Origin of the sequence: Mesorhizobium sp. 1M-11 (assembly GCF_001303895.1) — a bacterium.
Taxonomy (GTDB): domain Bacteria; phylum Pseudomonadota; class Alphaproteobacteria; order Rhizobiales; family Rhizobiaceae; genus Mesorhizobium.
In genome coordinates this window covers 1-56,566 of sequence record NZ_LJSD01000002.1, presented here as the reverse complement: position 1 = coordinate 56,566, position 56,566 = coordinate 1, and the positions used below count along the sequence as shown (strand labels likewise).

Genomic DNA, 56,566 nt, shown 5'->3' with positions numbered 1-56,566 from the left:
GACGCTGGCCGGCTGGGACCTGCTCGAACTTTTGATGACCGAGCAGGCCAAGGGTTATCCTGAGCATTTCACATTGACCCGCGACGGCGATCGCTGGCGCTGGATCAATCGGCCGCTGGGCATCGACGACACTTTCACCTTCGGCGACCTTTCCACCCTGCCCTATGGGCCGATGGAATACATCACGCGCCAGAGTCAGGGGGATTTCTGCATCCTCGACCAGCGCGACGGCAATCTGTGGATGGATGCCGGCATGGTCACCACCCAGGCCGACTGGTCGCTCGATTTCGACATCGGCATGAACTTCTTCGAGTGGCACGCGCCTGTGCCGCTGGCGCATGAAAAAGGCATTTTTACCCGGGCGCTGAAGTTCCTCACCAACATCCAGCAAGGCAAGCCCGCACGGCGGTTGAACTGGACAATGACCATCAACCCGCGCCTCGACACCAGCCCGGAAAACTATCACAAATGGGGACCGGACCGGACCACCGTCACGCCGGATAATGTCGGCGATAAAGTGCATCTGCGGGTCGAGTTGCAGAGCTTCTGGCGCTTGCCGCGCTCCAACGCGTTGGTCTTCCCGATCCGCTGCTATCTGATCAAGATGGAGGAACTGGTGACGGTGCCGAAATGGGCACGTCGCTTCCATCGCGTCCTGCGTGACCTGCCGAACGAACTGGTCGAATACAAGGGCCTCACCCGCTATCGGCCGGCCGTCATCGAATGGCTGTCGAAATATGACGACGGAGCCCCCACCTCGCCCGGTTTCACCCCGGATTAGATTCCGGCGATGTCCCTGCAATAGCGCGCCGAAAGGCGCGCTATTCGCTTCCCGATCCCTGCCTGTAGGAAATGATCGACAGATAACGGATCGGCAGTTTCGTCAATTCATCCGGTCCATGCGGGGCGTCCGCGTCGAAGAACAGGCTGTCGCCGGGCAGCATCCGGTAAAGATTGCTGCCGTGGCGATAAACCACCTCGCCCTCCAGCATGTAGAGAAATTCCATGCCGTCATGCTGGAAGGCTGGAAAGACATCCGAGTCTTCCGTCAGCGTGATGAGATAGGGCTCGACCGTCACACCCGCTGTATTCGAGCTGATATAACCAAGCAGATTGTACTGGTGGCCGGCGCGGGTACCGCGCCTTTCGACGTCGACACCTTCGCCAGCCTTTACAAAGACCGCATTGCGGTCTTCCTCGAAGCGCCGGAAGAAAGAACTGAGCGGCACGCCAAGTGCGCGCGACAATGCCTGCAAGGTTGTCAGCGAAGGTGATGTAATACCGTTCTCGATCTTCGACAGCATACCAAGTGAAATATTGGTCGTCGCGGCAAGGTCGGCGACGGTTATGCCGAGTTTCTTCCGGAATGCGCGCACTTCGTGGCCAATGGCGACTTCAAGAACCTTTTCCCGCGTATCACGGACTGCATGCGGATCCTGATGCAGCGGCGCTGCCTTGAGCTGTGTGGAAGCCGGGTCCTTCTTGGACGTTTTCGCCGCCTTGGTAGCGGCACTGGCGCCCTTACCCTCCTTGACAGACTTGTCCATTATATACCCCCGAAACTTCGCGTGTTCACCATAGGTAAACATATTCACCCTTTGGTTCAAGTCCAAAGGATGGATGTGGCGAAGTGTGCGGAGATCGGAGAAAACCAATCCGCTTAGGTCGGTGGATTAGACAAGAGCTTGCGCTCGCAACCTCTGTTGAATGGATCGCGATCAGACAACGCGATCAGGAATAGCCTCCCCTGCAAAGAAGGCGGTGATGTTGTCGACCACCTTCATGCCCATGGCGACACGGGTCTCTTCGGTGGCGCTGCCGAGATGCGGCAACAGCACGGTGTTCTCCAGCCTGGTCAATCGTTCCGGCACCTGCGGTTCCTGAGCGAAGACGTCGAGCCCCGCGCCTGCGATCACGCCGCTCTCCAGCGCATCGGCCAGCGCGGTCTCGTCGACCACATCGCCGCGCGCCGTGTTGATCAGGAAGGCGCTCTTCTTCATGTGTGCAAGCCGCTCGGCATTGATCAGGTTGCGGTTTTCGGCGCCGCCGGGGCAATGCAGAGAGACAAAATCGGCCTGTTCCAGGACCGCCTCGATCGAAGGCAGTTGCGTCGCGCCCATCGCACGCGTCTCCTCGTCGTCCACGCGGGATCGATTGAAGAAGATCACCTTCATGCCGAAGCCGAAATGCGCCCGACGAGCCATTGCCTTGCCGATGCGGCCCATGCCGATGATGCCGATCGTCTTGCCGGTCACCTTGGCGCCGATCATGTGGGTCGGGCACCAGCCTTGCCACTCGCCGGCGCGAAGCTGACGTTCGCCCTCGCCGGTGCGGCGGGCAACGGCAAGCAGCAGGCTCATCGCGATATCGGCGGTACAATCGGTGAGCACGCCCGGCGTATTGGTCACCACAATGCCACGTCGTTTCGCCGTCTCGACATCGATGTGGCTGAAGCCGACGCCGAAATTGCCGATGATCTTGGCTCGGGGCTGCTCCTCAGGGAAAACCTCGGCCGGCAGCTTGTCGCTGACGGTCGGCAGAACGGCATCGAAATTCAGCAGGGCTGCCTTGAGCTGCGTGGCCGTGAACGGAATGTCGCCCGCATTGAGGGTGGTATCGAAGCGCTCGGCCAGCACCTGTTCGACGGCGGCCGGCCACTTCCGGGTCACGATCACGCGTGGCTTCATTATTTGCTCCTGCTTGGCATGGCTGGGGCGGCACCGGGACCGGCACCGCCCCTCAAGACGATTGCGTCGACCTGTTTAGGCTGCTTTGCGCTGCTCATCCAGCACGCCGGCGACGGTTGGCCCGAAAGAGGCCGGCGTGGCTACGATAGTAACACCGGCATCACGCAGGATCTCGACCTTCTCCTGCGCGGATTCACCGAAGGCGGAGATGATGGCGCCCGCATGGCCCATGCGCTTGCCCTTCGGCGCCGACAGGCCGGCGATGTAGGCAATCAGCGGTTTCTTCATATTGGTCTTGGCCCATTCGGCAGCCTCCGCCTCCTGCGGCCCGCCGATCTCGCCAATCATCACCACTGCATCCGTCTCATCGTCATTCTCGAACAATTCGAGGATGTCCTTGAAAGATGAGCCGTTGATCGGATCGCCACCGATGCCCACGCTGGTCGACACCCCGATACCCAGCGCCTTCATCTGCGAAGCGGCTTCATAACCCAGCGTACCCGAGCGACCGACGATGCCGACGCGGCCAGGCAGATAGATCGAACCCGGCATGATCCCCATCAACGCCTGTCCCGGCGTGATGACGCCGGCGCAGTTCGGGCCAATCAGCGTCATGCGGTCCTCGCGGCGATAGCGCAGCATGTAGCGCTTCACCCGCATCATGTCCTGCGAAGGAATGCCGTCGGTGATGCAGACGCAGAGTTTGATGCCTGCATCCGCGGCCTCCATGATCGAGTCTGCCGCAAAGGGCGGCGGCACGAACACGATGCTGGCTTCCGCGCCGGTCTCGCGCACCGCGCCCTTGACCGTGTTGAACACCGGAATGCCCTGCTGAGACTGTCCGCCTTTTCCGGGCGTCACGCCGCCGACGACGTTGGTGCCATAGCGCTTCATGTCCTCGGCATGGAAGGAACCGATCTTGCCGGTGAGGCCCTGGACGATGACCTTCGTGTTGCGATTAAGCAGAACTGACATCTTGCCCTCCCTCAGCTGGCTTTCTTGAGTGTTGACTGGTGCATCGCCGCGACCGCCTTCTCGGCGGCTTCGGCAAGCGTGTCGGCGACGATGATCGATTGACCCGACGCACTCAGGATGCGGCGGCCTTCCTCGACATTGGTGCCTGCCAGCCGCACCACCAGGGGCACGTTGACGCCAACCTCGTGGATCGCCTTCAGAACGCCTTCAGCCACCCAGTCGCAGCGGTTGATGCCAGCGAAGATGTTGACCAGGATGGTCTCGACATTCTTGTCGGCCAGCACGGCACGGAATGCCTTGGCGACACGTTCCGGCGAAGCGCCGCCGCCAATGTCCAGGAAGTTGGCGGGCTCACCGCCGGCGATCTTGATCATGTCCATCGTCGCCATGGCGAGCCCTGCACCGTTGATGATGCAACCGATATTGCCTTCCAGCCCGACATAGGAGAGGCCGCGATCACTGGCGAAGGTCTCGCGCGGATCTTCCTGCGATTTGTCGCGCAATTCCGAAATCTCGGGCCGGCGGAACAGCGCGTTCTCGTCGAACGACATCTTGGCATCGAGTGCCATCAGACTGCCGTCGCGCGTCACCACCAGCGGATTGATCTCCAGCATCGAGGCGTCATAGTCGCGGAATACCTGGTAGCAACCCATGATGGTGTCGGTCGCCTTGCCGATCAGGCTGTTCTCCAGCCCGAGCCCAAACGCGATCTCGCGCGCCTGGAATTGCTGCATGCCGACGCCGGGGTCGACAATGGCGCGGATAATCGAATCCGGCTGGCGCTCGGCGATCTCCTCGATCTCCATGCCGCCCGAAGCAGAGGCCACGATCATCACGCGCTCGGCTTTGCGGTCGAGCACGAAGCCGAGATAGATCTCCTGGCGGATGTCGACGGTTTCCTCGATGTAGAGGCGCGAGACCAGCTTGCCGCGCGGCCCGGTCTGGTGCGTCACCAGCTTGCGCCCGAGCATCGCTTCCGCTGCGTCGGACACTTCCTTGTCGGATTTGCAGATACGGATGCCGCCGGCCTTGCCGCGCGCACCGGAATGGATCTGGGCTTTCACCACCCACTTGTCGCCACCGATCTCACGCGTGCGATAGGCCGCCTGTTCGGGGCTGTAGGCCAGCCCACCGCGCGGAATGTGCACCGAATGGCGCGAAAGCAGTTCCTTGGCCTGGTATTCATGAATATCCATGTCGAACTCCTCCTCAGTTCGGTAATGCCTGGCGCGAACGCGCCGACTGCTCGATTGCTTCGTGCGTCACCAGAACGTTGCGGGCCATGCGCTCGGAAGCGGCATCGATCATCTTGCCGTCCAGTGCGGCCGCGCCCTTGCCTTGCTCTTCCGCTTCCTTCAGCACCTCGATGATGCGCTTGGCGCGGGTGACTTCCTTCTCCGGCGGCGAGAACACGGCATTGGCGAGCTCGATCTGCGAGGGATGGATCGCCCACTTTCCTTCGATGCCGAGCGCTGCGGCGCGGCGAGCGGCAGCCATGTATCCATCCGGATCCGAGAAATCGCCGAACGGGCCGTCAATGGCGCGCAGACCGTAGGCACGGCAGGCAACCGTCATGCGCGACAGTGCAAAATGCCACTGATCGCCGGGATAGTCGGGATTGAGCCCGCCGATGTTGACGGTGCGCGCCTTGCAGCTTGCGGCATAGTCGGCGACGCCGAAATGCAGAGCTTCCAGCCGACCGCCGAAAGCGGCGATCGCCTCGACATTGGCCATGCCGAGCGCCGTCTCGATCAGTGCCTCCAGGCCGACACGGGTCTTGTAGCCCTTGGCCATTTCGATCTGGTTGACCATCGCTTCGACCATATAGAGGTCGGCCGGCACGCCGACCTTGGGAACCAGGATCGTATCCAGCCGATCGCCGGCCTGTTCCATGATGTCGACGACGTCGCGGTACATGTAGTGCGTGTCGAGACCGTTGATGCGCACCGACACGGTCTTGCCCTTCGCGCGCCAATCGATGTCGTTCAGCGCCTCGATGATATTCCGGCGCGCCCGCTCCTTGTCGGGTGGCGCGACCGCATCCTCGATATCGAGGAAGATGAAGTCGGCAGCGCTTGCCGCTGCCTTGGTGATCATCTCCGGATTGGAGCCCGGAACCGCAAGCTCTGAACGCTGCAGGCGCAGCTTGCGCAGGTGGTTGATCGTATGGCTCATCGCAGGTCTCCTCCCTGACCGGAGTTCAAGCGGCCTTGGCGACAGCAGCCGGCTCGGCCAGACGGAAGTGCTCGAGCGCCGCTCCGACACCTGAGCCCGGAGCCAGCTTCACGCCGCAGTCGCGCAACGCCATTTCAGCGGCCGACAGCGCACCGCACACCATCACCTCGTTCAGCCAGCCGAGATGGCCGATGCGGAACACCTTGCCGGCCACCTTGTTCAGGCCGACGCCGAGCGAGGTCTGGTATTTGTGATAGGCGCGCTTCACCACTTCCGCGCTGTCGATGCCTTCCGGCACATAGACGGCGCTCACCGTGTCGGAATGCCATTTGCGCTCCTTGGCGCAGAGCTTCAGGCCCCAGGCATCAACTGCCTTGCGCACGCCTTCGGCGAGATGATGGTGGCGGGCGAAGATCGCCTCCAGCCCTTCCGCCTCGATCAGGTCAAGCGAGACGCGCAGGCCGCGCAGCAGCTGGGTTGCCGGCGTGTAGGGGAAGTAGCCGGTGTCGTTGGCGCGGATCATGTCCTCGAAGGAGAAGTAACAACGCCGGCCCTTTGCCGTCTTGGCGGCAGTAAGCGCCTTCTGGCTGACCGACAGGAAGCCGAGACCAGCCGGCAGCATGAAGCCCTTCTGCGAGCCGCTGACGGCGCAGTCGACACCCCATTCTTCCTGGCGGAAATCGATCGAACCGATCGACGACACGCCGTCGACGAAGAGCAATGCCGGGTGGCCAGCGGCATCCAGCGCCTTGCGCACGCCGGCCACATCGCTGGTCACGCCCGTCGCCGTCTCATTGTGCGTGCAGAACACCGCCTTGATGCGATGTTCCTTGTCGGCCGCAAGCCGCTCGGCGTAGATCTCGACCGGTACGCCGGTACCCCATTCCACATCCACGACATCAACGTCGAGTTCCAGCCGTTCGGCCATGTCGACCCACAGATGCGAGAACTGTCCGAAGCGCGACATCAACACGCGGTCGCCGGGGTTCAGCGTGTTGGTGATACCTGATTCCCAGGCACCGGTTCCCGACGATGGGTAGATGAAGACGCGGCCGGTCTCGTTCTTGAACACCTGCTTCAGCCCCTCGAAAAGGCCGAGCGTCAGTTGCGGAAAAGTTGAGGCGCGCATGTCTTCCATCGCCAGGTTCATGGCCTGCCGGACGGCTTCCGGAACGTTGGTCGGCCCAGGGACGAAGAGATGCGTAAAACCAGCCATGATGATCCTCCCGATCTGTCTGCGCCGGCTTCAGAGGAGGCCGGCAGGCATTCGGCGGGTTCCGCCGTGAGAAGAATAATCTTTTCCTGGTCAATTCCTCACAACACCTGCCAAGGTGGAACCTTCCGCCATCAAGCGTCGGGCCAAACCTGCCTGCCGGGTAGGCAAAACCCCACCCCGGATAGGTCGGGCGCTACCCGGAACGCATCTCTGTCGAAGCACAAAGAAAAACGGCGGACCGAGGCCCGCCGTTCGTCAAAAGTCGGAATTGGGAAAGCGATCAATCGATGTCGAAGGACACGCCCTGCGCCAACGGCAGCGCCTTGGAGTAGTTCACGGTATTGGTGGCGCGGCGCATATAGGCCTTCCACGCATCCGAACCGCTCTCACGACCACCGCCGGTCTCCTTCTCGCCACCGAACGCACCGCCGATCTCGGCACCCGACGTGCCGATATTGACGTTGGCGATGCCGCAGTCCGAACCGTCGGCGCTGAGGAAACGTTCCGATTCCTGCAGGTCGCGCGTGAAGATCGACGACGACAGGCCGGCACCGACGGCGTTGTGCAGGTCGAGCACCGCATCGAAGTCGGAGTATTTCATCACGTAGAGGATGGGGGCGAAGGTCTCTTCCAGCACCGGGCCTGCCTGCTTCGGCATCTCCACCAGTGCCGGACGCACGTAATAGGCGTCCGCATGACCGTTCTCGACACGGGCGCCGCCAGTGACCTTGCCGCCATGCTCTCCGGCTTCCTTCAGCGCCTTCTGCATGCCGTCGAACGCCATCTTGTCGATCAGCGGACCGACCAGCGACGAGGTCTCGAGCGGGTTGCCGACCGAAACGCTCTCATAGGCCTTCTTCAGGCGCGGGACGATCTGATCGTAGACGCTCTCGTGCACGAACAGGCGGCGCAGCGTGGTGCAGCGCTGGCCGGCGGTGCCCATGGCGCCGAAGGCAATGGCGCGCAGCGCCATGTCGAGATCGGCCGTCGGGCAGACGATGCCGGCATTGTTGCCGCCGAGCTCCAGAACGGCGCGCGCGAAACGCTTGGCCAGCCGCGGACCGACCTCGCGGCCCATGCGGGTCGAGCCGGTCGCCGAAACCAGCGGCACCTTCGGATGATCGACCAGCACTTCGCCGATCTCGCGCTCACCGATAAGAACCTGGCTGAGCCCGGCCGGCGCATCGGCGCCGAAGCGCTTGACGGCGCGCGCGAAGATCGCCTCGCAGGCCAGTGCGGTGAGCGGGGTCTTCTCCGACGGCTTCCAAACCACGGCATCGCCACAGACCAGCGCAAGGGCCGCGTTCCACGACCACACCGCGACCGGGAAGTTGAAAGCCGAGATGACGCCGACGACACCGAGCGGATGCCAGGTTTCCATCATGCGATGGCCAGGACGTTCCGTGGCGATGGTCAGGCCGTACAATTGGCGCGAAAGGCCGACGGCGAAATCGCAGATGTCGATCATTTCCTGGACTTCGCCGAGGCCCTCGGACGGAATCTTGCCGACCTCGATCGAAACCAGCCGGCCAAGCTCGGCCTTGTGGGCACGCAGCTCTTCGCCCAGCAGGCGCACCAGTTCGCCACGCTTCGGACCCGGCACCAGACGCCAGGCCTTGAAAGCCTCATGCGCAGCGTCGATCGCCTTGTTCGCATCGGCCGCCGAGATTGTCTTCAACGCAGCAAGCTGCTCGCCGGTCACCGGGCTGCGCACCACAAGGCTCCCGCCTGAAAGCACGTCCTTGGCCACGCCGAGTTTCGCGAGCAGATCGGCGGTTTCCTTCGCAATCGTCATCGTCTTCCCTTTCGAATGTGTGCTGATATGGCGACAGCCAGGCCATCCGCCACCCCGCCGCTCCTCTGGCAGGCCTTTGGCGTGGCATTACCCGTTTCGCGCACAATCCGCCACCCCGGCATGGTCCAAGCCGGCAGCGCGGACCATTGATCCAGCGGAAAGGAAATCAAAATGAGCAGAAGGCGATCTAGCTCGCCTTTTCGGATTTGCCTTGCGTGGCTTCGGCCTTGAGCCGGTCAATATGCATGCGGATATGCGCGGCCTCGGCGGCCGTGTTGGCCAGCGCGATCGCTCTGTCGAAGGCGACGCGCGCCTCGTCGTGGCGGCCGAGTTTCATCAAAAGCCCACCCTTCAGGCCAAAGAAGTGGAAATAGCCGGAAAGCCGGTCCTCCAGTGGTTCGATCATGGCAAGCGCTTCCTCCGCTCCGCGGACCTTGGAAACTGCAACCGCGCGGTTCAACGTCACCACCGGCGAAGGCTGCATGCTCTCAAGCAGGCTGTAGAGCAGGTCGATTTCCTGCCAGTCGGTGTCCTCGGCCTTGGCCGCCCGGGCATGCAAGGCCGCGACCGCAGCCTGCACCTGGTAGGGTCCGGGCTTGCGGTGACGCAAAGCCTTGTCGACGAGAGCCAACCCCTCCTCGATCATCTTGCCGCTCCAGAGCTTCCGGTCCTGATCCTCCAGAAGCACGATCTCGCCATTGGCATCGAAGCGGGCCGGCGCACGGGCGTGCTGCAGCAGCGTCAGGGCCAGAAGACCCATGACTTCCGGTTCCGTCTGGAACAGTCTCAACAGCAGCCGGCCAAGCCGGATCGCCTCCTCGCAAAGAGGTTCGCGCGCCTGTGCCTCTCCGCTGTTGGTGGAATAGCCTTCGTTGAAGACGAGGTAGACCATCGCCATGACGGCAGCGAGGCGTTCCGACCGCTCGACCGCCCCTGGCGTCTCGAACGGCACGCCGGCGTCGGCAATGCGTGCCTTGGCACGCGTGATGCGCTGTTCCATGGCGCTTTCGCCAACCAGGAAGGCGCGGGCGATCTGCTTGACCGAAAGGCCGGAAACGATGCGCAGCGCCACGGCTATCTGCTGTGTGGGCGGCAGGTCCGGGTGGCAGCAGATGAACAGCAATCTCAAGATGTCGTCGCGATAATGTGCGCCATCCAGCCGCTCGGCGATGTCGGTCTCGGCATCTTCCAGGTCCGACACCTGGTCCTCATCCGGCATCGCCGTCTGCTTGCTTCTCTTGCGCACCGCGTCAATGCCGCTGTTGCGGCCGACAAAGATCAGCCAGGCGGCAGGATCACGCGGTGGCCCGTTCTGCGGCCAGTTCTTCAGGGCGCGCAGGCATGCGTCCTGGAATGCTTCTTCCGCCGTATCGAGATCGCGGAAATAGCGCAGCAACGCTCCCATGGCCTGCGGCCGCGCGGCGCTGATGACATTGCTGATCCAGGACAGGTCGCTCATGATTTTACCGTTGCAGGACTGAATATGGAAATGGGGCGGATCTCGTAGGAGCCGCCGCTGGGATTGACCTCGGAAAGCTCGCGCGCGAATTGCAAGGCTTCATCGAGGTTCTCGACATCGACCGTATAGAAGCCGAGGAACTGTTCTTTGGTCTCGGCAAAGGGTCCGTCGATGACGAGGGATTCGCCCTTTACCTTGCGCAGCGTCGTCGCGGCTGTCGTCGGCAACAGCCTGGCCACCGGGCCGAGCTTGTTGGCTTTCGCATATCTCTCCTGGACGTCGAGCAGCTTGACCATGACCGCGTCGTCCTGCTCCTTGGTCCAGGAGCCGACGACGTCTTCGGAAGCGTAGCAAAGAACTGCATAAAGCATGGTAGGCCCTTTCTGTCTCCGGAGCGTTTCCGTTTTTCACGGAAACGCGGTACGCAATACCGGACGGAAAGCCGCTGCGCATCTTTCCTGGAATTGCTTCAAGGACGAAAGAGTTAGGCGCTTCCCGACACCACGTCGATAAAAAATCCGTGATTTCTTTTCACGGCAACGATGCCGATTCAGGCCACCGGAACGACATCCACCGCCTGTGCGCCGGCCTGCCCGCCAGTGGTCTTGAGCACGCCGACGATCGGCGCAACATCGCCATAATCTCGACCAAAGCCGACCGTGATATGGTCATTGGAGGCGCGCATCCCGTTGGTCGGGTCAAACTCCAGCCAGCCGGCCTCGCGGCCGCACCAGACCCGCACCCAGGCATGCATGGCATCCGCGCCCTCCAGCCGCTCTTGGCCAGCGGGCGGGATGGTGCGCAGGAAGCCGCTGACATAGCCCGCCGGAATGCCTAGCCCACGCAGGCTGGAAATCATGACATGCGAAAAATCCTGACAGACGCCACGTTTCAGCGCGAAGGCATCGGAAGCGCGCGTCTGCACGTCGGTCGCAGTACCGTCATAGGCGAAGTCGCGCCGGATGCGATTGCACAGGTCCATCGCGATCGCCGCCACCGAGCCATCGCCACTCTCACGAGCATAGGCTGTGATGGCAGGATCAAGATCTGCAAAATCGGTGGCTGCAAGAAAATGATGGGGCGAATCGGAATCGAGCGAGCGTACCGCCGCAGTTTCGCGGGCAAGCGCATCGATGCGTGGCGAAACGTCAAGCCCGGCTTCCGGCCGCGTCACGGAAACACGCGCACTCATGCGCACATCCAGCGTCTGATGCGGCTCGCGGAAGGCGATCGCCGCCACGCTCGAACCGAAGAAATCGTTGAAATCCGAGCGTTCACCAGGGGTCGGTGAGAAAGACAATGAAGCAGCCACGACACGTTGGCGTTGGCCGAGATTTGACGGCAACACCCGCACCAGATGACGACCGCCGCCGACGGCTGTCTCGTAGTCGTAGTGCAGGTTGAGACGGATGTCGTAGAGCATCGAGCGCCTCAGCCGAAATAGGCTTTGGCGAGGCTGCCGTAGAGCCCACCGATTTCATCCGCCAGCATGTTGAGCGCTGCGGCTGTCATATCCGACGGTTCCTTGACCGCAAGCGCCGTGTTGAGCTTGAGGATATCCTTGGCCGCTGGCGACAGGTGCCCGCTGCCATTCCTGCCCGGCAGCAGTCCTATCTCCACCTTCAGCCGCTCGAGCTGGAAAAAGATCGAACGCGGGTTGAGTGGATCGAGCACCAGAAGATCGACAACGGTGCTGCGCCCCGCCTGGACCGGATATTGCCTACGATGGGTCATGACGCTGTCGCCGATCTCCAGCATCATGTCGAGCGCGCCTTCCGGCGCGTCCGGGTGGGTCAACCGTGCCAGCATCCGCGCCGTCTGGATGCCGCGTTCCAGCCGCCGCCCAATCTCCAGGAAACGCCAGCCGGTGAAGCGGTACATGTTTTCATGCAACAGACCGGAAAAGCCGGCCAGTTTGCGCAGGATCACCGTCATGGCGCGTGTGGCATCGTCGCCGCGCGAGACCGTCGTCTCGAACAGATGCAGCGTCTTCGACAGATCCTTGAGCGCCAGCCAACCATCCGGCGAGAACCGGTCGCGCACCTGACCGGCGCTATAAACGGCGCTGTCCATCATATCGAGCAGGCCGTGCGGTATCGGATCGGCGAGATCGATGCCAAGCGGATCGAGATACGCACGCAGTTCGCCGAGCAGCGGCATCGCCGCATCCGAGGTTTCGGCCAACCGAACGTGGTAGGCGCGCAGGATGCGGGCGGTGTCCTCGGCGCGCTCGATGTAACGGCCGAGCCACATCAGGTTTTCCGCGGCACGGCTCGGCAGGCTGCCGGGCATGGTGCGGTCGAAACCCTCGCTATCGCGCGGGAACAGCGTCTCGCGTTCCACCGGTTTGTCACTGACCACCCAGACGTCGGCCGCCTGGCCGCCTCGCTGCATGGCAATCGCCGTTGGATCGAGCGAGAAGCCGACGCGCGCGAAGCCGCCGGGCATCACGGTCCAGCCGTTTTGCGTCCGCGCCAGATAGACACGCAAGCTGGCCGGTCGCGGCTCGAGTCGCCCGTCGACGTAGACCGGCGTGGTCGAAAGCGTCACTGCTTCCTGCCCCACGAACGCGCTGCCATCGGTCTCGATGCGCGCGACCAGATCCGCCCGTGCCTCCGCGGACAGAGACGACCCAAGCACGCTGGCCCCATCATCCTCGAAGGCCAGACGCGTCGAGAGCGCCGGTCCGATCACCATTTGGTCGAGATTGGCCAGCACATGCTGGCGCTCGGCTTCCTGCCCACACCACCAGGTCGCGACGGCAGGAAGCAACAGATCTTCCTTGCCCAATTCCTGGCTGATGCGCGGCAGAAACGCGAGCAGCGCGCGCGTTTCGAGAAATCCCGAACCAAGACCGTTCACTGATGTGAGCGCACCTTGGCGCACCGCTTCCACCAGCCCCGGCGTGCCGATCTGTGAGTCGGTTCGCAATTCCAGCGGATCGGCGAAGGCCGCGTCGAGGCGCCGCCACAGCACCGAGATCGGTACCAGGCCGGCCACCGTGCGCACCATCAGCCGCCCCTTGGAGACGACGAGGTCCTCGCCTTCGAGAAGCATGATGCCGAGATAGCGGGCAATATAGGCGTGTTCGTAGTAGGTCTCGTTGAGTGGACCGGGCGTCAGGATGGCGACGCGACCTCGCGAGGCCGCTGCCGCGGAATTCAAGGCATCGCGGAAGCGGCGGAAAAATCCGGCAAGGCGATGCACATGCAGTTCGCCGTAAAGCTCCGAAAGGGCCCGCGTGGTGGCAACACGGTTTTCCAGCGCGAAGCCGGCACCCGACGGAGCCTGCATGCGGTCACCCAGCACCCACCAGCGCCCATCCGGCCCTCGGCCAAGTTCAAAGGCGCAGAAATGCAGGAAATGGCCGTCGGCAGGTATCGTTCCTGCCAATGGGCGCAGATATTCCGGGCTGCCCGCGACGAGGCCGGGCGGCAGCAAGCCGTTCGCGACCAGCCTGTTCGGTCCGTAAATGTCTGCCGCGATCTGCTCGAACAGGTCGGCGCGTTGGATCAGGCCGGCGCTGATTGTCGACCACTCCTTGTCGTCGATCAGCAGAGGCACATGCGCCAGCGGCCACGCGCGCTCATTGGCGCCTGCCTTGTCGTAGACCCTGTAATAGACGCCAGCATCGCGCAGGTATTGATCCGCTCTGGCAAAGCGCTGCGCCAGCTTTTCCGGACCGAGCGCCTGCAGCGCCGCGATAAAAGACTTCCAAAGCGGCCGCGGCTCGCCCGAGGCATCCACCATCTCATCGACGACACCATCGATCGGCTGATAATGTTCGAGCAGGCCGTGCGCCTGCCCGGCATGCTCCGATCGCTGCTGCTGATTCCCGCTCGCCATAAATGATCTAGAACGTTGCTTGCCGCCTGAGGTCAAGTGTTGTCCACGACAGGATCCATCATGCCTTTTCGCTCATCAAGCCTTGGCTGGCCTCAACGATGCGGCAACTGTCGCCTTTCATTTGCCCGTCGCCTTGTGTAAAGCGGTGCCAGCAAACTCCCAAGATGGGCAAAAGCCATGGACAAGTTCACCAAGCTCACCGGCGTCGCCGCTCCCCTGCCGATCGTCAATGTCGATACCGACATGATCATCCCCAAGGATTATCTCAAGACGATCAAGCGCACCGGACTTGGCAAAGGGCTCTTTGCCGAGATGCGCTTCAATGAGGATGGCTCCGAGAACCCGGATTTCGTTTTGAACAAGCCGGCTTATCGCAAGGCGCAGATCCTGGTCGCCGGCGACAATTTCGGCTGCGGCTCCAGCCGCGAGCACGCTCCCTGGGCACTGCTCGATTTCGGCATCCGTTGCGTGATCTCGACCTCTTTCGCCGATATTTTCTACAACAACTGCTTCAAGAACGGCATCCTGCCGATCACTGTCAGCCAGGAAGACCTCGACAAGCTGATGGACGACGCCGAGCGCGGTGCCAACGCCACCCTCTCGGTCGACCTTGAAGCCAAGGAAATCCGCGGCCCGGATGGCGGCGTCGTCACCTTCGACCTCGACGACTTCAAGCGCCACTGCCTGCTCAATGGCCTCGACGACATCGGCTTGACCATGGAAAAGTCTGGCGCCATCGCCAGCTTCGAAAAGCGCAACGCCGAGCAGCGCCCCTGGGCCTGAGGCCATAACCGGCGCTCCGGCGGACTTCGTCGGGGCCTTTAGCCTCGGCAGGACCACGGTTGACCAGCCCCAGGCAGCTACGGCAACGATGTTGCCGTGACAAAGGGAGAGCCGCAATGGGACCGTTTTCATGCCTTCTGACGGCAGGCATTCTTTCGGTCGGTTTGGCCGGAACTGCCCTTGCGCAGGAACAGGCTCCTGCCCCGCAGGATGCTCCTGCCGCAACATCTTCCGACAGCAGCGCGCCTGCAACCACCGATGGCGACGAGAAGCCGGCACCAGTCCCTTTCGCTGGCGGCACCTTCACCATCACCGAGCAACCAGAGATGGACAAGATCCTGGCTTATGATGGCAAGGAAATTGCCCGGGACTACTACGTTGGCCTCGACCAGATCGTGAAAGTGGCTGGCATAGGTGTCGCACTATTCAATGTCGGATCGGGCGGCAACCAGTGCGGCCCCGCGACTATAATCGCTTGGAAACCAGAAGGCAGCGCCACGCTCCAAAGCGTGCGGGTCGAACAGGACGAATGCGGCGCACCACCGACGGCTGTCGCCGAAAACGCCATCTATTTCGTGCCTTATCTCATGCCCGGTGACTCCAACGACGCTTTGCAGTGGTCACCGCAGGACGGCCTGCAGATCGCTGGCCGGCTGACCTACAAGCCCCAACCCAACACCGGCTGGACCGACATCGACCCGTCGAAATACCAGAACATCATCGACGCCTTCCACAATGAGGCCGTTTATGAGGCCGCCGAAAAGCTGCTCGGCGACCAGATGGGCAATGTCGCGACCAGCCTCCTGGTCGGAGGCGGTACGGAAAAGACACCCTCCGGCGCCTTCTACGCAACCGGCTGCGTGCCACATGCCTGCGGCGGCAGCAACGGCTTCATGGCGGTCGACGTCAAGAACAAGGCGCTCTACTTCGCCCAGCAGACCGACAAGCCTGAACCGAATGCCTGGCCGGCGCTGAAGGATTGGCCGGATGAGATCAAGGACGCCTTGAAGAAGGCACTCCAGCAACCGCAATAGCGCCCATCGGGAGGACTATCGATGCGCAGACTGATCTCGACGGGCTCGCCCTTCGAAAAGACGGCGGGCTATTCGCGCGCCGTCGTGCAAGGCGACTGGTGCTTCGTCGCCGGCACAACTGGCTACGACTATGCCACGATGACCATGCCGGACACCGTCGAAGCGCAGGCCCGCAACTGCATGGAGACCATTGCCAAGGCGCTGAAGGAAGGTGGCTTCGAACTGGCCGATGTCGTGCGCGCGCACTACTACCTCACCGACCAGAACGACGTGGACAAGGTCTTCCCTATCCTCGGCGAATATTTCGGCGATATCCGCCCGGCCGCAACCATGATCATCTGCCAACTCAACAAGCCGGAAATGAAGATCGAGATCGAGGTCACCGCACTGCGACGCGGAGCAACGGGCCTGTGACGGTCAAGCGCATCGTCGCCAATGTCGCCACGACCGATGTCTCGGCCGCCAGGCGTTTCTATGGCGACGTGCTCGGCCTCGACATCCTGATGGATCACGGCTGGATCGCCACCTACGGCAATCACGAGCGCATGGCGGTGCAGGTCTCCTTCGCCGAACAGGGCGGCGCCGATACGCCGGTGCCCGATCTTTCCATCGAGGTGGACGACGTCGACGCAGTGCTCGCTGCGATGAAGAAAGCCGGCTTCGCCATCGAATATGGCCCGGCCGACGAACCCTGGGGCGTGCGCCGTTTCTTCGTGCGCGATCCCTTCGGCAAATTGATCAACATCCTTCAGCACGACTAGAAGCGTCGCTGGCGCATCGCGCCGAACCGGCTCAGTCCGCCTTGGCGTGAAACGCTTCCACCGCACGCTGAACCCGGAGGCCCGCGGCGAAGTCGGCCAGGTTGGTTTGAGGCTCGCCGCGGATCGCCCGCGCAAATGCGGATAGCCGGGTATATTCCGACCCGCGTTCGCCCCTGAGAGGTACATCCTTCCAGGTCTTGCCGTCGGAAATCTGCAGGTCACCCCAGTTGCGCAAACGATAGGAATAGCGGCTGCCGGCTACGACCCATTCGTAACTCTCGGGCATGGCAAGGCCGGCTTGGCCGGATACAAGCACCGGCACGCCACCTGCCCGAAACAGACCGAAGGCTGAGCTTTCACTCGCCTCTCCCCCTTGCGGGAGATCCAGGGACAAGAATACCGGCTCGAGTTCGCCGATGAGCCGGTCTGTCAGATAGGCAAAATGCGAAAAGACTTCGCGGACAAAACCACCTTCCGCCCTGCCGGACAGCCAGTTTGCATCAGCCTGAAATGCGCGCGGCCATTGCGGAAAGGTCAGCCTGATCTCGACACCACCCACATTGCCAAGCTCCCCTGCGCCGAGCGCTCGCTCGATCTCCAGCGTGGCATGCCGGTCAGCCAGCGCGAAGTTGACCGCCGTAACCACACCTGTGGTGCGTGCCAGGTCGGCCATCGCCTCTCCTTCGGCAAGGTCAACGGCAAGCGGTTTTTCGCAGAACACGGCCTTGCCGCCCCGCATCGCCTCCATCGCATAGGCCGCGTGATATCGCGGAGGCGTGGCGATATAGACGGCATCGAGATTTTCCGCAGCCACGACGGATCCCGGCTCGGTGGTAAAGTCGATATCGGGATATTTGCGGCTTTCGCGCGCAATCGCCGTCTCGTTGACATCGGCGCAAAGCACCACCTTGAAATCGCCATGGCTGGCGGCCGCTTCCAGGAGCTCGGTTCCCATGGCTCCGAGACCGATAATACCCAGATTTATGCGCTTGCTCATGTCGGACGGCTCCAAGCCCGTTTCATGGATTTATCACTACATCGCACGGCACCGTCCGGCTTCCATCCAGCGACTCGCTTTGTCCGGGCCAAGAAGGACTTCGCAGTGCCAACGGGCTTGCACCACAACGGCCTTGCCGTTAGCAAGGCTGCAATTCTCCGAACCCGTGGAAGGTCCTTCAGATGGCAACGAAAAAACTTCTCCTGCTCGCCGGCGACGGCATCGGCCCAGAGGCCATGGCCGAGGTCAAGAAACTGATCGCGGCGATGAACGAGAAGGGAGCAGGCTTTGCGATCGACGAGGGCCTTGTGGGCGGTTGCGCCTACGATGCGCACGGCCAGGCGATCTCGGAAGAGGACATGGGCAAGGCACTTGCCGCGGACGCGGTGCTGTTCGGCGCCGTCGGCGGCCCGAAGTGGGATAACGTGCCTTACGAGGTGCGCCCGGAAGCCGGTTTGCTGCGCTTGCGCAAGGACATGGAGCTGTTCGCCAATCTGCGCCCGGCGATCTGCTATCCGGCGCTCGCCGCCTCTTCCTCGCTCAAGCAGGAAGTCGTCGAGGGTCTCGACATCCTGATCGTCCGCGAACTGACCGGCGGCGTCTATTTCGGCGAGCCCAAGCAGATCATCGACCTCGGCAACGGCCAGAAGCGCGGCATCGACACGCAGGTCTACGATACCTTCGAAATCGAACGCATCTCCGGCGTCGCCTTCGAGCTCGCCCGCACCCGCAAGAACCACGTGACGTCGATGGAAAAGCGCAACGTCATGAAATCAGGCGTTCTGTGGAACGAGGTCGTCAGCGCGACCCATAAGGCGAAATATGCCGACGTCAAGCTCGACCACATGCTGGCGGATGCCGGCGGCATGCAGTTGGTGCGCTGGCCCAAGCAGTTCGACGTCATCGTCACCGACAACCTGTTCGGCGACATGCTGTCGGATGTCGCTGCCATGCTGACCGGGTCGCTCGGCATGCTCCCGTCGGCCTCGCTCGGTGCGCCGGATGCCAAGACCGGCAAACGCAAGGCGCTCTACGAGCCGGTGCACGGCTCCGCGCCTGATATTGCGGGCAAGGGTATCGCCAACCCCATCGCCATGATCGCTTCTTTCGCGATGTGCCTGCGCTATTCCTTCAACATGGTGGCGGAGGCCGATCGCCTCGAGGCGGCGATCGCCGCGGTGCTGGACGATGGCCTGCGCACGAAGGACGTCATGTCCGAGGGCAAGACTGAAGTCGGCACAACCGCCATGGGCGATGCCATCATCGCCAAATTCCTCGCCTGACCGGCGTTCGGCCGGCCCGACAGGGCCGGCCATTCTCCTGCACGATTGTCTCTTGCGGTCCCCGTCGCTCATGCTGTAATTGAACCGATCCAATCGATTTGATCGTGGGAGATGGGCATGCCAATCAGAGCACTGGTGTGGGGCGAGAATGTGCATGAGCAGGAGAGCGCCGTCGTTGCGGACATCTATCCGCTCGGCATGCACGGCACCATTGCGGCCGCCCTCAACCTGGACAGGGACATCGCGGCCGAAACCGTCGTCCTCCAGGATCCCGAACACGGGCTGACCGAGGAGCGCCTGGCAAAGACCGACGTGCTTGTCTGGTGGGGCCATGCCGCACACGGCAAGGTCGAGGACGCCATCGTCGAACGCGTCCAGAAACGCGTCTGGGAAGGCATGGGGCTGATCGTCCTGCATTCCGGCCATTTCTCGAAGATCTTCAAGCGGCTCATGGGCACGCCCTGCTCCTTGAAATGGCGCGAGGCCGGCGAACGCGAGCGCATCTGGGTGGTCAACCGCAACCATCCCATCGCCAAGGGGCTGGGCGAATGCATCGAGCTGCCGAACGAGGAAATGTACGGCGAGCCCTTCACCGTGCCGGAACCGATGGAGACGGTGTTCGTCTCCTGGTTCGAGGGTGGCGAGGTGTTCCGTTCGGGCCTCACCTACCAGCGTGGCGCTGGCCGTATCTTCTATTTCCGCCCAGGCCACGAGACCTACCCGACCTACCACCATCCCGACGTGCACACCGTGCTGCGCAATGCCGTGCATTGGGCGCATAACCCGGCGCCGGCCTGGGCAACGATCACGGACGCGCCGAACGTGTCGGTATCGGCTGCCAAGGAGCCGCTGGTCGAGAAGGGACCCAAGCTGCACAAGGATGGCGACGAGGGCCTGCGTTGATGCGCCGGCTGCTGCTTCTCGGCACCGGCGGCATCGCCGGCCAGCATATGGAGGAATTCGGCAAAGTGCCCGAATGCCGCATCGTTGCCTGCGCCGATGCATTGCCGGGCCGGGCAGCGGCCTATGCGGAAAAGAACGGCATCGCCCACGCCTTCGACGGCCTGGAAGAGGCACTCGCCTGGGGCGAATTCGATGCGGCCATCAATGCCACGCCGGATGGCGTGCACCGGGAAACGACGCTCACGCTGCTTGCCGCCGGCAAGCACGTGTTCTGCGAAAAGCCGCTGGCGCCCAACCATGCCGATGCGCTGGAGATGACCGAGGCAGCGGAGCGCGCCGGCCTGATCAACATGGTCAACCTGACCTATCGCAATTCGCCAGCCCTGCAGCGTGCCCGGCAGATGGTGGAGGCGGGTGAACTCGGCGAACTGCGCCATGTCGAGGCAAGTTACCGTCAGAGCTGGCTGGTCGGCAAAGCCTGGGGCGACTGGCGCACGGCCGATCAGTGGCTCTGGCGGCTGTCGACCGAACACGGCTCGACCGGCGTGCTCGGCGATGTCGGCATCCACATTCTCGATTTCGCGACCTATGGCGCCGCCGACGACATCGCCAGCCTCAACGCCGAACTGGTCACCTTCCCCAAGGCTCCGGGCGACCAGATCGGCAAGTATCGACTGGATGCCAATGACAGCGTGGCGATGACCGCGCGCTTCCAGTCCGGTGCGCTGGCCACTATCGTCGCCACGCGTTATGCGACCGGCCACCTGAACGATCTCGAATTGAAGCTGCACGGCACGAAGGGCGCGCTCTGGGTAGAGACCAACGGCAGGACTTCGTCGCTGAAGGGTTGTTTCGGCGAGGATATCGACACCGTCGCCTGGCGCGATCTCGAGTTGCCTCAGATCAGGCGCAACGCACGCCGGTTCGTTGATGCCCTGCTGTCCGGCGTCAACGGCGACCCATCGTTTCGCCGTGCCACCGACATGCAGAAATTGATCGATGCTGCTTTTGTCAGCAGCAACGACAAACGGCCGGTCATGATCTAAGCCATGCTTGGGCGTCTTCTCCCCATCGGCGGGGAGAAGACAGAGACATCATCTCAGAAGAAGGCCTGCAGGCCGGTCTGAGCGCGGCCAAGAATGAGCGCGTGCACGTCGTGCGCGCCCTCATAGGTGTTGACCGTCTCGAGGTTCTGCGCGTGGCGCATGACATGGTAGCCGATCTGGATGCCGTTGCCGCCGTGCATGTCCCGCGCCATGCGGGCGATGTCGAGTGCCTTGCCGCAATTGTTGCGCTTGACGATGGAGATCATCTCCGGCGCCATCTTGCCCTCGTCCATCAGCCGGCCGACGCGCAGCGAGCCCTGTAGACCGAGCGCGATGTCGGTCTGCATGTCGGCGAGCTTCTTCTGATAGAGCTGCATGCCGGCAAGCGGCTTGCCGAACTGCTTGCGGTCGAGACCATACTGGCGGGCACGATGCCAGCAGTCTTCCGCGGCACCCATGGCGCCCCAGGAAATGCCGTAACGGGCACGGTTCAAGCAGCCGAATGGACCCTTGAGACCGGAGACGTTGGGCAGCAGCGCATCTTCGCCGACCTCGACGCCTTCCATGACGATCTCGCCCGTGATCGAGGCGCGCAGCGAAAGCTTGCCGCCGATCTTCGGCGCCGACAGGCCCTTCATGCCCTTTTCCAGCACGAAACCACGGATCTGGTTGTCATGCGCGGCGGACTTAGCCCAGACCACGAACACGTCGGCGATCGGCGCGTTGGAAATCCACATCTTCGAACCGGAGATGCGATAGCCGTTTGCCGTCTTTTCGGCGCGGGTCTTCATGCCGCCCGGATCGGAACCGGCGTCCGGCTCGGTCAGACCGAAGCAGCCGATCCATTCGCCGGAAGCGAGCTTCGGCAGATACTTCTTGCGCTGCTCCTCCGAACCATAGGCGTGGATCGGATACATGACCAGCGACGACTGCACGCTCATCATCGAGCGGTAGCCGCTGTCGATGCGCTCCACCTCACGGGCGACGAGGCCGTAGGTCACGTAGTTGGCGCCGAGCCCGCCATATTCTTCCGGCACGGTGATGCCGAGCAGACCGGCTTCTCCCATTTCGCGGAAAATCGCCGGGTCGGTCTTTTCTTCCATGTAGGCGTCTTCGATGCGCGGCGCGAGCTTGTCGGCGGCGAACGCCGCCGCACCATCGCGGATCATGCGTTCGTCTTCCGAAAGCTGGTCCTCGATGAGGAACGGATCGTCCCAGACGAAGGCGTTCTTGTCGGCAGCCATGCGTATTTCTCCCAGAAGGTGCGGCCAGAATGCGCAGAATGCCGGGCTTATCGGCCCCTGTCCGAAAAAAAGCAAATGAAATTGCCTCAGAGATCAATGACGATTAGTAATGGATCATGAGCGTGCAACGCCGCCTTTTGCCGACCACCGGAGCGCTTGCCGCATTCGAGGCGGTGGCGCGGCTTGGCTCCTTCACGGCGGCAGCGCAGGAACTGGCGCTGACCCAGGGCGCCATCAGCAGGCAGATCAAGCTGTTGGAGGACCAGTTCGGCAAGCGGCTGATCGAGCGCGACAGCCGCAATGTCCAACTCTCGCCCGAAGGCGAGATCTATGCGGAAACGGTGCGTGCAGCACTCGGCCAGCTTCGCGAAGCGGCACTTGGATTGATGAGCAATCGGCATGGCGGCGTGTTGAACCTCGCCATTTTGCCAACCTTCGGCACGCGATGGCTGATGCCGCTGATCCCGGAATTCGTCGAACAGAACCCGGACATCACCATCAACTTCGCCACCCGCATCGGCCGTTTCGACTTTGCCCGCGAGCGGCTGGATGCCGCCATTCACGTCGGTCAGCCCGATTGGCCGGGCGCGACGTCGACCCTTCTGATGCGAGAGGAGGTGGCGCCGGTCGCAGCGCCCGAGTTCCTGAGGGCAAACGCGGTGACTGAACCGCGCGACCTTGGCCGGCTGCCGCTGCTGCATATGGCCTCACGCCCTGGCGGTTGGGCTGAGTGGTTCGAGCATGAGGGGCTCGCCGCGCCCACCGGGCCCGGCATGCAGTTCGAGCAGTTCTCGACGGCAGCCCAGGCCTGCATCGCCGGCCTCGGCATCGCGCTGCTGCCGCTGTTCCTGATCACCGGCGAGTTGCAGCGCGGCCAGCTGGTGCCGGCGCCCGGCCGCGCGATGCAGAGCCGCAGCGCCTATTATCTGGTAGTGCCCAACGAAAAGCGGCTCTACCCGCCGGTCGCCAGTTTCCGCAGTTGGCTGCTTGCCAAACTGCCGCAGACGGACAGCGGGGCAACCGAGCGATGACGGACGAGATCATCCTGAGCATGGACGATCTGCGCGAAGTCACGGCTTTTGCCGCCGAAAACGCCGCAGTTGTACTGAAAATATTCGAGACATCGCATCCTTTGGATGCCCGCCCGCATAAAGCCATCGACGCCGCCTGGGCATTTGCTCGGGGAGACAAACGCGGCAAAGCGCTGCGCGATGCGTCCTGGGCTGCCCTCAAGGCAGCACAGGAATGCGAAGACGCAGCCGCGAACCAGGCCGCACGGGCTGCCATGTGCGCCTCCTCGGCGCCTTACCTGCATCCGCTGGCCCGCTCCACTCAGGTCAGGCACATTCTTGGCGCGGCCGCGCATGGTGGCCACGCAGCCGAGCTTGCGGCGGGAGATGCAGCGGATGTTGCAATCTGCCATCTCGAACGCACCGCCAGGCATGCGAGCCCGGCAGTCATCGAGGTTCTGTGCCGCTATCCATCGCCACCAGCCGGTGGAGGACGCGTGGGAGAATTGCTCCGCATCCTCGACGGCATGCTTCGAGCCGAAAGATAGATCGCCTGGCAACCGACAGCTGAGAAGCTGCGTCACACCATCTTTGCGAGCGCCTCGAAGAAATCGACATTATCGTGGTCGAGCGGATCATCGACCGGCGTCGGCTGCGACGACATCTTGACGATGACCACCTCGCTTGCCGGATCGACGAACAGCCACTGGCCATGAATGCCGATGCCGCAATAGGAACCCTTGCCGCTCTGATACCATTTGTTACGGTAGCGCCCTTCTGCAAACAGATGCGCAAAGTCGCCTCGCTTCCAGGCCTCGAGACTACCTGCGGTCGTCGTATCGTGAACCCAGGCTTCCGGCACCACTTGCCGGCCATTGGCCACGCCACCCTGGCGCATCATCTCGCCGACGCGGGCAAGGTCACGCGGCGTCAGCGAGACCCCACCAGCGGCGCGCGCGGTGCCGGAACGGTCGACCGTGATGGCACCTTCGCCACAGGCACCGAGCGGCGCCCATAGTTTTTCGCTGAACAGCTCCGGCACACGCTTGCCGGACGCGCGCTCGACCAGAATGCCGAGCAGGTCGGAATTCGGCGAACGGTAGCGGAACACTTCGCCATGCGGCTCGGGCCTGCGCTTGAGCGACAGCAGGAACTCTTCCAGCCCTTCGTCGCCGCCGCCTGGATTCCACAGCGTCGCGCGGCGATAACGCGCAAACGCGCTCTCAGGATCGAGATAGGCTTCCTCGAAATCGAGGCTCACCGTCATATCGAGCACGTGGCGCACCGTCGCGTCGCCATAGGCCGAACCGGTTGCTTCCGGAACATAGGCCGTGATCGGCGCTTCCGGATCAAACCGTCCCTCGCCTTCCAGAATGCCGGCGAGGACCGCCGTCAATGACTTGCTGATTGAAAAGGCGATGTGACGGTTGCCGGACGGCATGTGCGGCGCGAACCAGTCGCCGACAAACCTGCCACCTTTCATGACGGTCAGTGCATCGGCGCTGGAGCGATCGAGAAATGCCGCAATCGTCTCGGTTCCGCTGGAAAGCGAAACCGTTTCGCCGAGCAGGCCGCTGAAATCGGCTGCGGTTGTTTCAGAAGCACCCGCCCAGGCACCGATGCGCGCGCTTGGCACCAGCTCCCCGACATTCTGGAACGACCAGCGATTGAACGGCGCCGTGCGCCAGTTCACCAATGTCACGTCACCGCGGCGGAAGCCGAATTTCTCCTCGAATTGGGTTGGGCTGATCACGTCTTGTCCTTCCTGGATAATGCGCAGCGCAGGAGGCTTGGTACCCCCACCAGCGTCCTGCATCGATTGATCTATTCGGCGACAGAGCCCAGCTCTGTCGCGATGGCCGCGATCGCCTTCAGCGTCGCCACCGCATAAGGCGTGTTCGAGAAATCCGGAAAGGACGACAGCTTCACCGTCACCATCCGGCTGTTCCAATCCACATGGATGAGCTGACCGAAGACACCCCGGCACATCAGTGCGCGCGAACGCGGATCCTGGATCCAGAACTGGTTTCGATAGCTGCCTTCCGGCAGGCTTTCCGAGAACTGCGAGCCATGCACACCGCCCCTGGTTGCCTCGATCCAATCGGCAGGCACGATGCCGGCACCATTGTCGATGATCATCTGGCCGAAACGTGCATAGTCGCGAAGCGTGGCGTTGAAACCGCCATCGGCCAGCGCGTAGCCGGCGCTGTCCACGGTGAAGCACGCGCTTTCCTCCGCACCCAGCTTCTGCCAGAGCTCTTGCGAAACAAGGTCAGCCAGCCTGTGTCCGGTCACGCGCTCCATGATGAAGGCCAGCACATCCGTCTCGATCGACCGATATTCGAAGGCAGCACCGTGCGGCCGCGTGGTGTCCTTCAGCCGCAGAATGAGTTCCCACACATGCGCCGGCCATCGGAAAGAAGGATCGCTGTCCGGCGGCACCGGTTTCCAGCCGGAAGCGACGTCAACCTGACCGATCTCGGAATAGCGGTCGGTATAGGCTTCCGAAAACGTCACGCCCGTCGTCATGTCGAGCACCTGCTGGACAGTAGCGCCCGCCCAACCGGTCTCGGCAAGTTCGGGAAGGTAGACAGTGACCAACTTTGCCGGATCGATCAGGCCTCGACCGACAAGGATGCCGCAGACGGCCGCCGTCACCGACTTGGCCATCGACTGCGACAGATGCAGCGAGCGCGGCGTCATGCCGTTGAAATAGCGCTCATAGGCTATTGCGCCGTCCTGCAGCACCAGGAAGCCGTCGGTATAAGTCTCGTCGAGCAGGCCGGCGAGCGTCGAAGGACGGCCCAGGCTGTCGCTCACCGACAGTGCGTCCAGATCAGTCTCGGCGCGCGGCAATTCGCTTATCGGGCCAGCGCCGCGCCAAACCTCCACCGTCGGCACGATCTGGCGCATGTTCTGGAAGGCCCAGCGGTTCCAGGGCGGCCTGTCCCAGTCGAGCCGAGGCGGCACCAGGGCCGGCGGCGAACCTTGCATGATCGGTGGACGCGGATCGCTGTTGCGGTAGGGCTGCATGAGAAGCGCCTCCTGCGACATTTTCTGAATTCTTGAGACGATGTCTGCGCGACCGACGACGGTTCGCCAGCATCGGGTAGGCCATCCGGCAGCCATTGCCGCCGGACGACAAGACAACTTGCTACTTGCGCAGTTCGGTCCAGATCTTCTTGTAGAGCGTATCGGCTTCTTCCGAACACATCAGCGCCATGGTGCCGTGCGGCTTGGCCTCGGCCGGAACGACGATCTCCGGCGCATCGCGCATCTCGGCCGGCATGAACTTTTCCGAGCCTGCAACGCCATTGGCGTAGCGATGGTAAGCGGAAAGCCCGGCAGCCACTTCGGGGTCCATGATGAAGTTCTGGAACAGCTTGGCGTTCTCGGCGTTCTTGGCGTCCTTCAGGACCACGACATTGTCGGACCAGTAGGTGAAGCCTTCCTTCGGATAGCCGTAGTGAACCTCGGGATGCGCCAGGCGGATGCGCAGGCCGGCGCCATTCCAGGTGGATGAGGCCTTGAAGTCGCCCGCACCCATCTTGTCGACGGCGCCATATTCCATGGCGATCCAGTTCGGCTTGGCAGCCGTCAGCAGGTCGCGCACCTTCTTCAGCACTTCCTTGTCGGCCGTGCACTGCTCGCCTCCGACATAGCGGATGGCGGCCGTCATCACGTCCTTCATCTCGGGAACGACGTTGACCTTGCCCTTCAGCTCGTCAGGCGTCTTGAAGACGATATCCCAGGTGTTGATGTCGCCCTTGTAGACATCGGTGTTGACGACGACGCCGACCGTGCCCCAGGCCCATGGCACCGAATATTTGCGGCCGGGGTCGAAGTCGGGATTGGCCCACTCGGGCGCGATGTTCTTGAAATTCTCCATGCCACCTGGATTGGTCTCGAGCAGCAGGCCTTCCTGGATCCAGATTGGCAGGTGCGTCTGTGACGGCACCACGATGTCAAAACCGGAGCCGCCCTGACGGACCTTGGCCAGAGCCGTGTCGTTGGAGTCGTAGTCCGTGATGGTGACCTTGACCTTGTACTTTTCCTCGAACTTCTTGATCACGTCCGGGTTGGTGTAGTTGCCCCAGTTGTAGATGTTGAGCGCGCCTTCCGCGCGGGCCAGGCCCGTCGCTGCAAGCAGCGCCAGCGCCGCCGTCGCGGCAAACAATCTCGAGTTCATGACAAGGGCTCCTTCTTCCAATCTGCGATGTTTCTGCCTTCTTCAGGCAAAAAGCTTGTGACGGCCGGGACCGATTTGTCGGTCCCGGCTTCGTGCTAGAGCGTTTCCTTTTTAACGGAAACGCTCTAACTCTTTGTTTTTACGCAACTCCGGGCGGAAAACCGCTACGCGCTTTTCCTGGAATTGCTCTGGCGGGGTTTGAAGCTGCTTACTTCTGCAGCTCGGTCCAGATCTTGCTGTAGATCTCCTGGATTTCCGGCGAGCACAGGCGCTGCAGCTCGCCGAGCGACTTCACGTCGGCAGGGATGTTCACCTCCGGCGCATCCTTCATGTCGGCGGGCATGAACTTCTCCGAACCGGCGATGCCGTTGGCATAGCGGTGGAAGGCCGAGTTCAGCGCGGCGTTTTCCGGGTCCATCATGAAGTTCTGGAACAGCTTGGCGTTCTCGACGTTCTTGGCTTCCTTGAGCACCACGACGTTATCGCTCCAGAGGCCATAACCCTCCTTCGGATAGTTGTAGTGGATGGCCGGATTGGCCAGCCGCTGGCGCAAAGCCGAACCGTTCCAGTCGCTGGTCGCCTTGAAGTCGCCGGCGCCCATCTTCTCGATGGTGTTATATTCCATCGCGATCCAGTTCGGCTTGGCTGCGACCAGCATGTCGCGCACCTTCTTCAGCACTGCCTTGTCCTCGGTGCACTGCTGGCCACCGGCATATTTGATCGCCGCGAAGATCACGTCGTTCATTTCAGGAACGACATTGACCTTGCCCTTGAGCTCGTCTGGCGTGTCGAAGATGATGCCCCAGCTGTTTGCCGGCCCCTTGTAGGCATCGGTGTTGACGACCACGCCGATCGTGCCCCAGGCCCATGGCACGGTGTATTTGCGGCCGGGGTCGAAATCGGGATTCGCCCATTCCGGCGCCACGTTCTTGAAGTTCTCCATCTTGCCGGGATCGGTCTCCTGGATGAGACCTTCCTTGATCCAGATCGGGATAAAGGTCTGTGACGGAATGGCGATGTCGAAGCCGGTGCCGCCCTGGCGCACCTTGGCGAGCGCGGTGTCGTTGGAATCGTAGTCGGTGACCGTGACCTTGACGTTGTACTGTTTCTCGAACTTCTTGATCATGTCGGGGCTGATGTAGTTGCCCCAGTTATAGATGTTGAGCGCGCCCTCGGCATGGGCAAGGCCCGACGAGGCGAGCAGCGCCAGCCCTACGGCTGTCGCGGTGGTCTTCCAGTTCATTCTGTTCTCCCATTATTGCTTTGTTATTGACCTCGGCTTTCGGCTTCAGTCGCGTTTCCTGCTGACGAAGAAAAACAACGTGACGATGACCACCGACAGCAGCAGGAAGGCCGTCGATATCGCGTTGATCTCGGGCGTGATGCCGCGGCGGATCTGGCCAAGCATGTAGGTCGGCAACGTGTCCTGGCCGCCCGATTTGACGAATTCGGTGATGACGACGTCGTCGAGCGAGATCACGAACGCCAGCATCAGTCCGGCCAGGATGCCCGGCCACAGCAGCGGCAGCGTCACCCGCCGAAACGCCTGCCAGGGCGTCGCGTAGAGATCCGCAGCCGCGCGCTCCAGCGACAGGTCCATGTTTTCCAGCCGCGCGCGGATCGGCAGATAGGCGAAGGGAATGCAGAAGGCCGTATGCGCGGCGATCAGATAACCCAGGCCCGAATAGCCGGTGAAGATCTTGATGCGTGAGAAGAAGATCAGGAGCGCCACGCCGGTGACGATTTCCGGCACCATCAGCGGCTGGTTGATCATCGCATATTTGAAGGTCAGTCCTGGATAGGGCGGCGTGCGGGTGGTCGCCAGCGCCGCCATCGTGGCGGCGATCGTGGCAAGCGTCGCGGCGATCGCCGCGATCTGGAACGACCGCAGCGTGGCGTCGATGACCTGCGCATTCTGCGATGCGGACTGGAACCATTTCAGCGAGAAGCCTCCCCATTCCGACGTCGAAGGCGCCTCGTTGAAGGCATAGACGACCAGTACAATGATCGGCATGTAGAGCGCGACGAAGCACACGGCGGCGATCGTCGTGAAGCCCGGCTGGTGGCGGATCGAGAAGCTCTTAGCCATGCCGCACCTCCTGCGAGCCGGCGTTACGCACATAGACGAGCAGCGCAACCATGACGATAAGCATGACCGTGATCGACAGCGCCGAGCCCAGCGGCCAGTTGCGGCCCTGGCCGAACTGCAGTTCGATCAGGTTGGACAGCATCATGTTCTTGCCGCCGCCGAGCACGCTGGGCGTCACATAGGCGCCGATAGCGGGGATGAAGACCAGGATCGAACCGGCGATGACGCCCGGTTTGACCAATGGGAAGATGATGCGCCGCAGCACTTGCCAGCGCGAGGCGTAGAGATCGTAGCCGGCCTCGACCAGGCGGAAATCGAGCTTCTCCATCGAAGCATAGACCGGCAGCACCATCAGCGGCAGGTAGACATAGGCCATGCCGATCAGGATCGCGACGTCGGTATAGAGGATCTGGATCGGAGCCGAGACGATGCCGAGCTTCATCAGGACGGTGTTGACGATGCCTTCGTTGCGGATGATCTGCAGTACCGCGAAGGTGCGGATGAGCAGGTTCGTCCAGAACGGGATGGTGATCAGGAACAGCCACAGATCGCGCGTCTTTTCGCTGCGCGTCGCCATGAAGTACGCGGTCGGGAAGCCGAGCGCCAAGGTGATGAGCGTCGTGATGATCGCGAGCTTCACCGAGCGCCAGAAGATGCTGATATGGGCACCTGCCAGCGACAGCGTGTCGTCGAAGATGTCGCGCTCGAACAGCACCGAAACCCAGGCCTCGGGCGAGAATTGCCACTTCACGTCGCCATAGGAACCGGGCGTCAGGAAGGAATAGACGAGCACGATCGCCAGCGGTCCGACGGCGGCGAAGAAGATGGTGAGCAAGGCGGGCGCGGAAAGATACCAGCGGTTGCGGATGTCGCGCCGGTCGGCCGCCCTGGCGATTTCCTCGGCGGTGGCCATCAATCCCTCAACACTTGCGCTGCGTCGTCGCCGATGGCGATGCCGGCCTTGTCGCCTGCTTCGAAACCGCAGCCGGCGCTGCGTGCATTCTGCTGGCGCACGATGAAGAGGTCATTGCTGCCGTCGAGCCGCACATGGATGTGCGTGTCGGTGCCGAAATAAACGATGTTTTCAACCGTACCCGAAAGCTCCGCCTTGCCCTTGGTCAGCTTGGCATGTTCGGGTCGCACCACCACCGTGGCCTCCGCCTTCGGCTGAAAGCCGTCGGCGACGCTGGCCGTGATGGTGGCGCCCGATTTCAACGTGGCGCGCGCCTTGCCGTTTTCGACGCCGGCGATCGAGGCGGTCAGGAAATTGGTCTCGCCGATAAAGTCGGCAACGAAGCGGTCGGCCGGCTTGTCATAGATATCCCACGGCGAGCCTACCTGCAGGATCTTGCCCGACGACATCACCGCGATGCGGTCGGACATGGTCAATGCTTCCTCCTGGTCATGCGTGACGAAGATGAAGGTGATACCGGTCTGGTTCTGCAGCCGCTTCAATTCGATCTGCATCTCCTTGCGCAGCTTGTAGTCGAGCGCCGACAGCGGCTCGTCGAGCAGCAGCACTTTCGGCTGTGGCGCCAGCGCACGGGCCAACGCTACGCGTTGCTGCTGACCGCCGGAAATCTGGCTGGTACGCCGCGAAGCCAGATGCTCCATGCGCACGAGCTTCAGCATCTCGGCCACGCGGGCCTTGACCTCGGCCTTGGGCTTGCGCAGCATTTCGAGGCCGAAGCCGATGTTCTGCGCCACCGTCATGTGCGGGAACAGCGCATAGCTTTGGAAGACTGTGTTGACCGGACGCTTGAACGGCGGCAGCAGCGCGATGTCGTCGCCATAAAGCAGGATCTCGCCGGCGCTCGGATAGTCGAAGCCGGCGATCAGCCGAAGCAGCGTCGTCTTTCCGCAGCCCGAAGGCCCCAGCAGTGTGAAGAACTCGTTTTCCCGGATCGAAACCGAGACCGTGTCCAATGCGGCAACCGCCGCTTCCCCAGAACCGAAGACCTTCCGCACGCCGCGGACTTCGATCGCGTTCTTACCCGGTTGTTCCGGCACGCAAACCCCTCTTGTTTTTTTGGCCTGCCCCCGAAAGCAGGCCTTTTTCTGTTTCAGATTGTCACCACAAGCGGTCGTGCTTGGCAACAATTGGATCGAATATCGGTTCCAGAGACGAAACGAATGTTCACCCTCAGGCCTGATAGGTAATCTTGCCGCCGCAGATCGTGACAGCCGGCCGCACCTCGTGCAGCCGTTGTGCTTCCACCGCTTGGATGTCGCACGAAAGCACCACGAGGTCGGCCATGAAGCCTGGCTTCAACCTGCCTTTGCGATGCTCCATGAACTCCGCATAGGCACCTTCCACCGTGTAGGCGGCAAGCGACTCCATCAGCGAGAAACTCTGGTCCGGATCGCCTTCCGCCCACGGCTTGCGCAGCACTGCCGCCTGGACGCCAAGGATCGGGTCGATCGGCGAAACCGGCCAGTCGGAGGCGAAGACGACGTGGGCGCCCGCGTTCTTCAGCGTGCGCCAGGCATAACTCAATGGCCAGCGCGCCTTGCCGATACGCGATATGGTCGGCTCCAACGGAAAATCCATCGCACCTGGCGGATGCGGAGGCTGCATCGAGGCAATGACGCCAAGTTCGGCAAACCGCGGAATATCGGAAGGGGCAACCACCTCGATATGTTCGATGCGGTGACGGCTCTCGCGCTTGCCATTGGCTTTCGCCGCCGCTTCGTAGCCGTCGAGAACCGCCTGCACGGCCCCGTCGCCGATGGAATGCACTGCGATCTGCAAGCCGCGCGCGTCGATGGCGACGGCCAAAGCCTTGAACTCGTCGGGCGTGAACAGCGGCTCACCGACCCAATCGGGACGGTCGGCATAGGGCTCGATCATCACCGCCGTCCAGGAATCCAACACGCCGTCGTAGAAAACCTTGACGATACCGGACGACAGCCACTCGCTGTCGAAGCGCTCGGCCATCGCCGAGGCTTTCTCCAGAATGTCGAGTTTCATGAATTTCTTGAAGTGGAAAGGTATCTGCACGCGGCAGGAAAGCCCTTCCTCGGCCTCGATCTCAGCCAGCAATTCGAGCTGATAGAGATTGCCGTCCATATTCTGGATCGAGGTGATGCCGTGCTCGGCACACCAGGCCAGGCCGCGCCGCATGATGTCGCGATCGGCAGCACGCTGCTGAGGCGTTGGCGCGGGATCGGGCTCGCCGCCGGTCGACAGGCCGAGCCGCACACGCTCTTCGCCGGCCAAGGCCAGCACGGGCCCAAACGCCTCACCTTCCCGCAGTTCGCCCTCGGCCAGCCCGTCTTCGCCCATGACGATCTCATTGCCGGGGCCGAGCGTGCGGCCATGCAGCACGCCCGCGGCTTCGAGCGCCTTGGTGTTGGCCCACATCGTGTGGTGATCGGGCGCGGCCATGCAGAACGACCGGTCGGGCAGGATCGCATCGAGATGGTGCCGCGTCACCCGCTCCTCGCCGAGGATCGTGTAATCGGCGCTCTGCGCGACCAGCATCGGCGCATCAGGCCGGGAGGCTGCATAAGCGAGAACCGCATCCTTCAGCGCGTCGAACCCGTGCACGCCGGAAAGCTGCAGATGCGCCAATTCGGCAGCACCGGAAAACAGATGCATATGCGCTTCGATAAAGCCGGGAAGCACCGAACCGCCCTTGGCGTCGATGACTTTGGTTGCCGGTCCCTTCAGGGTCTCAATGGCAGCGAGGCCCCCGACTGCAAGGATGGATCCGTCCTTGATGGCAACGGCTTCGGCGACGGGACAGTCGTCATCCATGGTCAGCACACGGCCGTTGATCACGATCAGATCGGCATGTTGAACCGCACCAGTGACAGACATCGCGACTCCGCGCTTTTGACTGACCGAGACCGCCTCAATCTGCATCTCACACCTGATCGCCCCGCTGGAGCGGCCGGAGGGAACTGAATTGATGCCGGTTCGCTGCCTTTGGAATTCCCCTGAGTTTCCCTAAAGACAGCGTGTAGAAAAAATGCGACTATTTATTCGCGTTTGTCAATATGTGGAATCGACGATGCCTTGTGGACAGCACCCTGCGCGTATGCTGAGAGCTGAAGGGGAACGAAGGATCCAAGCAGTGAAGCGCGATCTCAAACGCAAGACCAAGATAGCGCTCGAACCACGCAAGCAACCGCGGCAGGAACGATCGAGCAAGGTAGTCGATCGAATTCTCGATGCCGCGTTGATTCTGACCAGAGAGCAGGGAACGAAGACACCGACAACGCTTGCCATTGCGCAGCGCGCCGGCTTGTCTGTCGGCTCGATCTATCAATACTATCCCAACAAGGAAGCCATTCTTCTCGACCTCGCCCGGCGTTGGCTTGGAGCATTTCCCGAAGTGATCGAGAAACGCACCAGAGTTCCGCGCCCGACGACCCGCGATGCGTTTCAGCGCGAAGTGCGCGAACTCTTCATCGACACATCCAGGCTCTATCTTGAAAATGCCAGTCTCATGCCGGTCATCGAGGCCATCACCGGCAATCCGGATCTGAGGCCTATCCAGAACGAGTACGATGACCAGATCATCGCCCTTTATGCAGCCTGGCTGCGGCACGTGAACCCCTCACTTGAAGGCGAAGTCGCGAGCCGGCTGGGTGTCGTGATGATGGAGGTCGGGCACGTCTGCCGCCTCGTCGGTCTCAAGAAGGACCGCAGGACCTTCGATCTCATCCAGGACGATGTCGAGATCATGTGGATCGCCCTGGTTACCCCCTATCTCGACCTCAACCAATAACCACTCCAGGGAAGGAACCTCATGAAGACTGTCTATTCGCCACTCCATGCCGGCCACGCCGGCACGATGGAGCTGATGTCGGGTGCGATCGTCCCCGGCTTCGAAAAACCGTCCCGCGCCGAGATCATCAAGGCACGCGTCGAGAGCGAAAAGCTGGGGCCGATCCTGGCGCCGGAGATCCATGACCTTGTCGCAGCCAAGCGCATTCACAACGCCGACTACATCGACTTCCTGCCAACCGTCTATCCTGAATGGGAAGCGCTTGGCCGTTCCGGCTCGGCTATCCCCTACGCCTGGCCGACGCGCGGCCTGCGGGGCGATGTCGTGCCCGGCACCATCGATGCCAAACTGGGCTACTATTCCTTCGACGCTGGCGCGCCTTTCGTCAAAGGCACATGGGAAGCGGTCAAGTCGTCCTATGATGTTGCTCTGACCGGGGCCAACCTGGTCAAGAATGGTGAGCCGGCTGCCTTCGCGCTGTGCCGCCCGCCCGGTCACCATGCCGGCGCCAGCTTCATGGGCGGCTATTGCTACATCAACAACGCCGCCGTCGCCGCGCAATGGTTCCTCGACCAAGGCGCAAAACGCGTCGCAATCCTCGACGTCGACTATCACCACGGCAACGGCACGCAGGAGATCTTCTATTCCCGGCCCGACGTGCAGGTGCTGAACCTGCATGGCGACCCTATGGTTGAATACCCCTACTTCCTCGGCCACGCCGATGAACGTGGCGAGGGTGCCGGAGAAGGCTTCAACGTCAACTACCCACTGCCCTTCGGCACGACCTGGGAAACCTGGAATGCCGCCCTGGAGGACGCCTGCGCGAAACTCAGGGCCTATGGCCCGGACATCGTCGTCGTTTCACTTGGCGTCGACACTTTCGAAAAGGATCCCATCAGCCAGTTCAAGCTCAAGAGCAGCGACTATCCCAAGATCGGCTCGCGCATCGCCAAGTTGAACCTGCCGACACTGTTCGTGATGGAAGGCGGCTATGCCGTCGACGAAATCGGCGTGAATGCGGTTGGCGTCCTGACCGGGTTCGAGGGGCGTTAGATCCCCGTCCGCCTTGCGGACGGCAGTCCGCGAGGCATTTTTTTCACGGCTCGAAATCCAGCAAATGCAAGGCCTGAGTCGGGCTTGTGAGTCCGCTGAATCACAATCTGTCAATTCCTGTTTGAAGTCAGATTCATCAACAGCTAAATTAAACCCGAATCAGCCGTTCCGCGGGGGCGCGGCGAACCTTCTAAAGTCCTGTTGTACCGGAATTTTCCGGCGCAAGACGCGATAGGTTTCGCGTTCCCTTCCGGATTCGGCCGACAGGCGCCGTTCTGCGCCAAGCGTGCGTTTTAGGTGAATGTGACGCGTACCGGCGTCCGGGGCTGCTGAACCAGCACCGGGCATAAGAATCGATTCTGGCCTGAAGACTATGACAGCCTTTGCAGCGCCTATAACGTCCGACACGATCGGAACACGTCTGGCCTCTCGCGCGGACCTGACCGGGTTTCTGACCCAGCTCTCCGACGAGATCGGTGCCGACAGCTACATGCTGGTGGCCATCATTCATGACGAGGAACGCAACGATGCCCGCATCGTCGCCTCGAACTGGCTGTACGATGCGATCGAATTGATCGGCAAACATCTGATCGCCGCTCTTGCCTACGGTCCCCTCACCTCTTCGCCGGGCAATCGCCCTCGCGCATTGGTAGCCTCCCACGCAGAAACGTCGGCGGGGCTGTTGAGTGGTGAGGAAGCCAGACTGCTCGACGTGCTGGGGCACGGAGAGCTTTATTCTCTGCGTCTCGATGTCGGCCGTCAGCGTCTTTTCGTGTTGTTCTCCGCGGCTGAGGCCGGCAGCATCCAACAGGCAGCCCTCAGCAGGGCCCAGTTGAAATGCTGCTATGCGCTCTCGCAGGTGCCGCAGCTTCTCGCCGCCGCCGCGCTCCAGGACCCGCTTTCCGACCGCGAGCGCGAATGCCTGTTCTGGGTCTCGGAAGGCAAGACCACCGAGGAGGTGGCCGTCATCCTTGGCGTCTCCGCCAACACCGTCAACAGCTACATCACACACGCCATCCAGAAATTCTCCGCTTCCAACCGGGCGATGGCAATTGCGACAGCGATCAGGAGCGGTATCATTTGACCCACGCTCGCGCACACGAGATTGCGGACGATCCGTTCTTTGCGCATCGCAATCCTTTCGGCGCCGCAACGGCGAACTCCGATCTCTATACAGTCACGATACCCGACGCGGTGCGCCGCTGCCGCTGGATCGCCATGGACATCAACGCCAGCGCATTCGGTCTCTATTTCATCACCCCGTCGGCCGACCGGCCACGGCTGATGCCGTGTTTCGATTCCGACTATCCGGGTGTGGCCGGAGCAAACCGCAATATTTCCGCTGCCGCCAGTGAGGAGATCATCCTGCATGCGCGCCGCTCCACCGGCCCGCGATGCTGGTCGGATGAAGCTGACCATAGCGCCGAGAACGGCAACGTCTTTCCCTGGATCGAGCGAACGACCGCCCTGGTTTCCAATACAACCGGCATCGCCTTCCCCGTTCATGCCGAGCGTAGCCAGAGTGGACTGGTTGTTTTCTTCGGCACGAACATCACACCGCTGCTCGGCGACGTCATCTACGACATCCACGCCCGCTGCTTCTCGCTGTTCGATGCCGTGTCGCGCATCCAGCCAAGTGATGCCGGTCGGGCGCGAACCATGTCGAAGCGCGAACTGGAGTGCCTGAAATTGACCGCCAATGGCTACACCAGCGAAGGGATCGCCCGGCTTCTGAAGCTGTCAGTTCACACCGCCAATCAATATCTCACTCAGTCGGCGCAAAAGCTCGATGCGGTAAACCGCGCGCAGGCGGTCGCCAAGGCGTTGCGCCTCGGCCTCATCGACTGAAGCTGCTTTATCCGATCGGTTCCGGACGCCGTATGCGGGAGCTCTCCAACATCGTCTCCAGCAACTCGGTGTTTCGCTCCGGATCTTCGTCCGGTTTCTCGAAAGAGATGTAGTTCAACACCACGGAGGCTTCGTTTTCGGTCAGCGTGAGCTGGAAATAGACCGTCACGCCGCGCGGCCTCAGCTCCAGGTCGAGCACGATGCGCGGCGAGCCGCTCCAGTCGACATGCGCCTCGCCGCCATTGCCGAGCCGCAGCGTGCCCGGAACGAAGAACAGCTCGGATGCTGAATCCACCAGATCCGACAGGCACGCGAAATGCTCGAGCCGGATGAAGGCGATGTAGTCGGCGACATCGATAAGCCTGAGTTCGGCCACCACCTGTTCGATGGCACGGGCTACGATGACTTCGCGTGAAAGTGTGTGTGGCTGTCGGTTCATGAGGTCCGTCGGCGCTCTGCCTTTTTCGAGTAGACGATGCGTACCAGCTCTGCCACTGCTTGGTAAAATTGTGATGGGATGACGCTATCAACCGAAACTTGCTTGTACATGGAGCGAGCAAGCGCAACGTCTTCGAAAATCGGGATATTGTGCTCGCGCGCGATTTCACGGATGCGCAGCGCCACCAGGTCCTGACCCTTGGCGAGCACCACCGGTGCCGCATCCTGATCGCGGACGTAGCGCAGCGCGATCGAGAAATGGGTCGGGTTGGCGATGACGAGTGTGGCATTGGGCACCGCCGTCATCATGCGCTGCCTTGCCCTGTCACGCGCCAGCGAGCGCAATCTCGACTTGACGATCGGGTCGCCTTCCGACTGTTTCAGCTCGTCCTTCACTTCCTGCTTGCTCATTCTCAAATCGCGTCGCCAATGAAAGCGTGACCAGACGAAGTCGGCGGCGGCGATGACCGTCATGACGAAGACGATCGCCACAAGGATCTGGATGGCGATCGAGCGGATGACCAGGCCGAATTCGACAGGACCGGTGATCATGCCGTTGAGCAGCCGGCGATGGTCCTGCGACAAGGTGAAGATCAGCACGGCGATGACGAAGCCGAGCTTGGCAAGTGACTTCAGGAACTCGACGAACCCCTGCAGGCCGAAGAGCCGCTTCCAGCCTTGGGCGAGCGAAATGCGCGACCATTGCGGTCTGATCCGCTCACCAATGAACTGCGGTACATTCTGGAACACCGAGGCGCCAACGCCCGCGATCACCAGAAGCACCAGCAGGGCGACCACAGCCCGACCGATTTCGGCCATGACCATCCCATAGAGATGAATGACATCCGTCTCGGTATCGATCGACCAGGATTCCGGCCGCTCTAGGAACGAAGCCAGGAAGACGCTGAGACTCACGGTCGCTTCGCGCGCATAGAAAATCGTGAAGACCAGGATGGCTACGAAGGAGGTAAGGAGCGCGGCCTCCTTGGAGTGGGGCAGCTTGCCCTTCTCCATCGTGTCGCGGATCTTCTTCTCGGTGGGTTCCTCTGTTTTGGAATCCTTGTCGTCGGCTTCCGCCATGCCGCGCCTGCCGTGCTATTTCGGATCAGGCCGCATCGGCGCTTTGCGCCGCTGGCAACTCGAACGCCCCTTCGCGCGCAAGGCGAACCGTCGCTGCTGCGACGGTTTTGCGCGCCGCCATGATGTCGGCCAGAGGAATGCCCTCCGAACCCTGGCTGAGTTCCGCCTCGATCATGCGACGGGAACGCTGGCCGATCGAGGACAGCACGGCTTCAGTCAGCGCCGGCGGCGCACCGCGCAGGGCGAGTGTCACCACCTCACTGGACAGGCCGTCGAATACGAGCACGCGCGCTTTTTGAACAAGCAGCGGCAGATCGTCGAAATTGAAGATGCGGGCGCGCACGCCGTCGAGATCGGGCGTGCCCACGGCCTCGAGGTCCAGCATCGTCTCGTCGAGCTGGGCCTTGTCCATTTCATTGAGCAGGCTGGCAACGCGGATCTGTCCTGCCGTCGTATCCTTCGATGCGGTTTCAGCCAACACGCGCGCACGAAGCTGGCTTTCGACGATCTTGGTCGCGGCCTCCGGAACCACGCTCATCGTCACCATGCGCCGCAGGATCTCGCTGCGCAGCGGCTTGTCCAGCGTGAGCAGCACGGCCGACGCCGGCTGCGGCGACAGCATGGAAAGGACTGCCGCTGAAGTCTGTGGGTGTTCCCCGGCCAGGAAGCTGCCCAATCGCTGTGGTTCCAGCTTCTCCAGTTGCGGCCATATCGACGGTGGGCCAGCCGGCTCCGGTTCCGCCTTCTTGCCGCTCATGATGGCGTCGACTTCCTCCGGCGACAAAGACTCGTTGAGGATGGTGTCCATCTTGTCGGCGGAATCGAGAAGGCCCGCTCCTTCCGTGAATTCCGCTTCGAATTCCGCGACGACGCGTTCCAGATCGGCCTGCGGAATGGTCCGCAGCAGGCGTGCCGCCTCGATCAGCGCCTTGAGTTCTTCCTGTTTGAAGAATTTCAGGAGCCGGCTGGCCGAAGGCTTGCCCATCGCAACCAGGATTGCGGCTGCCTTTTGCGCACGGGTCAGCGTCAGCGGCGTGCTCATCCCCTCGTCCTCGCTGCTTGCCTGGCGGGTCGCATGTCCGGTTAGCCGTTCTTCTTGGTGGTCACGATTTCGGTCAGCCGTATGCCGAAGCGCGACGGGTCGTTCTCAAGAACCGTGATCTCGCCGCGCGCGATGCGCCGGCCGTTGACGACGACATCGACGGGTTCACCGATGCGACGGTTGAGCGCCACGGTGGATCCCTTCTGCAAGGCCATCAGGTCCGATACCTGCATCTCGGCGCTGCCGAGCACGATCTGTACGTCGACCGGGATGTTGAGAATGACGCCGGGATTGGTCGCGGTCGCCTCACGCGCCGGAGCGTCGGCCCGCTGCTCCTCTTCCTGCAGGACACCGCGCAACTCTTCGATCGCGCGGTTGAGCTGATCGTCCGAGGCTTCGAGGTCGGCTTCCGGGTTGGTCTTGCTCATGCGTCGTCTCCAAATATTTCCCGGCGTCAGCCAGGCATCAACCCGTCGATGAAGTCCTGGCCTGCATCAAAGGGTTGCTTGATGCGGACCGTGTAATTCTGACCGAGCTTGCCGAACTCGCAGACAAACAGCGTCTTGTTGCGCGCCGAAAGTTGCGCCTGCGATTGCGCGTTTTCCTCGATATCGAGCACTTGCCCGACATGAAGCCGCGCGAGGTCGCCCAGCGTCATCCTTGCCAGCGGCATCGTCGCTTCGAGAGTGACGGCCGAGCGCATCACCTCTTCGGAGAAGCGTTCGTGCCAGTCGGTTTGCGAAGACGTCTCATCCTCGCCGACCGCCGCGCCGTTGCGCTGTACCAACAGCACACGCTGCGGGATCATCACGGTTATCGTGCCGCTTTCCGTCGGCGTCGACAGGCCGAAGATGAGGCGCACAGCCGCGCCATCGCGCAATACGCGCCGCCGGGCTTCCTGGCCGGACATGGCGCGGGGAACAGGAAAGCGCAGATCGAGCGAGCGCTTGCCCGATCCGTTCAGTGCCTGCGCGATTTCTTCGAAAACCAGTGTGGCGACATCGGCTTCCAGCGGTGACAGGTCGCGCTCGATAGGCGAGATCGCAGCTTCCGGATCTCCGCCGAAAAGGGCGCAGACCATGACCGCCACGGCCTGCGCATCCATCACCATCGTCAGAGCATCCGACGAAACCGTCGAAGGCACCACCGCCATGGCGAAATAGTCGCCCGCATGCGAACGCGCCTGGGTGGTACGGGATACCTCGACCGCGCGCAGGTCGATCGTAACCTGCGCACCGATCTCGCCGGAAAAGCGCTTCTGCAGCGGGGAAACGATGCGTTCGGCCATGGACCGGCCAGCGCCGATCACATGCGACGCTTCTCCGCTGTCGCCGACCAGGCGCTCGATCACCAGCGCGCGGCTGTCGTCCATGGTGGCAAGGCCGCTCATGACGCCATCACACAGTTGCCCTTGCACGCCATGCTCACGCCGCCTTCTTGTCCGCGGCACCTGTGCTCAGCGTGCTCTGCTCGACGGCGTCGATTGACGGACGATCATAAGACGAGATGGTCTTGCGACCAAACTCGATCGCGACCTGCGGCAGCGAACCGTTCATGTAGGCGAGCAGCGTCTGCTTCACGATGATGTAGAGCCGGTTCTTCTTCTCGCGCACCATCTTGATCTTGGTGGCAATGGGACCCACCACGGCATAGGAAAGGAAGATGCCAAGGAAGGTGCCGACAAGCGCGGCGCCGATGAGACCACCCAGGATCTCCGGCGACTGGTCGAGCGCACCCATCGCCTTCACCACGCCCAGCACTGCCGCCACGATGCCGAGCGCCGGCAGGCCGTCACCGACGGCAACCATGGCATGATAGGGCTTCAGCTTGTCGGATTTGATGGTCTGGATCTCTTCATCCATCAGCGCCTCGATCTCGAACGGACGGGCATTGCCGATGATGATGATGCGGCAGTAGTCGCAGATGAAATGGGTGAGGTCGTGGTTCTTGAGCACCGTCGGAAATGCCTGAAAGATCGGCGACTCCTCCGGATTGTCGATATGGGCTTCGACCTCGGAACGCGACTTGGAACGCAATTCGCGCATCAGCGAATGCAGGACACCCAGCGTTTCGAGATAATCCTGCTCCTTCGGCACCGACTGCTTGAAGGCTTCCATGATGCCCTTGCCGGTGTCCTTCACCGTCTTCATCGGGTTGGCGACGAGGAAGCAACCCAGCGCCGCGCCGCAGATGATCACGGCTTCCCATGGCTGTATCAGCACCTGGACGTGCCCGCCCATGGCCATGAAGCCGCCGAGGACGCAACCGAGCGTCACCACCAAGCCGATCAAAATGCCCACTGCCGGTCCTTCCGCAATTCCACTGCATCACGCAATAGACGCCGTGCCTTGTGTGAGGCTTGAATCGTGGAGCCGCACCAGCATCGCTTTTGACCGACACGATTCAGCCTCGCGCAAGGAAGTTGCCTTACTTTGGCGCGAACTGCTTCAGCGGGAGGCGTGCGTGAATACGTATCTGGACTACCAACTGATCACCAGGGATCTTGCCCGTTCGCTCGACCGGACCAGCAAGCAGGCCACAGTCTCACGCGATACGAAGTATTATCTCGACAACATCGGCAAGGTGAAGTCGATCGATGAATTCATGAAGAACGATCGCCTTTTCAAATACGCCATGAAGGCTTTCGGCCTCGAGGACATGGCCTATGCCAAGGCCTTCATGAAAAAGGCATTGACCGAAGGCGTCGACAAGCCTGACTCGTTCGCCAACAAGCTGACGGACAAGCGCTATGCCGAGTTCGTCAAGGCCTTCAACTTCGCGCGCTATGGCGAGTTGGCGACCACCTATAACGCGGCGCAGCACGACGTACCGACGAATTTCAACCTGCAGGTCGGCATCACCTACACGCAGCAGGGCTTGAGCTTCGTTCAAGACGAAGTCGGCTATTACATCGGCAACATCTCGAGCGTGAAATCGATCGACGACCTGATGGCCGATTCCCGACTGCTCTACGTTGCAATGGGTGCTTTCGGACTGGATGCCAAGAAAGAGACACCAGAGCGCATTCGCGAAATGCTGGAGGGCGGGGTCAGCGATCCAAACAGCCCGGCCAACAAGCTGAGCGATCTGGGAGACAAGCGCTATGCGAACTTCGTTGCCGCCTTCGATTTCGCCCAATATGGCGCCGACACCACATCGAAGGATGCAGTTCAAAGTATCGTACCCAAGCAGTTCATTACGGCCGTTGGGCTCACCACGATCATTCCGCGCGCGGAATACACCAAGGCTGAGAGCGAGTATTACAAAGCCAACATCGGCAAGGTGACGTCGAGCTACGATCTCGTCAACGACAAGCGCCTTCTCCGAGTCGCCATGGCTGCCTACGGGCTGGATATGGATGCCGAGGATCCAAAGACCATTCGCAAGATGTTGGACGGCGGCATCACGGATCCGAACAGCCCAGCCAACAAATCGGGCAACAAAGCCTATATCGCCTTCGTCACCGCCTTCGATTTCGCCCAATTTGGTTGGGACACAGCCACGCGCGACGCCGTGCAGAAGGACACGCTGAACCTCTACACCGCCAAGAGCCAGTTTGGCCTGATCAAGCCCGGTTCCGATTACGTCGCCGCCGAGACCGCCTACTACAACGCCAATGTCGTCAAGCTGGGCTCCATTGACGACCTGATGGCCGACAAGCGCCTGCTGAACTACGCACTGACGGCTTATGGTCTTGACCCCACCAGGGAAACGCCGGCGCGCATCCGGCAGCTGCTGGAAGGCGGTATCACCGATCCGAACAGTCTGGCCAACAAGTCGGGCAGCAAGAACTATGTAGCATTCGTCACTGCCTTCAACTTTGCGCAGTACGGCGAGAAGGCGATGACCCGTTCGCAGGCACAACAACCGGCGACCGACAAATATGTGCGCCAGACACTCGAACAGGACGCCGGCAAGACCAATGAGGGCGTTCGATTGGCTCTCTACTTCCAGCGCAAGGCGCCGACGCTCACCAATTGGTACGAGGTCCTGGCCGACAAGGCGCTTTCCCAGGTGGTACGCACGGCGCTTGGTCTGCCCGAGGCCTTCGCAAAGGCCGACATCGACAAGCAGGTGAAGCTGTTCGAAAGCAAATTCAACATCAAGGATTTCGCCGACCCAGTGAAGCTCGGCAAATTCATCACCCGCTACACCACCATGTACGAACTCAACAATCCGTCGTCGCCCCAGATGTCTGCGGCTACCATCCTGTTTGCCCAGCCGACCACCGTCGGCGTTTCCACCGATCTCCTCTTTGCCATGCAGCGGCTGAAGTTCTGACCACCATGCAAGACAGTCTCTACGTCGCCTTGTCCTCCCAGATCGCGCTTGAAAAGCGCCTCAACACAATTGCCGACAATGTCGCCAATGCCTCGACCATCGGCTTTCGGGCCACGGGAGTAAAATTCGAGGATATCGTCTCCGGCACCGGACAGCGGTCTGTCGCCTTTGCTTCCACTGGCGACACCTTTCTTTCCGGTGCCAATGGCGGCATGCAGGAAACCGGCAATCCGTTCGACTTCGCGGTCAAGGGCAATGCCTGGTTCGGCATCCAGACGCCGTCGGGCACCATCATGACGCGCGACGGCCGCTTCTCCATGAACGAGAACGGCGAATTGCTTTCGATCGAAGGCCATCCCGTGCTCGACGCCGGCGGTGCCCCGATCCAGCTCGATCCGCGTGGCGGACCGCCCAAGGTCGGTGCGGACGGTGCCTTGCATCAAGGTGACCGCCAGGTCGGCGCTATCGGCTTGTTCACCTTCGATCCGGGAGTCAACTTCACCCGCTACGGCAATTCCGGGATTGTGCCGCCGCGCGCGCCTGAACCGATCACGGATCGTACGGATGTCGGCGTGGCACAGGGCTTCCTGGAGGAGTCCAACGTCAATCCAGTCATGGAAATGATGCGGCTGATCCAAGTACAGCGTGCCTTCGAGAATGTCGCTGCGATGGTCCGGCAAGCCGGCAGTTCGACCGACGAGGCGATCAAGACGCTGGGTTCGAAGTAACACACGATGGCCGCCGACCGGTCCCTGATCCGCACCACTGAACGCGATGCCAGGCCTGAAAACCGGCTCGCTGTGCTGGAACATGTCTGGCGCCGCTTCGACGGTGACGAAGCGATGCTGAAGCGGGGTGGTCTCGTCGCGGAAGTGTCGGCCACCCATTACAAGGTGCGCGGTCTGTCGGATATCGCAAGGCTCGGCGACATCGTCGAACACCGCAGTCGCAGCGGCAATCGGCGTGGCGAAATCGTCCATATCGGCCGCGACGACATCGTTGTCGCTCCCTTCGAACGCAGCCCGGATGCGGGTATAGGCGATACTGTCTTCCGGCGCGGGCCGCTTGCAGTGACCCCACATGCGTCCTGGCGCGGCCGCACCATCGACGCGCTGGCGCGCGCCATCGATGGTGGAGCGCCTCTGCTGCGCAAGACCGGAAGCGAACTTCCGCATGACGCCACTCCCGGCGCCATGGCGCGGCAACGCGTCGGGACATCGTTCATGACGGGTGTGCGGGTCATCGACATCTTCACCCCGCTCTGCTTCGGCCAGCGCATGGGCGTCTTCGCTGGCTCAGGCGTCGGCAAGTCGACGTTGCTCGCCATGCTGGCCGGCGCGGATGCCTTCGACACGGTGGTCGTGGCACTGGTGGGCGAACGTGGCCGCGAGGTACGTGAGTTCCTCGAGGACACGATCGGTGCGACCGCGATGGCCAAGACCGTGGCTGTGGTCGCAACGAGCGACGAGAGCGCCATGATGCGGCGACGAGCGCCCGACACCGCCATGCGGGTCGCCGAATATTTCCGGGATCAAGGCGATCGCGTTCTGCTGGTTCTGGACTCGATCACGCGTTTTGCACATGCCTTGCGCGAGGTCGCGACGGGGACCGGTGAACCGCCGGTGGCGCGTGGCTATCCAGCCTCGGTCTTCACCGACCTGCCGAAACTGCTTGAACGCGCCGGCCCCGGCCTTGAAGGCACCGGTTCGATCACCGCCATCATCTCCGTGCTGGTCGATGGCGACGACCACAACGACCCCGTCGCCGATTCCGTGCGCGGCATTCTTGACGGTCACGTCGTGCTCGATCGCTCGATCGCCGAACAGGGTCGTTATCCGCCGGTCAATCCGCTTGCTTCGATTTCGCGTCTCGCCTCGAAAGCCTGGACGCCGGACCAGCAGACGTTGGTGACCAGGCTGAAGTCGATGATCTCCCGTTTCGAAGACACCCGCGACATCCGCCTGCTCGGCGCTTATCAAGGGGGCGCGGACCCCGAGCTCGACATGGCCGTGCGTCAGGTGCCGCTGATCTACGAAGCCCTGACGCAATCGCCGAAGGACGGCGCCTCGCCTGATCCCTTCTCGGATCTCGCCCATCATCTGAGAGGCAGGCACAATGCCGATCCGACAGACTGATTTGCAGCAGACCGAAGCGCTGCTGCATGAGATGCTGGCCGAAGCGACAGCTGCCGAACAGCGCGCGCGGCCAAAGAACCGGCTGCTGTCCAGGCTGTCGAACCCGCTTCGAAGGCTGGGACGCAAGCGGATATCAGCGGACAAATCAAACAAGGCAGACAGCGCTGAACAGGGAATCGGCAGCGTCGATGCGCTGGCCGAGCTGTTCGCGCCGCCGGATATCACGCCTGAACCCAAGGCCCATTTACCAAATCTAAGCCGGCGACCCGCTAGAACCGCCGGGACCGATTCTCTTGGCAATCGGCCCCTGCATGCAAGCGAGCCGTTCCAGAGGATGAAGAAGGATACCAGGCGCAGCGACTTCGTCATGGCGGCCTCGGGCGTCATGCTCGGCCTCGTTTGCGCACTCTTCCCCTGGTACATCTTTTTCAATCCGGAACAGTTCGGCGTGCAGGGCATCAAGTTCGGTGGCCGTGGCCAGAATGCCGGACGCCTGGTGGTGACGCCCGACGGCAGCGGGACCAACCCGATGGCGGGTCAGGCCGAGGCGCTGGAACCAAACCTCGACATGTCCTTCACCGCCACGCTGCAGAGCCGGCCCTTGGCGCCAGAGCAGGCGCCGGGCGTCGAAGAACAACCCTATCCCATCGAAGCCGTAGCCTTCCGTCTGGTCCATATCGCAAATGGCCGGGCCATGATCGAGGACAATGCGGGGCTGTGGGTCGTGCAGGCCGGTTCGACGCTGCCGGATTCCTCGCGCGTGAAATCGATCGAACAGCGCGCGGGCAAATGGGTTCTGGTCACCAACACCGACCGCGTACTCGAAATCTCCAATTAGCGACCGTTCGGCCTTGCCGTCACGCGCAAGGCCCGCGCAAGACTGGTGTCCTAATTTCCGGTTAACGATCCGGAGATTCCCATGGGGCCCGTCAACCTTTTCGATCTCGCGACCAGACAGTCCCAATGGCTGTCGGTGCGCCAGTCATCCGTCGCCGGCAACATCGCAAATGCGAACACGCCCGGCTACACCGCGACCGACGTCGAGCCTTTCGAAAAGGTTCTGGATCGCACCGCCGTTCGCCTGAGCGCGACGCAGAGCGGCCATCTCGGCGGCGCCACCGAGGCCGGCTTCACCGTAAAGCCGCAGGAGCCCACGGGCCCCGCCATGCCATCCAAGAACACGGTGGTGATGGAGAACGAACTCATGAAAGCCGGTGAAATCCGCCGGTCGTTCGAGCTGAACACGGCCATCGTGAAGGCATTCCACACGATGATGATGACGACGATAAAGGGCTGACCTGATGGACGCTCTCACCGCCGCACTCAAGGTTGCAGCTTCCGGCCTCGGCGCCCAGTCCGAACGGATGCGCGTCGTTTCCGAAAACCTCGCCAATGCGCAATCCACCGGCACCACACCAGGCGCCGACCCCTATCGACGCAAGACGATCTCCTTCGTCTCGGAACTCGACCGTGCCTCCGGCGGTTCGACGGTCGAGGTCAATTCGATCGCCCAGGATCCCTCCGATTTCCCGGTCGAGTTCCAGCCCGGCAACCAGGCCGCCGACGAAAAGGGCTACGTCAAGATGCCCAACGTCAACGTGCTGATTGAAATGGCCGACATGACCGAGGCGAACCGCTCCTACGAAGCGAACCTGCAGGTCGTGAAACAGGCCCGCGACCTTATCTCGATGACCATAGACCTTATGAGGAACCAATCATGATTGGCGGTATCGGCGCAGTCCAACTGAAACCCGCCACCGGCGGCTCGGAAACCTCGACCGATCTTTTCGGCACAACGGGCACCCAGCCCACCGGCGCGCAGGTCGCGTCCACATTCGCCGAAGCCCTGAACCAGGCCGCGACGAAGACGGTCAACACGCTTCAAAATGCCGAACAGGTTTCCCTCCAGGCCTTGAAAGGCGACGTCGACACCCGGCAGGTCGTCGACGCCGTGATGGGCGCGCAGCAGGCGCTCCAGACGACCATCGCCATCCGCGACAAGATCGTCACGGCCTATCTCGAAGTCAGCCGCATGAGCATCTGAGGACGCACCCGTGAAAGCTCTTGCCATCGCAGCCACAGGCATGAACGCCCAGCAGACCAATCTGGAAGTCATTGCCAACAACATCGCCAACATCAACACGACCGGATACAAGCGCGCGCGCGCCGAGTTCTCCGATCTGCTCTACCAGGTCGACCGTACCCAGGGCGTTCCCGATCGCGGCAACACCTCGGTCGTGCCGGAAGGCGTATCGATCGGTCTCGGCGTGAAGACCAGCGCGGTGCGCAATGTCCACATCCAGGGCAGCTTCACCAACACCGGCAATGCCTATGATCTTGCCCTCGACGGCAAGGGCTGGTTCCAGATCGAAGGCGCTGACGGCCAGACGTTCTACACGCGCGCCGGCACGTTCAACACGAACGCGACAGGCCAGATGGTGACTGTCGACGGTGCACCGATCGTTCCGGCCATCACCGTGCCGCTGGATACCAAGGAACTCATCGTCAACAAGTCTGGCCAGGTTTTCGCCCGCGTCGACGGCCAGCTGGAATTGCAGAACCTCGGCCAGCTGACCGTAGCCACCTTCGCCAACGAAGCGGGTCTCGCTCCGCTCGGCGACAATCTCTTCCAGGAGACGGAAGCATCGGGCCCGGCCAATGTCGGCGTGCCAGGAGATCCGGGCTTCGCCACCATCCGCCAGAACTATGTCGAAAACTCCAACGTCGATCCGGTCAAGGAAATCACCGACCTGATTTCCGCTCAGCGGGCCTATGAGATGAACTCCAAGGTTATCCAGGCAGCCGACGAAATGGCCGCGGTCGTCTCCAAGAACATCCGGTGACGACAATGATCCGGCACGCACTCGGCTCCAAGTCCCGTCGTCTGGCACTCGTCCTGGCTCTGGCCATGGGTGCGCTGCCGGCGTTCGCCAGCGAGGTCGTGCTGATCCCCAACCGCGTCATCTATCCCGGCGAGGCGATCAGTCTTGCCGCATTGAAGGAAGTCACGCTCGCTCCCGGCAAGCGCAAGCCCGATGGCGTTATTACCATCGCCACCGAACTCGACGGGAAGGTCGCCAAGCGTACCTTGCTGCCCGGCCGCTACATCCCGGCCAACTCGGTGCGCGATGCATGGTTGGTCGAACAGGGTGCCACCGTCCAGGTCTTCTTCACGGCGGGCGTGCTCACCATCTCTGCCTCCGCGGTGACCTTGCAGCCCGGCTCCGCCGGCGACCTGATCAAGGTCCGCAATGTCGACAGCGGCAAGGTGCTTTCCGGAACGGTGATGGCCGACGGCTCCATCCAGGTTTCCGCTACATGAAGCGTACGCTTTCCATCGTCCTCGCCGCGCTCCTCAGCGCGCAGCCCGTTCTGGCCGACGGCTTGAGCGCCAAGGCCAAGCGCGAGCTTGCCGCCAAGGCCGCGCGCGAGGGCGGGCAGTTCGACGATCCAAGTTACGACGGCGACACAGCCAGCCGCATGTTCCAGGTTTCGCCGGGACCGAGTTCGCTGCCGCCGGGCCAGGTCGCTTCACGCATCAAGGATGTTGCCCGCCTGCAAAGCGCGCGCGACAACCAGCTTGTCGGCTACGGTCTCGTCATTGGTCTGCAAGGCACTGGTGACTCGCTGCGCAACTCGCCGTTCACCGAACAGTCCATCCGCGCCATGCTGGAAAACCTCGGCATCGCCTCGCAGGGTACCAACGCACGAGCCAAGAACGTCGCGGCGGTCATCGTCACCGCCAACATGCCACCCTTCGTCCAGTCCGGCGCCCGCATCGACGTCAATGTCTCATCGATGGGCGATGCCACGTCGCTGCAGGGCGGCACGCTGATCATGACGCCCCTCAAGGCCGCCGACGGCGAAATCTACGCGGTCGGCCAGGGCTCGGTCGTCGTCTCCGGTTTCACCGCGCAAGGCCAGGCACAGCAGGTGACGCAGGGCGTGCCGACTGCGGGTCGCGTGCCGAACGGCGCTATCGTCGAACGTGCGGTGCAGGCCGAATTCGGCGACCAGTCTATGCTGACCCTGCAGCTCTACAATGCGGACTTCTCGACCGCGGTGCGTATCGCAGACGCCGTCAACGACTATACCCGCCAGCGTTTCGGCGTGCGTGTCGCGGCGGAGCGCGACAGCCGCACCGTCTCCATCAAAAAACCGAAGGGCATTGCGGCGGCGCGTTTCTATGCGGAAATCGAAAATCTCGTTATCGAAACCGACACCCCTGCCCGTGTCGTCATTGACGAGCGCACCGGTACGATCGTGATCGGCAACAAGGTCAAGATCTCGCGCGTGGCGATCAGCCACGGCACGCTGACCGTGCGCATCACCGAGGCACCGACCATCGTGCAACCGGAACCGTTCTCGCGTGGCGTGACGGCGGTGGAGCCCAACACCGCGATCGACATCAGCCAGCCAAACGCTCGCGTTGCCGTTCTCGATGGCCCGGATCTGCAAACTCTCGTTTCCGGTCTCAACCGTCTGGGTGTCAAGCCAGACGGCATCATCGCCATTCTGCAAGGCATCAAGTCGGCCGGCGCGCTGCAGGCCGATCTCGTGCTCCAATAGGCTGTTCGATGAACAACGCACGCCACACCCTCTCATACACCATCAAGGCAGGCGCGCTCGTCGCCCTTTTGGCCGCGCTCGGACCGGCACACGCCGAAGAGGCGGTGCGACAGGTGCTGCCCGGCGGCCAGGGGGCGGTTGCCGCACAAACGCTGACCCGCGAAGCGCCTCGGGCAGAACTGGCCGAACCGACCCCGCAATTGCCGGTGCAGGAAAACGATGTTGCGCTCACCACGGGAACAGTCGCCCCGCCGAGCGGCGAAAGCGAAGTCCAGCGTTTCTGCTCCAATATTGCCGATGCCGCGCGCGACCGCCGCTATTCGCTTCAGGCGGCCGAACTCAAGCAATTGCAGACCGAGGTCGACAAACGCATCAGCGCGCTCGAGGAAAAGCGTGCCGAATACGAGGAATGGCTGAAGCGGCGGGAGGTCTTCCTCGCACGCGCCGAGGACAGCCTCGTCAAGATCTACTCCGGTATGAAGCCCGATGCTGCCGCCGAACGCTTGGCCAGCACCAATGTCGAGCTCGCCGCCGCCATCCTGATGAAGCTCGATGCGCGCAAGGCAAGCGTCATATTGAACGAAATGAACACCAAGGCGGCTGCCGCGCTCACCGGCATCATGGGCAGCGCCGCCCGCAGGGTAGACCCGACATGATCCGCAAGGCATTGATCCTCATCGCGACCGCCAGCCTTGCCGGCTGCGCCTCGGACCTTCGTGAGGTCAACAAGGAACCGCGAATGTCGCCGGTTGGTTCGGGTATCCGCAGCCAGGCAGAACCGGTCTACCAGTATCCTGAACCACCAGCCACGCAACGGCGCCGCTTTTCGCTGTGGGATGACCGCCAGAGCCGCCTGTTCACCGATCCGCGCGCCTTGCGCGCCGGCGACATCCTGACGGTGATGATCAAGATCAACGACAAGGCCAAATTCAAGAACCAGAATGATCGCAGCCGCACCGCCAGCCGCTCGCTGGGGCTGAAGGCCGATGCCGAATGGGATAGCGCCAGCACGGGTGGCAAGCTGGACGGCAGCCTGGAATCGAAGACCAAGACCAACGCCGACGGCGCCATCGAGCGCTCCGAGACGATCGAGCTCAACGTCGCCGCTGTCGTCACCAACGTGCTGCCGAACGGAAATCTGATGATCACCGGCTCGCAGGAAGTGCGCGTCAACTATGAGATGCGCGTGCTGACCATCGCCGGCATCGTGCGTCCGGCCGACATCGGGCCGGAAAACACCATCGCCTACGACCGCATCGCCGAGGCGCGTATTTCCTATGGCGGTCGCGGCCGCGTCTCCGAGGTCCAGCAACCGGGATACGGCCAGCAGGTTCTCGACCAGGTACTGCCGTTCTAAAACCGGATAGAAGAGCGTGGCCAACACCGAGCAGATAGCGCCGCCGAAAGGCCCCTCGCTCATCGTCCAGATGGCGATGCTGTTCGCCATGACCGGCGCGGCGCTGGGCGTCGGCTGGCTGGCCGGCACCTATCTAAAGAACTCCGAGAAACCGGCGCCTCCTGCCAAGGAAAGTCATGAGAAAAAACCGGCCCACGAGGCGGGGAAGGAAGGCGAAGCCGGACCGACGCTGGTCGACCTGGCGCCGATGACCACCAATCTGGCGGCACCTGCCGAGGTTTGGGCTCGTCTGCAGCTTTCGCTCGTTTTCGACGGACCACCGCCACCCGGCATGGCCGAGGATGTGCACCAGGACCTGCTCGCCTTCCTGCGCACCGTGAAGATGCATCAGGTGGAAGGCGCCAGCGGCTACCAGCATCTGCGTGCCGACCTGCAGGAACGCGCCGCCATCCGCAGCGGCGGCAAGGTCAAGGAAGTACTGGTCAGGACGCTGTTGTTCGAATGAAAAAACTTCTTCTCTTCCTGACCGTTTTCGCAGCAACCGCAACGGCCGCGAGCGCGCAGCAGATCGACCTTGGCGGTATCGGCCAGGCGAGCGGCACCACGGTCGCCACCATCATCCAGATGTTCGGGCTGCTCACGGTGCTGTCGGTGGCGCCGGGCCTGCTTATCATGGTGACGAGCTTCACCCGCTTCATCATCGCCTTTTCGATCCTGCGCGCCGGTATCGGCCTGCAGTCGACCCCAGCCAATCTGATCCTGATCTCGCTGTCGCTGTTCATGACCTTCTATGTCATGGCGCCGACCTTCGACCGCGCCTGGGCCAATGGTGTGAAGCCGCTGATGGACAACCAGATCAGCCAGCAGGTGGCGCTGGAGCGCATTTCCGATCCGTTTCGTACCTTCATGCTGAACAATGTGCGTGACAAGGATTTCGACCTTTTCGCCGATCTCGCCCGCGAGCGCGGCCAGACGGTGGAGAGAGGCACGGTCGACCTGCGCATCCTTGTACCGGCCTTCATGATCTCCGAGATCCGCCGCGGCTTCGAGATCGGCTTCCTGATCGTTCTGCCTTTCCTGGTCATCGACCTGATCGTGGCCACCATCACCATGGCGATGGGCATGATGATGCTCCCCCCCACCGTTGTGTCGCTGCCGTTCAAGATCATGTTCTTCGTGCTGATCGACGGCTGGAACCTGCTGGTCGGAAGCCTGGTGCGCTCCTTCACATAGGGCAACACTGGATTGACCCCCAAACGGCTCTGCGCCGCCGTCTCCATGCGATGCATCGGGCAAGTCAGCTGACGGGACAGGCCTTCGCCAGCCATGAACCGTTCAGACCGGGTCAACTAATCCAAGTTCTGCAACGGCCGCCCGGCCGATACATCACATGCCTGCGGTCTCGCCCCGTGTCCGACTTTTCTTTGATCCGAAGAGAGGGCGGATGCCGAAGCGTTTCCAGCAAATTCTGAGGCGCCCTAAGTCGCGCCCGCGATCGAAATCGATTTTCGGCAAATGAGATCAGGCCCACACAGGCGGGCGCGCGGGCTCGCTTTCGAGCCCACGCCACCTTGTTATTCCAGTCAGATCTGTGGGAGCGCTATCAGGCTGCTCCAGGGAACGACAGCCGCCAATCGACCTGCCGTCCGGAGACACACGCTTGCTCGGCCCAGGCCGAGATTTCACGCCATTCGAAAAGAATTGATCTCGCCACACCGATCGGCTCGTCGGGATTCAACGACAGAAAGCGGGTCGCCGGATGCCATGGCACACCATCGGTTCCGAGCTGGGTTTGAGAGTGCTTGAGCCCGAACAGAACGGTGGGGATGCCGAGACCCGCGGAGAGCTCCGCGGTGGCGGTGCCGGCTGAGATCACCATGTCACAAGCTCCGGCGAGATAGGCCGCCGACACGAGATCATTCATCTGGTCGATGGCGGGAAAATCGTAGAGAGGCAGGCCGAGTTCACGCATCAGGCCAACTTCCTCGCTGCACTCGTCATATTGCAGGCAGATGAACTTGGCCGCACCGAGCATCTTCAGCGGAGAAAGATATTCCCCTTTCACATAGTGCTGGTTCCTATGCAGATTCTGATTGGAAGATCGCCAGCACAAGCCAATGACGGGCTGATGCGGTGCTGCGCCGATGTCCGAGCGCACCTGTGCTTCGATTTCGGCATCGCGCTTCAGCCAGGGACTGCATTTGGCCTGCATCTCAGCCACGCTTGGTCGAAAATGCCGCGCCAGCGAGCCGATCGGGACCTCGAAGTCGAAACCTTGGTAGTCGTCACGCCTGCGCTTCTCGCGGGGCTGCTCAGGGCGAACCTCGACATCCGGGAAGGATTTGACAAACAGCGGCGCGAGTTTCGCGGCGCTTTCAAAAGTTATGCTGGCACCGGTGGCGATAAGGTCCGGCAACACACCGGCGAAACGAATTTCATCGCCCACCCCCTGTTCGCGCCAGACAAGAATCCGCTTCCCGTCAAGGCTCTCGCCGCTCCAGCGCGGTATGTCGAAGGTTCGGCGCTCGGACGGGAAATCCGCCCAATTCCATCGGGCCTCGTAATTGTCGAACGCTTCCGGCAGCTCACCTGCTTCCAGTTGATGGATCGAGAGATTCCAGCGCGCGAGGACATCCGAAGGCTCCTTCGCGAGAATCTCCTTCTGGATGGCGATCGCCTTGCCGAGATTCCCCAGCCGGGCGTGGATCACCCCGAGAGTGGTCGCCATTGTTTCCCAACTGCTCGCACTACGGACAGAAAGGGTCTCGAGTTCGCGCAACGCCTCATGAAGGAAACCTGCGGAAATAAGACAATCGATCCACGAGCGGTCGACGACAGCGATCTCCGCCTCACTCGCAACCAGCGCCCGGATGCGCTGATAGTTGTTGACGACATATTCGTAGTTGGCCGCCTTGGATGCCGCGACGAGCCGATAGCACCACAGTTGGGAAGGCGGGTTGTCCAGCAGCGCGATCGCTTCATCAAAGAGCTTTTCCGCTCCCCTGGCGCTGCGCCCATCAAGAGCCTTCTGAGCCTGCCTGACCAGCTTGGCGGCTTTTTTTGCGTTCTTCCGGTCCCGGTCCGACCCTCCTGCGGAGATATTGATCGCTGGAAAAGCGGGACCAATTCCAACACCGTTGGCAGCGCGAATGAGAGTGGTCGCGCCGCGGACACCACTTCCGATCTGCGATCGAAGGTCATCCGCGACATCGGTGGTGCGAATATTTTTTGCTGACGTCATTCGAACTTCCCCACCCGCGTTTCCATGCGCCACTTCAGGCACCTCGCGCTGTTATCCTTGCAGATGTAGATTGCGCGAAACTTTCCCCTCCCCCTCGTCCGGCTCGCCAGGCGTGCCCGCCGGCAGCCTTCCGGCGACCTCTGGCGAATTGCATTGGCCGTTAGCGGTTTGGTAGGACGTCTCCGCCATAAAAGCGGCATCGAGGGCGGGTGGCTGCAACGGCCACAGGCATGATGCCGCTCCGCTCTGGCCGATCGTTACGGCATGTTCCTTAGTTGAGTTTAGTAAAAGGAACAGGACTTATGTCCAGCATTCTGACCAACGCCGCCGCCTTGACCGCTCTTCAGAGCCTCAATGCAACCAACAAGAACCTGACCGTCACCCAGGGCCGCATCGCCACCGGCATGCGCGTCGCCGAGGCCGCCGACAACGCCGCCTACTGGTCGATCGCCACCACCATGCGTTCCGACAACAAGGCTAACTCGGTCGTGCAGGACGCGCTCGGCCTGGGCGCCGGCAAGGTTGACACCGCCTACACCGCCATGAACAAGGCGATCGACGTCGTCGACCAGATCAAGCAGAAGGTGCTGCTGGCCAAGACCTCCAGCGCGGCCGACCGCGAGCGCATCCAGACGGAAATCGGCAACCTGCAGTCCCAACTCAAGGACAACATCGCCGGTGCCAACTATGCTGGTTCGAACCTGCTGAAGACCGACTCGACCTCGACGACTGACACCAAGCTGACGGTCATGACCTCCTACAACCGCGATTCGGCTGGCAAGGTTACGACCGGCACGATCGACGTCGATTTCACGAACATCCGACTGATCGATTCGAACGCCGCCACCGGCGCTGTGGGAACTGGCATCCTGGACAAGGCGTTCTCGACGGGCGGCGCGTCGACTTTGGATCTGAAGGTTTCCGGCACGGGCGGTGCAAGCACTGCCGGCGATTTCGACGCCCTGCTCACCGGCATCGAAGCTGCCTTGAAGGGCATGGCCACCGGCGCTGCAGAACTCGGTGCTGCGAAGGCGCGCATCGACATGCAGAAGGACTTCGTTTCGAAGCTTTCGGACTCGATCGATCGCGGCGTCGGCCAGCTCGTTGACGCCGACATGAACAAGGAATCGACTCGCCTGCAGGCCCTCCAGGTCCAGCAGCAGCTCGGTATCCAGGCTCTGTCGATCGCCAACGGCTCGTCGCAGCAGATCCTGTCGCTCTTCCGCGGCTGATCCCGAACCTTCTCAGGCAACAACTTCATCTTTCGGGCCGCGCCAAAAGCGCGGCCCGATTT

At 62.1% G+C, this 56,566-nt stretch carries 57 protein-coding genes (1 of these 57 cut by a window edge); 29 read left to right on the top strand and 28 right to left on the bottom strand.

The annotated features are described in order from the left end of the window. A protein-coding gene (locus AO692_RS02745; RefSeq protein WP_054308519.1) for a DUF3445 domain-containing protein crosses the window boundary here: on the top strand, window positions 1–781 show its 3' portion. Its footprint begins 260 nt before the window's first position; the window shows 781 of its 1,041 coding nt (coding positions 261–1,041); the start codon falls outside the window, past its left edge; the stop codon is at window positions 779–781. A 40-nt stretch (window positions 782–821) separates the two neighbouring features. Here the strand turns inward: AO692_RS02745 and AO692_RS02740 are convergent, their stop codons facing one another. The 11 genes from AO692_RS02740 to AO692_RS02690 all read right to left on the bottom strand — a co-directional run bounded on the left by AO692_RS02740 (window position 822) and on the right by AO692_RS02690 (window position 14,153). Beyond that, window positions 822–1,547 (bottom strand): XRE family transcriptional regulator, encoded by a 726-nt coding sequence (locus AO692_RS02740; RefSeq protein ID WP_054308518.1) that lies wholly within the window; start codon window positions 1,545–1,547, stop codon window positions 822–824. Window positions 1,548–1,718: 171 nt separating this feature from the next. Continuing rightward, window positions 1,719–2,687 (bottom strand): D-glycerate dehydrogenase, encoded by a 969-nt coding sequence (locus AO692_RS02735; protein WP_152979688.1) that lies wholly within the window; start codon window positions 2,685–2,687, stop codon window positions 1,719–1,721. 75 nt (window positions 2,688–2,762) lie between these two features. Beyond that, window positions 2,763–3,662, bottom strand: coding sequence for a succinate--CoA ligase subunit alpha (gene sucD, locus AO692_RS02730; protein ID WP_054308516.1), 900 nt, complete (start codon window positions 3,660–3,662; stop codon window positions 2,763–2,765). A gap of 11 nt (window positions 3,663–3,673) precedes the next feature. Continuing rightward, window positions 3,674–4,858, bottom strand: coding sequence for a malate--CoA ligase subunit beta (locus AO692_RS02725; protein ID WP_054308515.1), 1,185 nt, complete (start codon window positions 4,856–4,858; stop codon window positions 3,674–3,676). Window positions 4,859–4,871: 13 nt separating this feature from the next. Further along, the gene (locus AO692_RS02720; protein ID WP_054308514.1) at window positions 4,872–5,837 is read right to left on the bottom strand and encodes a CoA ester lyase; all 966 of its coding nucleotides are present in this window, start codon (window positions 5,835–5,837) and stop codon (window positions 4,872–4,874) included. Between the two features lie 25 nt (window positions 5,838–5,862). Beyond that, complete coding sequence (locus AO692_RS02715; protein ID WP_054308513.1) at window positions 5,863–7,053, bottom strand: aminotransferase class V-fold PLP-dependent enzyme; 1,191 nt, start codon at window positions 7,051–7,053, stop codon at window positions 5,863–5,865. A gap of 280 nt (window positions 7,054–7,333) precedes the next feature. Further along, window positions 7,334–8,848, bottom strand: a complete 1,515-nt coding sequence (locus tag AO692_RS02710; RefSeq protein ID WP_054308512.1) for an aldehyde dehydrogenase family protein — start codon at window positions 8,846–8,848, stop codon at window positions 7,334–7,336. A gap of 187 nt (window positions 8,849–9,035) precedes the next feature. Then, entirely contained in the window at window positions 9,036–10,307 is a 1,272-nt protein-coding gene (locus AO692_RS02705) for an RNA polymerase sigma factor (protein WP_054308511.1), read from the bottom strand. Continuing rightward, a complete protein-coding gene (locus tag AO692_RS02700; protein WP_054308510.1) occupies window positions 10,304–10,678 on the bottom strand; it encodes a YciI family protein in 375 nt (124 codons plus the stop codon). Before AO692_RS02700 ends, AO692_RS02705 begins: the two co-directional genes overlap by 4 nt. A 179-nt stretch (window positions 10,679–10,857) precedes the next feature. Further along, on the bottom strand, window positions 10,858–11,730 hold the full coding sequence (locus tag AO692_RS02695; protein ID WP_054308509.1) for a transglutaminase family protein: 873 nt from the start codon (window positions 11,728–11,730) through the stop codon (window positions 10,858–10,860). Between the two features lie 8 nt (window positions 11,731–11,738). Beyond that, on the bottom strand, window positions 11,739–14,153 hold the full coding sequence (locus tag AO692_RS02690; protein WP_054308508.1) for a circularly permuted type 2 ATP-grasp protein: 2,415 nt from the start codon (window positions 14,151–14,153) through the stop codon (window positions 11,739–11,741). Between the two features lie 177 nt (window positions 14,154–14,330). Here AO692_RS02690 and leuD point away from each other — a divergent pair, with 177 nt between their 5' ends. The 4 genes from leuD to AO692_RS02670 all read left to right on the top strand — a co-directional run bounded on the left by leuD (window position 14,331) and on the right by AO692_RS02670 (window position 16,731). Then, window positions 14,331–14,936 carry a 3-isopropylmalate dehydratase small subunit gene (leuD, locus tag AO692_RS02685; protein WP_054308507.1) on the top strand — a complete coding sequence of 202 codons (606 nt, stop codon included), beginning with the start codon at window positions 14,331–14,333 and terminating at the stop codon, window positions 14,934–14,936. Between the two features lie 116 nt (window positions 14,937–15,052). Beyond that, window positions 15,053–15,970 carry a hypothetical protein gene (locus AO692_RS02680; protein WP_054308506.1) on the top strand — a complete coding sequence of 306 codons (918 nt, stop codon included), beginning with the start codon at window positions 15,053–15,055 and terminating at the stop codon, window positions 15,968–15,970. 21 nt (window positions 15,971–15,991) lie between these two features. Further along, window positions 15,992–16,384, top strand: a complete 393-nt coding sequence (locus tag AO692_RS02675; RefSeq protein ID WP_054308505.1) for a RidA family protein — start codon at window positions 15,992–15,994, stop codon at window positions 16,382–16,384. Continuing rightward, window positions 16,381–16,731: a VOC family protein gene (locus AO692_RS02670; protein ID WP_054308504.1), complete on the top strand. Its 351-nt coding sequence runs from the start codon at window positions 16,381–16,383 to the stop codon at window positions 16,729–16,731. Before AO692_RS02675 ends, AO692_RS02670 begins: the two co-directional genes overlap by 4 nt. Window positions 16,732–16,762: 31 nt before the next feature. Here AO692_RS02670 and AO692_RS02665 read toward each other — a convergent pair whose 3' ends face one another. Further along, the gene (locus AO692_RS02665; protein ID WP_054308536.1) at window positions 16,763–17,728 is read right to left on the bottom strand and encodes a Gfo/Idh/MocA family oxidoreductase; all 966 of its coding nucleotides are present in this window, start codon (window positions 17,726–17,728) and stop codon (window positions 16,763–16,765) included. A gap of 182 nt (window positions 17,729–17,910) precedes the next feature. Between AO692_RS02665 and leuB the strand changes: the two genes are divergently transcribed. The 3 genes from leuB to AO692_RS02650 all read left to right on the top strand — a co-directional run bounded on the left by leuB (window position 17,911) and on the right by AO692_RS02650 (window position 20,960). After that, a complete protein-coding gene (gene leuB / locus AO692_RS02660; RefSeq protein ID WP_054308503.1) occupies window positions 17,911–19,011 on the top strand; it encodes a 3-isopropylmalate dehydrogenase in 1,101 nt (366 codons plus the stop codon). A gap of 117 nt (window positions 19,012–19,128) precedes the next feature. Next, window positions 19,129–19,914, top strand: a complete 786-nt coding sequence (locus tag AO692_RS02655) for a ThuA domain-containing protein (protein ID WP_054308502.1) — start codon at window positions 19,129–19,131, stop codon at window positions 19,912–19,914. After that, window positions 19,914–20,960 carry a Gfo/Idh/MocA family oxidoreductase gene (locus tag AO692_RS02650; protein ID WP_054308501.1) on the top strand — a complete coding sequence of 349 codons (1,047 nt, stop codon included), beginning with the start codon at window positions 19,914–19,916 and terminating at the stop codon, window positions 20,958–20,960. The genes AO692_RS02655 and AO692_RS02650 overlap by 1 nt, the downstream gene beginning before the upstream one ends. A gap of 53 nt (window positions 20,961–21,013) precedes the next feature. Here the strand turns inward: AO692_RS02650 and AO692_RS02645 are convergent, their stop codons facing one another. After that, window positions 21,014–22,204 (bottom strand): acyl-CoA dehydrogenase, encoded by a 1,191-nt coding sequence (locus tag AO692_RS02645; protein WP_054308500.1) that lies wholly within the window; start codon window positions 22,202–22,204, stop codon window positions 21,014–21,016. Between the two features lie 116 nt (window positions 22,205–22,320). Here AO692_RS02645 and AO692_RS02640 point away from each other — a divergent pair, with 116 nt between their 5' ends. Together AO692_RS02640 and AO692_RS02635 are read left to right on the top strand one after the other, a co-directional pair. Then, window positions 22,321–23,235 carry a LysR family transcriptional regulator gene (locus AO692_RS02640; protein ID WP_054308499.1) on the top strand — a complete coding sequence of 305 codons (915 nt, stop codon included), beginning with the start codon at window positions 22,321–22,323 and terminating at the stop codon, window positions 23,233–23,235. Next, window positions 23,232–23,762: a putative immunity protein gene (locus AO692_RS02635; protein WP_054308498.1), complete on the top strand. Its 531-nt coding sequence runs from the start codon at window positions 23,232–23,234 to the stop codon at window positions 23,760–23,762. Before AO692_RS02640 ends, AO692_RS02635 begins: the two co-directional genes overlap by 4 nt. A gap of 32 nt (window positions 23,763–23,794) precedes the next feature. Here AO692_RS02635 and AO692_RS02630 read toward each other — a convergent pair whose 3' ends face one another. The 8 genes from AO692_RS02630 to AO692_RS02595 all read right to left on the bottom strand — a co-directional run bounded on the left by AO692_RS02630 (window position 23,795) and on the right by AO692_RS02595 (window position 33,315). Next, window positions 23,795–24,967: a serine hydrolase gene (locus AO692_RS02630; protein WP_054308497.1), complete on the bottom strand. Its 1,173-nt coding sequence runs from the start codon at window positions 24,965–24,967 to the stop codon at window positions 23,795–23,797. Between the two features lie 71 nt (window positions 24,968–25,038). Next, window positions 25,039–26,247: a serine hydrolase gene (locus tag AO692_RS02625; RefSeq protein ID WP_054308535.1), complete on the bottom strand. Its 1,209-nt coding sequence runs from the start codon at window positions 26,245–26,247 to the stop codon at window positions 25,039–25,041. A 121-nt stretch (window positions 26,248–26,368) separates the two neighbouring features. Beyond that, window positions 26,369–27,403, bottom strand: coding sequence for an extracellular solute-binding protein (locus AO692_RS02620; protein WP_054308496.1), 1,035 nt, complete (start codon window positions 27,401–27,403; stop codon window positions 26,369–26,371). 208 nt (window positions 27,404–27,611) lie between these two features. Further along, entirely contained in the window at window positions 27,612–28,646 is a 1,035-nt protein-coding gene (locus tag AO692_RS02615) for an extracellular solute-binding protein (RefSeq protein WP_054308495.1), read from the bottom strand. A 45-nt stretch (window positions 28,647–28,691) separates the two neighbouring features. Then, window positions 28,692–29,492, bottom strand: a complete 801-nt coding sequence (locus tag AO692_RS02610) for an ABC transporter permease (protein ID WP_054308494.1) — start codon at window positions 29,490–29,492, stop codon at window positions 28,692–28,694. Further along, the gene (locus AO692_RS02605) at window positions 29,485–30,405 is read right to left on the bottom strand and encodes an ABC transporter permease (RefSeq protein WP_054308493.1); all 921 of its coding nucleotides are present in this window, start codon (window positions 30,403–30,405) and stop codon (window positions 29,485–29,487) included. Before AO692_RS02605 ends, AO692_RS02610 begins: the two co-directional genes overlap by 8 nt. Beyond that, on the bottom strand, window positions 30,405–31,502 hold the full coding sequence (locus AO692_RS02600) for an ABC transporter ATP-binding protein (RefSeq protein ID WP_054308492.1): 1,098 nt from the start codon (window positions 31,500–31,502) through the stop codon (window positions 30,405–30,407). Before AO692_RS02600 ends, AO692_RS02605 begins: the two co-directional genes overlap by 1 nt. A gap of 133 nt (window positions 31,503–31,635) precedes the next feature. Next, complete coding sequence (locus AO692_RS02595; protein WP_054308534.1) at window positions 31,636–33,315, bottom strand: amidohydrolase; 1,680 nt, start codon at window positions 33,313–33,315, stop codon at window positions 31,636–31,638. Window positions 33,316–33,571: 256 nt separating this feature from the next. Between AO692_RS02595 and AO692_RS02590 the strand changes: the two genes are divergently transcribed. From AO692_RS02590 to AO692_RS02575, 4 genes are all read left to right on the top strand, one after another. Then, the gene (locus AO692_RS02590) at window positions 33,572–34,228 is read left to right on the top strand and encodes a TetR/AcrR family transcriptional regulator (RefSeq protein WP_054308491.1); all 657 of its coding nucleotides are present in this window, start codon (window positions 33,572–33,574) and stop codon (window positions 34,226–34,228) included. A gap of 21 nt (window positions 34,229–34,249) precedes the next feature. Next, window positions 34,250–35,281, top strand: coding sequence for a histone deacetylase family protein (locus tag AO692_RS02585; RefSeq protein WP_054308490.1), 1,032 nt, complete (start codon window positions 34,250–34,252; stop codon window positions 35,279–35,281). A 373-nt stretch (window positions 35,282–35,654) separates the two neighbouring features. Then, entirely contained in the window at window positions 35,655–36,365 is a 711-nt protein-coding gene (locus AO692_RS02580; protein ID WP_054308489.1) for a helix-turn-helix domain-containing protein, read from the top strand. Beyond that, window positions 36,362–37,129 carry a helix-turn-helix transcriptional regulator gene (locus tag AO692_RS02575; protein ID WP_054308488.1) on the top strand — a complete coding sequence of 256 codons (768 nt, stop codon included), beginning with the start codon at window positions 36,362–36,364 and terminating at the stop codon, window positions 37,127–37,129. The genes AO692_RS02580 and AO692_RS02575 overlap by 4 nt, the downstream gene beginning before the upstream one ends. 7 nt (window positions 37,130–37,136) lie before the next feature. On the opposite strand, the gene AO692_RS02570 is transcribed toward AO692_RS02575, so the two are convergent. Genes AO692_RS02570 through motA form a run of 6 tightly spaced genes read right to left on the bottom strand, consistent with a single transcriptional unit; the run spans window position 37,137 to window position 41,989 of the window. Further along, the gene (locus tag AO692_RS02570) at window positions 37,137–37,568 is read right to left on the bottom strand and encodes a hypothetical protein (RefSeq protein ID WP_054308487.1); all 432 of its coding nucleotides are present in this window, start codon (window positions 37,566–37,568) and stop codon (window positions 37,137–37,139) included. Then, entirely contained in the window at window positions 37,565–38,647 is a 1,083-nt protein-coding gene (flhB, locus tag AO692_RS02565; protein WP_054308486.1) for a flagellar biosynthesis protein FlhB, read from the bottom strand. The genes AO692_RS02570 and flhB overlap by 4 nt, the downstream gene beginning before the upstream one ends. 25 nt (window positions 38,648–38,672) lie before the next feature. Beyond that, window positions 38,673–39,689: a flagellar motor switch protein FliG gene (locus AO692_RS02560; protein WP_054308485.1), complete on the bottom strand. Its 1,017-nt coding sequence runs from the start codon at window positions 39,687–39,689 to the stop codon at window positions 38,673–38,675. A 41-nt stretch (window positions 39,690–39,730) separates the two neighbouring features. After that, window positions 39,731–40,117: a flagellar motor switch protein FliN gene (gene fliN / locus AO692_RS02555; RefSeq protein ID WP_054308484.1), complete on the bottom strand. Its 387-nt coding sequence runs from the start codon at window positions 40,115–40,117 to the stop codon at window positions 39,731–39,733. Window positions 40,118–40,143: 26 nt separating this feature from the next. Then, window positions 40,144–41,079: a FliM/FliN family flagellar motor switch protein gene (locus tag AO692_RS02550; protein WP_054308483.1), complete on the bottom strand. Its 936-nt coding sequence runs from the start codon at window positions 41,077–41,079 to the stop codon at window positions 40,144–40,146. Window positions 41,080–41,113: 34 nt separating this feature from the next. Next, a complete protein-coding gene (gene motA, locus AO692_RS02545; protein WP_054308482.1) occupies window positions 41,114–41,989 on the bottom strand; it encodes a flagellar motor stator protein MotA in 876 nt (291 codons plus the stop codon). 163 nt (window positions 41,990–42,152) lie between these two features. Here motA and AO692_RS02540 point away from each other — a divergent pair, with 163 nt between their 5' ends. The 14 genes from AO692_RS02540 to fliP all read left to right on the top strand — a co-directional run bounded on the left by AO692_RS02540 (window position 42,153) and on the right by fliP (window position 53,264). Continuing rightward, window positions 42,153–43,970: a DUF1217 domain-containing protein gene (locus tag AO692_RS02540; protein WP_054308481.1), complete on the top strand. Its 1,818-nt coding sequence runs from the start codon at window positions 42,153–42,155 to the stop codon at window positions 43,968–43,970. Window positions 43,971–43,975: 5 nt separating this feature from the next. Next, a complete protein-coding gene (gene flgF, locus AO692_RS02535; RefSeq protein WP_054308480.1) occupies window positions 43,976–44,698 on the top strand; it encodes a flagellar basal-body rod protein FlgF in 723 nt (240 codons plus the stop codon). Between the two features lie 6 nt (window positions 44,699–44,704). Beyond that, entirely contained in the window at window positions 44,705–46,105 is a 1,401-nt protein-coding gene (fliI, locus tag AO692_RS02530) for a flagellar protein export ATPase FliI (protein WP_054308479.1), read from the top strand. Next, on the top strand, window positions 46,086–46,943 hold the full coding sequence (locus AO692_RS02525) for a hypothetical protein (RefSeq protein ID WP_054308478.1): 858 nt from the start codon (window positions 46,086–46,088) through the stop codon (window positions 46,941–46,943). The genes fliI and AO692_RS02525 overlap by 20 nt, the downstream gene beginning before the upstream one ends. Before the next feature lie 81 nt (window positions 46,944–47,024). Further along, window positions 47,025–47,402: a flagellar basal body rod protein FlgB gene (gene flgB / locus AO692_RS02520; RefSeq protein ID WP_054308477.1), complete on the top strand. Its 378-nt coding sequence runs from the start codon at window positions 47,025–47,027 to the stop codon at window positions 47,400–47,402. Between the two features lie 4 nt (window positions 47,403–47,406). Further along, the gene (flgC, locus tag AO692_RS02515; protein WP_054308476.1) at window positions 47,407–47,826 is read left to right on the top strand and encodes a flagellar basal body rod protein FlgC; all 420 of its coding nucleotides are present in this window, start codon (window positions 47,407–47,409) and stop codon (window positions 47,824–47,826) included. Next, entirely contained in the window at window positions 47,820–48,149 is a 330-nt protein-coding gene (locus AO692_RS02510) for a flagellar hook-basal body complex protein FliE (protein WP_054308475.1), read from the top strand. Before flgC ends, AO692_RS02510 begins: the two co-directional genes overlap by 7 nt. Window positions 48,150–48,159: 10 nt before the next feature. Then, window positions 48,160–48,948 (top strand): flagellar basal-body rod protein FlgG, encoded by a 789-nt coding sequence (flgG, locus tag AO692_RS02505; protein WP_054308474.1) that lies wholly within the window; start codon window positions 48,160–48,162, stop codon window positions 48,946–48,948. A gap of 5 nt (window positions 48,949–48,953) precedes the next feature. Further along, window positions 48,954–49,427, top strand: coding sequence for a flagellar basal body P-ring formation chaperone FlgA (gene flgA / locus AO692_RS02500; protein WP_054308533.1), 474 nt, complete (start codon window positions 48,954–48,956; stop codon window positions 49,425–49,427). Beyond that, a complete protein-coding gene (locus AO692_RS02495) occupies window positions 49,424–50,674 on the top strand; it encodes a flagellar basal body P-ring protein FlgI (protein WP_054308473.1) in 1,251 nt (416 codons plus the stop codon). Before flgA ends, AO692_RS02495 begins: the two co-directional genes overlap by 4 nt. An 8-nt stretch (window positions 50,675–50,682) precedes the next feature. Then, entirely contained in the window at window positions 50,683–51,330 is a 648-nt protein-coding gene (locus AO692_RS02490; RefSeq protein ID WP_054308472.1) for a MotE family protein, read from the top strand. Further along, a complete protein-coding gene (flgH, locus tag AO692_RS02485) occupies window positions 51,327–52,031 on the top strand; it encodes a flagellar basal body L-ring protein FlgH (protein WP_054308471.1) in 705 nt (234 codons plus the stop codon). Before AO692_RS02490 ends, flgH begins: the two co-directional genes overlap by 4 nt. A gap of 16 nt (window positions 52,032–52,047) precedes the next feature. Further along, the gene (locus tag AO692_RS02480) at window positions 52,048–52,536 is read left to right on the top strand and encodes a flagellar basal body-associated FliL family protein (RefSeq protein ID WP_054308470.1); all 489 of its coding nucleotides are present in this window, start codon (window positions 52,048–52,050) and stop codon (window positions 52,534–52,536) included. After that, complete coding sequence (fliP, locus tag AO692_RS02475; protein ID WP_054308469.1) at window positions 52,533–53,264, top strand: flagellar type III secretion system pore protein FliP; 732 nt, start codon at window positions 52,533–52,535, stop codon at window positions 53,262–53,264. The genes AO692_RS02480 and fliP overlap by 4 nt, the downstream gene beginning before the upstream one ends. Window positions 53,265–53,634: 370 nt before the next feature. Here fliP and AO692_RS02470 read toward each other — a convergent pair whose 3' ends face one another. Then, on the bottom strand, window positions 53,635–55,314 hold the full coding sequence (locus AO692_RS02470) for a tetratricopeptide repeat protein (RefSeq protein WP_152979686.1): 1,680 nt from the start codon (window positions 55,312–55,314) through the stop codon (window positions 53,635–53,637). A 260-nt stretch (window positions 55,315–55,574) separates the two neighbouring features. Here AO692_RS02470 and AO692_RS02465 point away from each other — a divergent pair, with 260 nt between their 5' ends. Beyond that, entirely contained in the window at window positions 55,575–56,504 is a 930-nt protein-coding gene (locus tag AO692_RS02465; protein ID WP_054308467.1) for a flagellin, read from the top strand. Window positions 56,505–56,566 lie beyond the last annotated feature (62 nt).

Excerpts from the sequence above, each read along its gene's own strand:
- AO692_RS02740 (WP_054308518.1), bottom strand. The coding sequence starts at position 1,547 with ATGGACAAGTCTGTCAAGGAGGGTAAGGGCGCCAGTGCCGCTACCAAG.
- AO692_RS02735 (WP_152979688.1), bottom strand. The coding sequence starts at position 2,687 with ATGAAGCCACGCGTGATCGTGACCCGGAAGTGGCCGGCCGCCGTCGAA.
- sucD (WP_054308516.1), bottom strand. The coding sequence starts at position 3,662 with ATGTCAGTTCTGCTTAATCGCAACACGAAGGTCATCGTCCAGGGCCTC.
- AO692_RS02725 (WP_054308515.1), bottom strand. The coding sequence starts at position 4,858 with ATGGATATTCATGAATACCAGGCCAAGGAACTGCTTTCGCGCCATTCG.
- AO692_RS02720 (WP_054308514.1), bottom strand. The coding sequence starts at position 5,837 with ATGAGCCATACGATCAACCACCTGCGCAAGCTGCGCCTGCAGCGTTCA.
- AO692_RS02715 (WP_054308513.1), bottom strand. The coding sequence starts at position 7,053 with ATGGCTGGTTTTACGCATCTCTTCGTCCCTGGGCCGACCAACGTTCCG.
- AO692_RS02710 (WP_054308512.1), bottom strand. The coding sequence starts at position 8,848 with ATGACGATTGCGAAGGAAACCGCCGATCTGCTCGCGAAACTCGGCGTG.
- AO692_RS02705 (WP_054308511.1), bottom strand. The coding sequence starts at position 10,307 with ATGAGCGACCTGTCCTGGATCAGCAATGTCATCAGCGCCGCGCGGCCG.
- AO692_RS02700 (WP_054308510.1), bottom strand. The coding sequence starts at position 10,678 with ATGCTTTATGCAGTTCTTTGCTACGCTTCCGAAGACGTCGTCGGCTCC.
- AO692_RS02695 (WP_054308509.1), bottom strand. The coding sequence starts at position 11,730 with ATGCTCTACGACATCCGTCTCAACCTGCACTACGACTACGAGACAGCC.
- AO692_RS02690 (WP_054308508.1), bottom strand. The coding sequence starts at position 14,153 with ATGGCGAGCGGGAATCAGCAGCAGCGATCGGAGCATGCCGGGCAGGCG.
- leuD (WP_054308507.1), top strand. The coding sequence starts at position 14,331 with ATGGACAAGTTCACCAAGCTCACCGGCGTCGCCGCTCCCCTGCCGATC.
- AO692_RS02680 (WP_054308506.1), top strand. The coding sequence starts at position 15,053 with ATGGGACCGTTTTCATGCCTTCTGACGGCAGGCATTCTTTCGGTCGGT.
- AO692_RS02675 (WP_054308505.1), top strand. The coding sequence starts at position 15,992 with ATGCGCAGACTGATCTCGACGGGCTCGCCCTTCGAAAAGACGGCGGGC.
- AO692_RS02665 (WP_054308536.1), bottom strand. The coding sequence starts at position 17,728 with ATGAGCAAGCGCATAAATCTGGGTATTATCGGTCTCGGAGCCATGGGA.
- leuB (WP_054308503.1), top strand. The coding sequence starts at position 17,911 with ATGGCAACGAAAAAACTTCTCCTGCTCGCCGGCGACGGCATCGGCCCA.
- AO692_RS02655 (WP_054308502.1), top strand. The coding sequence starts at position 19,129 with ATGCCAATCAGAGCACTGGTGTGGGGCGAGAATGTGCATGAGCAGGAG.
- AO692_RS02650 (WP_054308501.1), top strand. The coding sequence starts at position 19,914 with ATGCGCCGGCTGCTGCTTCTCGGCACCGGCGGCATCGCCGGCCAGCAT.
- AO692_RS02645 (WP_054308500.1), bottom strand. The coding sequence starts at position 22,204 with ATGGCTGCCGACAAGAACGCCTTCGTCTGGGACGATCCGTTCCTCATC.
- AO692_RS02640 (WP_054308499.1), top strand. The coding sequence starts at position 22,321 with ATGAGCGTGCAACGCCGCCTTTTGCCGACCACCGGAGCGCTTGCCGCA.
- AO692_RS02635 (WP_054308498.1), top strand. The coding sequence starts at position 23,232 with ATGACGGACGAGATCATCCTGAGCATGGACGATCTGCGCGAAGTCACG.
- AO692_RS02625 (WP_054308535.1), bottom strand. The coding sequence starts at position 26,247 with ATGCAGCCCTACCGCAACAGCGATCCGCGTCCACCGATCATGCAAGGT.
- AO692_RS02620 (WP_054308496.1), bottom strand. The coding sequence starts at position 27,403 with ATGAACTCGAGATTGTTTGCCGCGACGGCGGCGCTGGCGCTGCTTGCA.
- AO692_RS02615 (WP_054308495.1), bottom strand. The coding sequence starts at position 28,646 with ATGAACTGGAAGACCACCGCGACAGCCGTAGGGCTGGCGCTGCTCGCC.
- AO692_RS02610 (WP_054308494.1), bottom strand. The coding sequence starts at position 29,492 with ATGGCTAAGAGCTTCTCGATCCGCCACCAGCCGGGCTTCACGACGATC.
- AO692_RS02605 (WP_054308493.1), bottom strand. The coding sequence starts at position 30,405 with ATGGCCACCGCCGAGGAAATCGCCAGGGCGGCCGACCGGCGCGACATC.
- AO692_RS02595 (WP_054308534.1), bottom strand. The coding sequence starts at position 33,315 with ATGTCTGTCACTGGTGCGGTTCAACATGCCGATCTGATCGTGATCAAC.
- AO692_RS02585 (WP_054308490.1), top strand. The coding sequence starts at position 34,250 with ATGAAGACTGTCTATTCGCCACTCCATGCCGGCCACGCCGGCACGATG.
- AO692_RS02580 (WP_054308489.1), top strand. The coding sequence starts at position 35,655 with ATGACAGCCTTTGCAGCGCCTATAACGTCCGACACGATCGGAACACGT.
- AO692_RS02570 (WP_054308487.1), bottom strand. The coding sequence starts at position 37,568 with ATGAACCGACAGCCACACACACTTTCACGCGAAGTCATCGTAGCCCGT.
- flhB (WP_054308486.1), bottom strand. The coding sequence starts at position 38,647 with ATGGCGGAAGCCGACGACAAGGATTCCAAAACAGAGGAACCCACCGAG.
- AO692_RS02560 (WP_054308485.1), bottom strand. The coding sequence starts at position 39,689 with ATGAGCACGCCGCTGACGCTGACCCGTGCGCAAAAGGCAGCCGCAATC.
- fliN (WP_054308484.1), bottom strand. The coding sequence starts at position 40,117 with ATGAGCAAGACCAACCCGGAAGCCGACCTCGAAGCCTCGGACGATCAG.
- AO692_RS02550 (WP_054308483.1), bottom strand. The coding sequence starts at position 41,079 with ATGAGCGGCCTTGCCACCATGGACGACAGCCGCGCGCTGGTGATCGAG.
- flgF (WP_054308480.1), top strand. The coding sequence starts at position 43,976 with ATGCAAGACAGTCTCTACGTCGCCTTGTCCTCCCAGATCGCGCTTGAA.
- fliI (WP_054308479.1), top strand. The coding sequence starts at position 44,705 with ATGGCCGCCGACCGGTCCCTGATCCGCACCACTGAACGCGATGCCAGG.
- AO692_RS02525 (WP_054308478.1), top strand. The coding sequence starts at position 46,086 with ATGCCGATCCGACAGACTGATTTGCAGCAGACCGAAGCGCTGCTGCAT.
- flgB (WP_054308477.1), top strand. The coding sequence starts at position 47,025 with ATGGGGCCCGTCAACCTTTTCGATCTCGCGACCAGACAGTCCCAATGG.
- flgC (WP_054308476.1), top strand. The coding sequence starts at position 47,407 with ATGGACGCTCTCACCGCCGCACTCAAGGTTGCAGCTTCCGGCCTCGGC.
- flgA (WP_054308533.1), top strand. The coding sequence starts at position 48,954 with ATGATCCGGCACGCACTCGGCTCCAAGTCCCGTCGTCTGGCACTCGTC.
- AO692_RS02495 (WP_054308473.1), top strand. The coding sequence starts at position 49,424 with ATGAAGCGTACGCTTTCCATCGTCCTCGCCGCGCTCCTCAGCGCGCAG.
- AO692_RS02490 (WP_054308472.1), top strand. The coding sequence starts at position 50,683 with ATGAACAACGCACGCCACACCCTCTCATACACCATCAAGGCAGGCGCG.
- flgH (WP_054308471.1), top strand. The coding sequence starts at position 51,327 with ATGATCCGCAAGGCATTGATCCTCATCGCGACCGCCAGCCTTGCCGGC.
- fliP (WP_054308469.1), top strand. The coding sequence starts at position 52,533 with ATGAAAAAACTTCTTCTCTTCCTGACCGTTTTCGCAGCAACCGCAACG.
- AO692_RS02465 (WP_054308467.1), top strand. The coding sequence starts at position 55,575 with ATGTCCAGCATTCTGACCAACGCCGCCGCCTTGACCGCTCTTCAGAGC.